A 40,577-nucleotide genomic window follows, 5' to 3' on the forward strand; every position below is an offset into this window, starting at 1 on the left:
CATGACGTTCGGGAACAGCGCCAGGAAGAGCATCGTGACGGCAGCCGCGATGGTGATCCCCGACAGGGCGAACGACCAGCCCTCCCGGCCCGCCAGGTTGCAGCCGATCGCCGCGACCAGCGCCACCACGGCGACGGCCATGGCGATCAGGCTCCAGCCGTCACCGCGCGAGACCTGGGTCCAGATCAGGAAGACGAGGGCCAGTACGGCCGTCACCACGCCCAGCCGGGTCGCCAGCGCGCGCGAGCGCTCCCGGATGTCCCCGACGGTCTTCAGCGAGGCGAAGACCGCTCCGTGGAAGGTGAAGAGGGTGAGGGTGACCAGGCCGCCGAGGATCGAGTAGACGTTGAGCAGGTCGAAGAGGCTGCCGACGTACTCCATGTCCTGGTCGATCTTCACTCCGCGCACCATGTTGGCGAAGGCCACGCCCCACAGGAACGCGGGGATCAGCGAGGTCCAGAAGATCGCGTGTTCCCAGTTGGTCTGCCACCTGTCCTCGGGGCGCTTGTGGCGGTACTCGAAGGAGACGCCCCGGATGATCAGGCAGATCAGGATGAGCAGCAGGGGCAGGTAGAAGCCGGAGAAGAGGGTGGCGTACCACTCCGGGAAGGCGGCGAAGGTGGCGCCGCCCGCCGAGAGCAGCCAGACCTCGTTGCCGTCCCAGACGGGTCCGATCGTGTTGATCAGGACCCGCCGCTCCTTGCGGTCGCGGGCGAGCAGCTTGGTCAGGACACCGATTCCGAAGTCGAAGCCCTCCAGGAAGAAGTAGCCGGTCCACAGGACGGCGATCAGTACGAACCAGACGTCGTGAAGTTCCATGGTGTGGTCTCCTCAGCCTCAGTACGAGAAGGCCATCGGCCGGTCGGGGTTCTTGTCGTCCCCGCCGATCCTGGTGGGCGGGTTGAGGTCGTCCTCGGTGAGTTCCGGGGGACCGGCCTTGACGTATTTCACGAGGAGCCTGACCTCGATCACCGCGAGCACGGCGTAGAGCAGGGTGAAGCCGATCATCGAGGTGAGCACCTCGCCCTGGGACACGCCCGGCGAGACCGCGTCCCGGGTGCGCAGGACGCCGTAGACCACCCAGGGCTGGCGGCCCATCTCGGTGAAGATCCAGCCCCAGGAGTTGGCGATGAGCGGGAAGCACATGGTCCAGAGCGCGACGAGCCAGTACATCCGGGCCCACCGGTGGCTGAGCGCCTTCTTGAAGAGGACGAGATGGGGGACCTCGTCCTCACCGGTGCGCAGGGCCTGCGGCAGCAGGAAGCGCTTGCGGGTCAGCCACAGCCCCAGCATGCCGATCCCGAGGGAGGCCATGCCGAAGCCGATCATCCAGCGGAAGCTCCAGTAGGCGACGGGGATGTTGGGCCGGTAGTCGCCGGGGCCGTACTTCTCCTGCTCGGCCTTGTTGACGTCGTTGATGCCCGGGACGAAGGAGGTGAAGTCGTTGTTGGCGAGGAAGGACAGCAGGCCCGGGATCTCTATGGCCACCTTGTTGTGGCCCTTCTCCACGTCGCCGTAGGCGAAGACGGAGAAGGGGGCGGGTGCCTCGCCGTCCCAGAGGGCCTCGGCGGCGGCCATCTTCATGGGCTGCTGCTTGAACATGACCTTGCCGAGCATGTCGCCGCTGATGGCGGTACCGAGACCCGCGATGATCATGACGACCAGGCCGAGCCTCAGCGAGCTGCGCATCACGGGGATGTGCTTCTTGCGCGCGAGGTGGAAGGCGGCGATGCCGACCATGAACGCGCCGCCGACCAGGAAGGCGGCCGTGATGGTGTGGAAGAACTGGGTGAGCGCGGTGTCCTGCGTGAGGACCTTCCAGAAGTCCGTGAGCTCCGCCCGGCCCCGCTCCTCGTTGATGCGGTACCCGACCGGGTGCTGCATCCAGGAATTGGCCGCCAGGATGAAGTAGGCGGACAGGACCGTGCCGATGGAGACCATCCAGATGCAGGCCAGGTGGATCTTCTTCGGCAGCTTGTCCCAGCCGAAGATCCACAGGCCGATGAAGGTCGACTCGAAGAAGAAGGCGATCAGCGCCTCGAAGGCCAGCGGTGCACCGAAGATGTCGCCTACGAATCGCGAGTAGTCGGACCAGTTCATGCCGAACTGGAACTCCTGGACGATGCCGGTGACGACACCCATCGCGATATTGATCAAGAAAAGCTTGCCCCAGAACTTCGTGGCCCTGAGGTACTTCTCCTTCTCCGTGCGCACCCAGGCGGTCTGCAGGCCGGCGGTCAGCGCGGCCAGCGAGATCGTGAGCGGAACGAAGAGGAAGTGGTAGACGGTGGTGATACCGAACTGCCAGCGCGCCAATGTCTCAGGCGCCAAAGCTAGGTCCACGTCGTCTTCTCCTTGTCGTCGCCGTGGTCACAGCGGGCAGTCTGCCTGGCGGGTTCCTCCTATAACGGGAGGAAGCAGGACACGCTTGTGAACGCGTTCACATTCACAAGCATTATGGCGCACCCGTTTCGACGGCTTTCAGCCGGGGTCCCCCTAGCCAGAAAATTCAACAGATTGTTGAATGTGGCCATGCAGATTCGAATCTCATGGCCTGCGGGCCTGCTCACCGCCACCCTCGACGACACCCCGACCGGCAAGGCGCTGGCCGCGGCCCTGCCGATTTCGGCCTCCGCGCACACCTGGGGCGAAGAGGTCTACTTCGACACCGGGGTCTCCGTGGCCCTGGAGGACGACGCCCGGCAGGTCGTCGAGCCCGGCACGGTCGCGTTCTGGACCGAGGGCGACGCACTCGCGCTCCCCTACGGCCCCACGCCCATATCGCGCGGAGGCGAGAGCCGCCTGGCGAGCCCCTGCAACGTGCTCGGCTCGTTCGACGGCGACCCCCGCCTCCTGGCCACCGTCCGCGACGGCGACCCCATCCGCGTGGAACTGGTCTGAGGACCCCGGCTCCCCGAGGTCACCCACCGCTCCCGCCGTTCCCTACAGCTCCTTGAAGAACGCCGCCGCCGTGTGCAGGAAGAGGTCGTTCGCCTCGGTCTCACCGATCGTGACCCGCAGGCCCTCGCCCGCGAAGGGCCGGACCACCACACCGGCCTTCTCGCAGGCCGCCGCGAACTCGGCCGTCCGCTCCCCCAGCCGCATCCACACGAAGTTGGCCTGCGTGTCCGGGACGACCGTCCAGCCCTGGGCCAGCAGCGTGGCGTGAACCCGCGTGCGCTCGCCCACCAGGGACCCGACCCGGCCCATCAGCTCGTCCTCCGCCCGCAGCGAGGCCACGGCCGCGTCCTGCGCGAGCTGACTGACGCCGAAGGGCACCGCCGTCTTGCGCAGCGCGGCGGCCACCGGCTCGTGCGCCACCGCGAAGCCGACGCGCAGCCCGGCGAGGCCGTACGCCTTGGAGAACGTGCGCAGCACGGCGACGTTGGGGCGGTCACGGTAGAGCTCGATGCCGTCCGGAACGTCGGTGTCGCGCACGAACTCGCGGTACGCCTCGTCCAGCACCACCAGGACGTCCGAGGGAACCCGGTCCAGGAACCGCTCCAGCTCGGCACGGCGCACCGCGGTACCGGTGGGGTTGTTGGGGTTGCAGACGAAAATCAGCCGGGTCCGGTCGGTGATCGCCGCGGCCATCGCGTCCAGGTCGTGCACGTCGCCGTCGGTCAGCGGGACCTGTACGGACGTCGCGCCCGAGATCTGCGTGATGATCGGGTACGCCTCGAAGGACCGCCAGGCGTAGATGACCTCGTCGCCCGGGCCGGCCGTCGACTGGATCAGCGACTGGGCCACGCCCACGGAGCCGGTGCCCGTGGCGATGTGCTCGACCGGCACCCCGAAGCGCTCCGCCAGCTCGTTCACCAGACCGGTGCACGCCATGTCGGGGTAGCGGTTGAACCGGCCCGCGGCGGCGACCGCGCTCTCCAGCACCCCCGGCAGCGGCGGGTACGGGTTCTCGTTCGAGGACAGCTTGAACGCGACGGCCCCGCCCCCGGCCGCGGGCTTGCCGGGCTTGTAGGTGGGAATGCCGTCCAGCTCGGCGCGCAGCTTCGGGCTCTTCTCGCTCACCGCAGGTCCTCCTCGACCGTCCCGCCGACCTCTCCGTCGACTCAATACTGCTCACCTTATGAGGATTCCGCCGATCCGAGAATGGCGGGCGCCAGGATCACTGGGGGAGCGCGCGCATATATGCGCGCGCCGGTGGCCCGCGCCGTGGCGCGCGTCCCTCGTGCAGGTGAGTTGAGAGCGGCCGGAAGCGGCTCCGTTTTGGCATGCTCCTACCCGCCGACAAGCCCCACCATCACCTTGAGCCACCAAAAACCTTCAATTCCAAGGTCATTGAGGGTGGCGAACCATGCAGAAACGTGCCTGTCAACGCGTGCATATGCACCCGGACCGCCCACCCCTCAGAGCCCTAATATCGGCTCGCCATGACAGCAGCAGGGAAGCATCAGGTGAGCCGGACCGAGAGCACCCGGCGGGTCGGCGGCCGACAGGGCCGGGCCGGCATCCGAGACGTGGCCGCCGCGGCGGGCGTCTCCATCACAACCGTCTCCGACGCGCTCAATGGCAAGGGGCGGCTGCCGGACGCCACCCGCCGCCACGTCCGCGAGGTCGCCGACCGGCTGGGCTACCGCCCTTCCGCGGCGGCCCGAACCCTCCGTACCGGCAAGTCCGGCCTCATCGGCCTGACCGTGACCACGTACGGGGATGAACCTTTCACCTTCACCGAATTCGCGTACTTCGCCGAGATGGCACGGGCCGCCACCTCCGCCGCGCTGGCCCGTGGCTACGCCCTCGTCATCCTCCCCGCCACCTCACGACACGACGTCTGGTCCAACGTGGCCCTCGACGGCACCGTCGTGATCGACCCCTCCGACCACGACCCGGTCGTCAGCGAGCTGGTCCGCCAGGGCCTGCCCGTGGTCTCCGACGGCCGCCCGGCAGGCACCCTCCCCGTCACCGCCTGGGTCGACAACGACCACGAGGCCGCCGTCCTGGGCCTGCTCGACCACCTCGCCGCCGCCGGCGCCCGCCGCATCGGGCTGCTGACCGGCACCACCACCGACACCTACACCCGACTCTCCACGACCGCCTACCTGAACTGGTGCGAACGCGTCGGCCAGGATCCCGTCTACGAGTCCTACCCCGCCCACGACCCGTGCGCCGGCGCCGTGGCCGCCGACCGCCTGCTCGCCCGGCCCGACCGGCCGGACGCCGTCTACGGGCTGTTCGACCCCAACGGCACCGACCTGCTCGCCGCAGCCCGGCGCTACGGCCTGCGCGTGCCCGAGGACCTGCTCCTCGTGTGCTGCAGCGAGTCGACCGTCTACGCCAACACCGAACCGCCCATCACGACCCTCTCCCTCAAACCGCGCCGGATCGGCACCGCCGTCGTGCAGTTGCTGATCGACGCGATCGAGGGCGTCGACACCGGACGCCCCGTGGAACAGGTCATCCCGACCGAACTGATCATCCGCACTTCCTCGCAGCGCAGGACACCCCGGACCACCGTGAGCCCACCCCGCTCGCCGGCCCAGGACTGACCGCCACACCCACCCCAATGGCGCGGCCGCCGGCGCTGCCGAGGATTCAGCAACACCCATATCGGGAGAAAACAGCAGGAAGGATCGGCTCCGGACAGGATTCACCACCCCTGGTGCGTCACAGAGCGCGAGCCGCATTCCTATGATGGGCGCACGACATCACGGACCCTCCGCCCAGGAGGCAGGAGGGTCCGCAGGTGTACGGCAGCGCGACGGTGGTGGAGGGGTCGATGACTCAGGGGGCCGGTCAGGGACCCGCGATGCGGACGGACACGCTGCGGGACTTCCGGGTGCCGGTCTCCGAACCCGCACCGTACGGCGTGTCCGCCGGGCTGCCCGGCGAAAGCCCGGTGTACGGCGAGTACCCCGCGTACTACGCCGAAGGCGCGCCCGCGGACCCGCGGCCCGGGTACCCGCCGGAGCCCGCGCGGCCTCCGGGGGGCGGCCCCGTCGCCTACCCCGAGACGGAGACCGTCCCGCACCAGCGGCCCTCCGCCCACGCGGAGTTCCCCGACGCGGACCCCGCGGACGACGGCTACACGCCCACGCGGCGCGACCTGCCCGTCATCGGGCGCGGCGCCGTCTCCGGCGGGCCCGGTGACACCGTCCAGGTCCACTACGTCCCCCAGGACGCCCCGGCCGCCGGCCCGGGTCCCCTGTACGTCGTCGGCGACGTCCACGGGTACCTCGACGAGCTCGTCACGGAACTCCGGGCCCAGGACCTGATCGACGCCGACCACCACTGGTCCGCCGGGAACGCCCGGCTCTGGTTCCTCGGCGACTTCACCGACCGCGGTCCCGACGGCATCGGCGTCATCGACCTCGTCATGCGGCTGTCCGCCGAGGCCGCCGCCGCCGGCGGCTACTGCAAGGCCCTGATGGGCAATCACGAACTCCTGCTCATCGGCGCCAAGCGGTTCGGCGACACCCCGATCCAGTCCGGCGCGGGCACCGCCACCTTCCAGGCGGCCTGGCTCCTCAACGGCGGCCAGCGCACCGACATGGACCGGCTGGAAGACGTGCACCTGCAGTGGATGTCCCGGCTCGACGCGGCCACCCTGGCGGACGGACACCTGCTGCTGCACTCCGACACCACCGCCTACCTCGACTACGGCGACTCCATCGAGGACGTCAACGACACCATCCACGAACTGCTCAACCGCCATGACGCGGACATCACGTGGGACCTCTTCAGGAAGTTCACCAAGCGCTTCGCCTTCCGCGACGAGGAGACCGGGCCCGGAGCCGTACGCGAACTCCTCGGCACCTACGGCGGCGGACGCGTCGTCCACGGCCACAGCCCGATCCCCTACCTGCTCGGCGAGGTGGGCACCGAGGACGGCGACGAGTCCCACGGACCGGAGGCCGTCGACGGACCGCACGTGTACGCGGACGGCCTGGCCATCGCGATGGACGGCGGCGTGACCATGGAAGGCAAGCTGCTCGTCGTTCAACTACCTCTGAGCGACTGAGCGTTCTCGGAGCGGGGTAATTCAGCAAAGCCCCTGTCACCGCGTGGCAGGGGCGCTCTACCATCGCTCTATCCGTAGCAGGCTCTCCTCCGTTTGTGCCGGCGCCCGGGTCTACGCGGGCATACCGGCTTGTACGGAGCACAGGGGGATGCACATGACCAGCGCTCCGCACCTGCTGACCGAAGACCGACCCGAGTTCGACCGGCTCCTCGACGAGGCACTGCGCACGGCGGACGAACGGCCCGAACTCGCCACTCTCGGCGAACGTCTGAACGCCGAACAGCTGCGCACGATGGCGCTCGGCGCCAGCGCCCTGCTCACCGCGGCCGCCGCCGCCGAGTACGACCACTACGTCAAGGTCCGCGAGGAACTGCGCGAAGAGGCCCTGACCGCCTCCGTGACCGGCATCGACGACGACACCGACCAGGGGGACGGAGCCGGCGCGAGCGCCGTGATCGCCGTCCTCGCGCCCGTCCTGGCGGGCACCGCCATGCTGATCTTCCTGCTGGTCGGCTACAGCCTGAAGATGATCGACCCCGAACCGGCCTTCGCCAGGACGATGTTGACGGCGGGCTGGCTCTTCGGCGGACTGACCGTGGCAGCCCTGCTCTTCGCGGTCATCGGGCTCCTCGTGACGGCGATACGCAACAGCTCGACGGAGGTGGCGGCCGAGGAGGCCGTGCCGATACCCGACGAGCTCTCCCGGGCCCGCGAGGCCTGGCGCAACGCGCTGCTGGAGCGGGGCATCATGCCGTTCCTGCGCGACGCGCTCGCCGACCCAAGCGCCGGAACCGGCTACCCCGTGCCCCGCACGCCCGGGGCCGGGCGCATCCCCAACCTGGGATACACCCGGCCCGACTTCACCAGCCCGGGACCCCGCTCACAGGGTCCCCGGCCCGGCTACACGCCGCCGGACTTCACCAGCCCCGACTTCGGCGGCCCGGAGCACGAGCCGGAGTAGACCGGCTCCGGAGAACCGCACCCGCCGATGTTTCACGTGAAACCACGCGCCGGACGCCAGGTGCCGGCAACGGGTATCCGACGGCGGGCGCGCCCGGCTACCCCGCGGCCCGGTCGTGCAGCGCCCGTCGCCGCTGAGAGGCGTCCGCCAGCGCCGGAGCACGCCAGACACCGTCCGGGTGGTAGAGGTTCACGCCCGGTGCGACGATCTCGTCGATCCGGTCCAGCACCGCGTCGTCGAGCACCAGACCGGCCCCCTTCACCAGGGACTCCATCTGTTCCATGGTCCGCGGACCGATGATCACCGAGGTGACCGCGGGGTGCGCGACGGGGAAGGCGACCGCCAGCTCCGGCAGGGTGCAGCCGATCTCCTCGGCCAGCGCGACGAGCTGCTCCACGGCCTCCAGCTTGGCGACGTTGACGGGAATCGCCGGATCGAAGCGCGCCGGGTTCAGCGCCGCCCGCCCCGAGGTCAGGTCGACGGGCCGGCCCAGCCGTTGCTTCCCGCTCAGGAAGCCCGAGGCCAGCGGACTCCAGGTCAGCACGCCCATCCCGTAGCGACGGGCGACCGGCAGGACGTCGGCCTCGATCCCCCGCGCCAGGATCGAGTACGGCGGCTGCTCGGTCCGGAAGCGGTGCAGCGCCCGCCGCTCGGCGACGTGATGGGCCTCGACCAGTTCCTCGGCGGGGAAGGTCGAACACCCGAAGGAGCGGATCTTCCCCGCCGTGACGAGGTCGCCGAGGACGGACAGCGTCTCCTCGACATCGGTCGTGTGGTCCGGGCGGTGCACCTGGTAGAGGTCGATCCAGTCGGTGTCCAGCCGCCGCAGGCTGTCCTCCACGGCACGGACGATCCAACGCCGTGAATTGCCGCTGCGGTTGCGCCCCTCTCCCATCTGGAAGTGGACCTTCGTGGCGAGCACGACGTCGTCGCGCCGCCCCTTGAGCGCCTTGCCGACGATCACCTCGGACTCTCCGGCGGAGTACATGTCCGCGGTGTCGACGAAGTTGATGCCCAGGTCGAGCGCGGCGTGGATGATCCGCCCGCACTCCTCGTGATCGGGGTTCCCCACGGCCCCGAACATCATCGTTCCGAGGCAGTGCGCACTCACCTCGATGCCGGTCCCACCCAGATTTCGGTATCGCATGGTCATGCGCCCGCACTCTAGGAGTTGGAGCGCACTTCAAGGCAAGACCATTCCGCCGGTCAACCGCACACGGCTTTCCGGTCACCCCCGCTCCCGGTCCCGCCGGACCGGGACGGGACGGGCCCGCGACTCCCCCCATGGGTCGCGGGTCCGTCGACGTCCGGGGTGCCCCGGGTCAGTCCGCCAGGGGGAGGTAGACCCGGTTGCCGGCGGCGGCGAACTCGGCGGACTTCTCCGCCATGCCCGCCTGGATCTCCTCGGCCTTCAGGTCACCGCCGTGCTCGCGGCGGATGTCCTGGGAGATCTTCATGGAACAGAACTTCGGACCGCACATGGAGCAGAAGTGCGCGGTCTTCGCGGGCTCGGCCGGAAGGGTCTCGTCGTGGAACTCGCGGGCCGTGTCCGGGTCGAGGGCCAGGTTGAACTGGTCCTCCCAGCGGAACTCGAACCGCGCGTCCGACAGGGCGTCGTCCCATTCCTGGGCGCCCGGGTGGCCCTTGGCCAGGTCCGCGGCGTGAGCGGCGATCTTGTAGGTGATCACACCGGTCTTCACGTCGTCCCGGTTCGGGAGGCCCAGGTGCTCCTTGGGCGTGACGTAGCAGAGCATCGCGGTGCCCCACCAAGCGATCATCGCGGCGCCGATGCCCGAGGTGATGTGGTCGTACGCGGGCGCGACGTCCGTGGTCAGCGGGCCGAGCGTGTAGAACGGCGCCTCCTCGCAGATCTCCTGCTGGAGGTCGATGTTCTCCTTGATCTTGTGCATCGGGACGTGGCCCGGGCCCTCGATCATGGTCTGCACGTTGTGCCGCTTGGCGATCGTGTTCAGCTCGCCCAGCGTCTTCAGCTCGGCGAACTGCGCCGCGTCGTTGGCGTCCGCGATCGAGCCGGGACGCAGACCGTCGCCCAGCGAGTACGTGACGTCGTACGTCGCGAGGATCTCGCAGAGCTCCTCGAAGTTCGTGTAGAGGAAGTTCTCCTTGTGGTGCGCCAGGCACCACGCGGCCATGATCGAGCCACCGCGCGAGACGATGCCGGTCTTGCGACGGGCGGTCAGCGGCACGTAGGGCAGCAGCACGCCGGCGTGGACCGTCATGTAGTCGACGCCCTGCTCGGCCTGCTCGATGACCGTGTCCTTGTAGATCTCCCAGGTCAGGTCCTCGGCACGGCCGTCGACCTTCTCCAGCGCCTGGTAGAGCGGCACGGTCCCGATCGGGACGGGGGAGTTGCGCAGGACCCACTCGCGCGTGGTGTGGATGTTGCGGCCGGTCGAGAGGTCCATGACCGTGTCGGCGCCCCACTTGGTCGCCCAGGTCATCTTGTCGACCTCCTCCTCGATGGAGGAGGTGACCGCGGAGTTGCCGATGTTGGCGTTGACCTTCACCAGGAACCGCTTGCCGATGATCATCGGCTCGATCTCCGGGTGGTTCACGTTGGCCGGAAGCACGGCACGACCTGCTGCGATCTCCTCGCGGACGACCTCGGGGGAGACGTTCTCGCGGATCGCGACGTACTCCATCTCCGGGGTGATCTCGCCCCGGCGGGCGTACGCGAGCTGGGTGACGGCGGCGCCGCCACGGCCGCGGCGGGGCTGGCGGGGCCGGCCCGGGAAGACGGCGTCGAGGTTCTTGAGTCCGCCGCGCGGCGAGGTGTGCTTGATGCCGTCGTCCTCGGGGCGCACGGGACGTCCCGCGTACTCCTCGGTGTCGCCGCGGCCGATGATCCAGTTCTCGCGCAGGGGCGGCAGGCCCCGGCGCACGTCGGTCTCGATCTGCGGGTCGGTGTACGGCCCGGACGTGTCGTAGAGCGTGACGTCCTTGCCGTTGGTGAGGTGGACCTGGCGGACCGGCACCCGGATGTCCGGGCGGGAGCCCGCCAGGTATCCCTTGTGCCAGCCGGGCTGGCGCTCGGTCTGGCCGTCGGCGTCCTGGCTGACGGCAGGCGTGCGTGCGTCCTGAATGGTCATGAGACCTGATCTCCCTACGCCGGCATTACCCGGTAACAGGTTCGGCGGTCGACGCAGCCTCTTCCCGTACGCATTTTCATGCGCGTACGGTGATCAGCGCCCTCTCAGCCCGGTGCTCCGAGCTCCCGCGTTGTGCAAAGTAGCCCCCACGCTAGCGTCATCTGTGGCGTGCTGAACAGTGGGCCCCCTCATCTCTTGCGATGATCTGCCGGTGACGTCCTTGCCGCAGCCCCCCACCACGCCCACGGACCCCCACGGCCACACCGGTCACGAACATGCCTCCCACGGGCATGCGACCGGCGCCTCCCACGGCGGCCACGGTCACAGCCATGGACACGGGCCGGCGGCACCGGTCTCCAAGCACCTGCGCAAGGTGATCGCCGCCGTGCTGATCCCCTTCGCCGCAGCCGTCTTCGTCGGCATGGCCGTGCTCTGGCCGGGCGGGGCCCCCGCCCACCAGCGCACCGGAGTCGGCTTCGACCGCCAGACCCAACAAGGCATGGTCGTTGCCTTGGCAAAGGTCGACTGCAAATCAGTGAACGCCTCGCAGGTGCCGCCCACCGGCGACACCTCCACCCCCGAGGGCCGCGAGGCCCAGGCCGCGCAGACCGGGGAGTGCAAGAAGGCGACGGTCGAGGTCGCCAGTGGACCGGACAAGGGCCGGGCGTTCTTCGAGATCGTCCAGCCCGGCGCCCCGCGGCAGTTGGAGAAGGGCCAGGAGGTGGTGGTCGCGTACGCCCCGGACGCGCCGCGGGACCTCCAGTACTCCGTCGTCGACGTGAACCGCAAGCTGCCCCTGGCCCTACTGGCCGGGATCTTCGCACTCGCGGTCGTGGTGGTCGGGCGGATGCGCGGGGTGTTCGCGCTGGTCGCCCTGGTGGTGAGCTTCGCGATCCTGACGCTGTTCATCCTGCCGGCGATCCTCCAGGGCTCGAACCCCCTGCTCGTCGCCGTCATCGGAGCCAGCGCGATCATGCTGATCGCCCTCTACATGTGCCACGGCCTGACGGCGAGGACCTCGGTAGCCGTCCTCGGCACCCTCGCCTCGCTGCTGCTGATCGGGCTGCTGGGCTCGCTCTTCATCGACTGGGCCTTCCTGAGCGGCAACACGGACGACAACACCGGGCTGATCCACGGCCTCTACCCGCACATCGACATGAGCGGTTTGCTGCTCGCGGGCGTGATCATCGGCTCGCTCGGCGTCCTCGACGACGTGACCGTGACGCAGACCTCGGCAGTCTGGGAACTCCACCAGGCCGACCCGGGTATGGGCCCGCGCGGCCTGTACCGGGCGGCCATCCGGATCGGCCGCGACCACATCGCCTCGGTCGTCAACACCCTGGTGCTGGCCTACGCGGGCGCCGCACTGCCCCTGCTGCTGCTGTTCTCGATCGCGAACAGCAGCATGGGATCGGTGGCCAACAGCGAGCTGGTCGCGGAGGAGATCGTCCGCACCCTCGTGGGCTCCATCGGGCTCGTGGCCTCCGTCCCCGTCACCACCGCGCTCGCCGCCCTGGTGGTTTCCGCCGACCGGACGGGCTCGCCGGCCGCCGCCGTGGTCCCGCAGCCCGCCCGCGGCGGCCGGGGGCGTCGGCGCAAGCGCTGAGGGAACGCCGGGTCAGCCCGCGTTCTGCTCGTTCTGGCGGGCCTCGGCGAGGATCTTGCCGAGCTCCTCGTCGAGGCTCTCCTCGAAGTCGCCGAGGTTGCGTTCCTGACCGAGCGGAACCAGCCGGTCCGTGCGGTCGAGGAAGGCGACGAGCGGCGCCGCACTCGCGCGGAACAAGGCCCGGTCGCAGCCCACCTGGAGGCGGATGTGGACGTCGGACAGCTCCTCCGGGCGGGTGGGGGCGATGTGCACATCGCCGTCACCGCACGGCTTGTTGATGCCGTCGAGAAGCAGTTCCCGGCCGAACGCCCAGGTCACGGGGGCGTCTCCGGGAAGGTGGAAGGTCAGGCGTACGGCGTAGGGGTCGCGAGCCTCGTATCCGAGTTCCACCGGGATCCGGAACGCGAGCTCCTCGGAAACGAGGAAACTCATCATGACCTCTGCCTGTACCGACTCGCGCATTGCCTACCCCGCTGTAGTGGAAGTGGCCAGGAATGTCCCCCAGGGCCCTCTTGACAAGAGTGGTGTAAGCGATTGCAGATCACAAGGAGTGAGTTTTCAGATACTGATAGAGAAGGAGAGGGTGCTCAACAGCGCGCCTACTTCACTCCGTAGTCGATCGACCGCATAGAGCAACCGGTCCTGCTGGTGCAGGGGGAGAGAAATGGCCATGGTCGCGGCAGTGTCGCCGGCGGTGATCGGAATGGCCGCGCACACCGTGCCCAGGGAGTACTCCTGCCGCTCGGTCACGGGCTGCATCCGCTCCAGGGAGCCGATCCGTTCCTCCAGAGCGCTCATGTCCCGCACGGTGTAGGGCGTGATGCTCTCGACCGGATGACGGTCGTAGTACTCCCTGCGCGTCTTCTCGTCGAGCTGGCCGAGCAGGCACTGCCCGATGGCGTGCGCGTGGCCGGTCTCGCGGAAGTCGGCCCACTCTTCGCAGGCCGGGCGGGCGGGGGTGTCCGATACGCCCACGACTTCGATCTCACCCTCGCGGTAGACCGCGAAGTAGACGGGGGCCCCGACCACGTCGCGGAAGTGCGCGAGCGAGTCGAGGATCATGCTGCGACGTTTCTGCTGAAGCCCACCGCCCGCCAGCCTGCCTGCCGCGGCGCCGAGGACGAACACGCCGCCCTCCCGCCGCAGATAGCCCTCGTGGGTGAGGGTGCGCAACAGGTGGTACGCCGTGGGGAGCGGCAGCCCGGCTTCCCGCGCCAGTTGCTTCGCCGGGGCTCCCTCGCGATGGGATCCCGCCGCTTCCAGCAGCCTCAGCGCCCGCTGCACCGAACCGATCAGGGTCGGCACACCGACGTTGTGAACCGAAGCCAAAGCTCACCCCCAGGCGTGGCGGCGGACCTCGGGGGAGCCCGCCCTGCGGGGGCCGCCCCCGCGTGCACCGTGGCTCCTGGGGTTGTCGCCGGCGGCCGCTCGACGTGACCGCCTCTTCGGAGCAGGGGTACGGGCTGCCCGTGCCCAGGAAACAGCACGGATTGTCACTCTAACCACCGGTTACCGGCGAGTGGGTGATTTGCCCGGTACCGTTCCCCCGCCTGGGTCAATCGTGTTACCGCTCCCGGGTGGTGCGACCTACCAGTCGCCCGCGGAGGACTTCGAACCGCTGCCCGTGAACTTCTTGACCACGAAGATCAGACCACCGACGAGGGCGGCGAAGAGCAGCACCTTGAAGACGAAGGAGATCAGCGTGCCGATGATGGTGGTGATCACCCCGCCGAAGACGAAGATCGCCAGCAGCGGTACCGCGACCCACTTGACCCACCAGGGCATGCCCGCGAATGCCGCTCGGATGCCGTCCATGTCCCTACCTCTTCCTCGTCCGTGACTTCCTGCTCCGATGCTAGGAGCGCACGGTGCGGCGCGGGGGCCCGCCAGCCCTCGGAACCCCCTGATCCGCCCCCTAGGGGGACCGGGCCCGCGACCCTCAGCCGACGGGCAGGTCAGCCTGCCCGTCCGGCCCCGTCAGCCCTCCGGCGGGGAGAAGACCACCATCACCTTCAACGGCTCGGTGATGTGGTGGAACTTGTGCGGCACCCCGGCCGGAACATAGACGACGCTGCCGTTCGCGACCGTCGCGGTCTCCTCCCCGACCGTGATCGAGGCCCGCCCGCTGACCACGAAGTAGACCTCGTCCTGCCGGTGCGGCTGCTGCGGATCGCTCTGGCCGGCGTCGAGGGCGTACAGCCCGACCGACATGTTGCGCTCCCGCAGGAACTGGAGGTACGCGCCGTCGTTGGCGGCCCGCTCCGCTTCGAGCTCGTCCAGCCTGAAGGCCTTCATCTTTGCTGTGCCCCTTGCCCTTGCTCGGTGGTGCCGTGGGATCCGCTGATCTGACGATGTCCCACCCGGTTCTTCTCTGCCACGATCAGACACATGACGAATTTCGTAGTCAAGACGCTGGCCAATGCGGCGGCCCTGGCGGTGGCCGTCTGGCTGCTCGCCGGGATCACCCTCGACGACGGCAGTTCGCTGGGGCGCCGCACGCTCTCACTGATCCTGGTCGCCCTGGTCTTCGGCCTGGTCAACCTGATCGTCAAGCCCGTCGTGAAGCTGCTCTCGTTCCCGCTGTTCATCCTCACGCTGGGGCTGTTCACCCTCGTCGTGAACGCGCTGATGCTGCTGCTGACCTCCTGGCTGGCAGACCTGCTCGACCTCAGCTTCCACGTCGACGGTTTCTGGACCGCCGTCCTCGGCGGGCTGATCATCTCCGTCGTCTCCTGGGCCGTGAACCTGGCCCTGCCCGACAAGAACTGAGCGGGCCGCCCATGTACCGCGTCTGCTTCGTCTGCACCGGCAACATATGCCGGTCCCCCATGGCCGAGTCGGTCTTCCGCTCCCACATCGCCGACGCCGGACTCACCACCCTCGTCGAGGTGGACAGCGCCGGCACCGGAGGCTGGCACGAGGGCGACGGCGCCGATCCGCGCACCGTTGCCGTGCTCGAAGCCGCCGGGTACGAACAGGACCACCGGGCACGGCAGTTCCGGGCCTCCTGGTTCGACCGCGTCGACCTGGTCATCGCCCTCGACGCCGGCCACCTGCGCGACCTCCGCGCCCTCGCGCCCACCCCGGAGGCAGCCGCCAAGGTCCGGCTGCTGCGCTCCTACGATCCCGCGGCCCCGGCCGCACAGGACGGCGCGGCGGACGCGCTCGACGTGCCGGACCCCTACTACGGCTCCCTCGACGGCTTCGAGGAGTGCCTGGAACTGGTCGAGGCCGCGAGTCCGGGGCTGCTGGACGCCGTACGCGCGGCCGTGAAGGAGACCACCCCGTGAACACCCACCCCACCGGCGCGGACCGCCCCCGCGACACCGACGCCGCCGGCCGGTACGCGGACGCCACCCGCGCCGTGCGCGCCGGGCTGCCCGAGCCAGTCAAGAACGAACCCACCCTCCCCGGGCCCGTCTTCGCCGCGCACTTCCACCTCCCCGGCGAGGTGAGCGGCCCGTACACCTACGGCCGCGACACCAACCCCACCTGGACCCTGCTGGAACGGGCCATCGGCGAACTGGAGGCCCCCGGTCAGGACGGCGTGGACACCGTCGTCTTCGCCTCCGGCATGGCCGCCGTCTCCGCCGTCCTGCTCTCCCAGGCCCGCACCGGCGACACCGTCGTCCTGCCCGACGACGGCTACCAGGCCCTCCCCCTGGTCCGGGAGCAGCTCCAGGAGTACGGGATCCACGTGCGCACCGCCCCGACCGCCGGGGACGCGCAGCTCGCCGCCCTCGACGGCGCCCGGCTGCTGTGGATCGAGACCCCGTCCAACCCCGGGCTCGACGTGTGCGACGTACGCCGACTCGTGGCGGCCGCCCACGCCGGCGGCACCCTGGTCGCCGTCGACAACACTCTGGCGACCCCGCTCGGCCAGCGTCCCCTGGAACTGGGCGCGGACTTCTCCGTCGCCAGCGGCACCAAGGGCCTCACCGGCCACGGCGACCTGCTCCTGGGCTACGTCGTCTGCCGTGATCCCGCACTGGCCGCGGGCATCCGCCGCTGGCGCAAGGTCGTCGGCGCGATCCCGGGCCCCATGGAGGCCTGGCTGGCCCACCGCTCCCTGGCCACCATCCAGTTGCGGGCCGAGCGCCAATGGGGCAACGCCCTGGCGGTCGCCGAGGCGCTGGCCGGCCGTTCCGAGGTGACCGGGCTGCGCTACCCGGGGCTCCCCGCGGACCCCTCGCACAAGACGGCCGTCCGGCAGATGAGCGGCTTCGGCTCGGTCGTCTCGTTCACCCTGCCCGACCGTGCGTACGCGGAACGCTTCATGAGTGCCCTGCGCCTGGTGGAGGACGCCACGAGTTTCGGCGGAGTGCGGTCCACCGCGGAGCGGCGCGGACGCTGGGGCGGGGACGCCGTACCCGAGGGCTTCATCCGCTTCTCGGCAGGCGCCGAGGATCCCGCTGACCTGGTCGCCGATCTGCTCCGGGCCCTTGATTCCGCGGGCTCCGGGAGCTGACCGAACCGGGAAAAGCGGTCCGAGCCTCCCCCCTGGTGGCTCGGACCGCCCGGGTTCCCTAGCAGAAGAACCACGCCATCAAGGCTAGTTGACTGAGCGTCAGAGTCCAATCACGGTAACGACAGGGGCCTATCGGCATATTTATAGTTGAAGGCCCCCACCGAGAGGGGCCGACATGGACCTGGCCCTGCTGCGCACCTTCGTCGCCGTACACCGGGCCGGCTCGTTCACCCGGGCCGCCACGCTCCTCGGGCTGTCCCAGCCCGCCGTCACCTCACAGATCCGTACCCTCGAACGCCAGCTGGGCCGACCGCTCTTCCACCGCCGGGCCCGCGGCGTCACGCCCACCGCCGTCGGTGACGAACTCGCCCACAAGGCCGCCCCGCACCTCGACGCCCTGCTGCGGATCACCGAGATCGAACGGGAGGCCACCGGCACCTCACGCACCCTCCACGTGGCCGGTCCACCCGAGTTCCTGTGCCTGCGGGTGCTCCCCGCCCTCGCGCCCCTGGTGGGGCAGGGGCAGAGCCTGCGCACCGCCCTCGCCCCCGACGCGCGGGAGACCCTCGACGGGCTGGCCGCCGGGCAGCACGACCTGGTCGTCACCCCCACCCGCCCGCGCGGCACGCTGTTCACCGCGAACACCCTCTGCGACGAGGAGCAGGTCCTGGTCGCGGCGCCCTACTGGGCCGCCCTCGTCGAGCGGGCCGAACTGCACGACACGGGACCCGTCGCCCTCGACGGGATCCCGGTCGTCGAGGTCCACGAGAGCCTGCCGCTGGTCACCCGCTACTGGGCCGCCGTCTTCGACTCCGTCCCCGAGTGCGCCGCCACCGTCGTCGCGCCCGATCTGCGGGCCGTACTGGAATGCGTCCGGGCGGGCGCCGGTCTCGCCGTCCTGCCCCGGTACCTGTGCCAGGACGCCCTCGACCGCGGTGAGATCGTGGCGATGCTGGAACCGGCCCTGCCGCCCCTGCGGACCTGGTTCCTCGTCGTACGGGCCGGCAGCCTGGCCCTCGCCCACCTCGCGCGCGCCCACGACCGCCTGCTGCGCGCGGCCGCACAGTGGTGAGCCGCCGGGATTCGGACCGTGGCGCGTTTCAGGAGCCCGGTACTGGGCCACTCTTCTCCCATGACCGAACGTCCCGTGGTCAAACGCACCGCCCGCGCGATCCTGCTCGACGGTGACGACCTGATCCTCATCAAGCGCACCAAGCCCGGCGTCGACCCGTACTGGCTCACGCCGGGCGGGGGAGTGGAGTCCTCGGACACCACCGTCGTCGACGCCCTCCACCGAGAGCTCCACGAAGAACTCGGAGCCAAGATCACCGATGTGGTGCCCTGTTTCGTCGACACCGTCGAGCACATCGCCTCCGGCGGGGTGACCGGCGTGAAGGTGCAGCACTTCTTCGTCTGCCACCTGGAATCGATGGACCCCGGCCAACGGCACGGCCCCGAGATCGACGAGCCCGAGGGCGAGTACGAGATCGTCCGCGTGCCCTTCAGCCGGGTCGGCATCGCGGCGGTCCACCTGGTCCCGCTCTCGCTGCGCCACTACCTCGACGGAAACATCGAAGGGGTCCGCGCCATGCACGCCCCCGACCTGGGCTGAGCTCACCGGGAAAGCGGGAAGGGGAGCGGGCGGGCAGGGTCGTGCCGGTTTCAGCCGGCCACGTCCGCCAGCTCCTCGACCTCGTCGTGGCGGATCCTCTCACCGGGGATCCCGATCCGCTTCAGCGCGTCCACACCACTGCGGATCATCGCGGGCGGTCCCGAGATGAAGGCGTCGTACGAGCTCCACGGCCCGTGTTCGCGGATGGCCTGCGGGAGCTGGCCCGCCAGCCCCGGGCCGATCACCGGGCGCACCGACAGCCACGGGTGGGAGCGCTGGAGACCCAGCAGGGTGTCCTTGTCGTAGAGGTCGTGGTCGCTGCGCGCCCCGAAGAAGACCTCCATCGGGCGCCGCTCACCGTGTCCGGCCACGTCCTCGATCAGGGCCTTGATCGGGGCGATGCCGGTTCCCCCGCCCAGACACAGCATCCCGTTGTCGGTGCTGTGGTCCACCACCATCGACCCGGCCGGCGGCCCCAGCCGCAGGACGTCGCCCGGCCGGGCGTGGCGGACCAGGGCGTTGGAGACCCAGCCCGCCGGTACGGCTTTGACGTGGAAGGACAGCAGCCCGTCGGCTCGCGGGGCGGAGGCGAAGGAGTAGTGCCGCCACACCCGCGGCCACCACGGGGTCTCCAGGCTCGTGTACTGGCCCGCGAGGAAGGGGTACGGCTGGTCGGGGCGGACGGTCAGCACCGCGATGTCGGAGGTGCGCAGCTCGTGCGAAACCACCTCCGCGTGCCACCAGGCGGGTGCCTTGGTCTCGTCCTCGGCCGCAGCGTCGATCATGGTCTGTGAGATGGCGGTGTAGGCGCGCACCCACGCCGCCTGGGTCTCCGGCCCCCATGTGCGTTCCGCGTACCGGGACAGTGCCCCGATCAGGGCCTCTCCCACCGCCGGGTAGTGGGCGGCCATCGTGCCGTACTTGCGGTGCCCGGTTCCGAGCCGGCGCAGGTAGGGAGCCAGCACCGCCGGGTCGTCGATGTGCTCGGCGGCGGTCAGCAGTGCCTTCAGCAGCCGGTCGCGCTGTACGTCCATGGCCGCGGGGAACATGCCCCGGACCTCCGGGTGCCCCGTGAACACCAGGGCGTAGAAGTACGAGGTCACCCTGTCGGCGACGGGTGCGATCTCGGTGAGGGTCCGGCGGATGAGCACGGCGTCCGGGGAGGGCTCGATCGCCCCGCCGCCCGAAGGTATCCGGCCCGTTGGTCTTGCCGATCTGGTGGGCGCAGCGTCCATGCGGTGCCTCGCTTCGAGCATCTCGGTCGGGTCTGCACGCGCCACGGCCTCGAATCCGTGGTTCCGGGGTTCACAGCGTGCCAGCCGACCGAGAGCGCGGCGGAGGAATGGGGAAAACCGCGTTCCGGGCCTCCTTTCCCCTTAAGATGCATCGCCTCCGGGGCGCGTCGTCCCGAGGAGCCGGTAGGCCTCGCGCAGGTCCCTGCCCTCGTAGACGTGGGTCGCCCGACGGGCCAGATGGGGCCGTGCGTTCACCGCCACCGATCGCGGGACCGCTTCGAAGAGGACCGCGTCGGTCATGGAATCCCCGTAGGCGACGCAATCGGCCCGGGTCACCCCGAACCGCTCGCAGAGCCGGTCGGCAACGTCCACCTTGGCCTCGGGGGTCAGGATCCCCGTCACGTCGACGGGCCGGGTGAAGGGCACTTCCGGGAAGACCGATCCATGGGCGGCGTGCGCGCCCCACTCCAGCAGCAGTTCCACGAAGAACGAGGGCGACAGCGAAATCACCGCGCAGAGGTCACCGCGTTCCGCGATCTCCTGCCAGAGCTCCCGGATCCCCGACAGCCACGGGGACCCGTCGAAGGCCGCGCGGACATGGGCGGGCGTCAGGTCCGCCCACAGGGCATGGGCGGCAACCGAGAACTCCTGCGGACCGATCTCGCGTGCCCCGAAGGCCCGCTCCAGCTCGGCGATCTCGGCCGACCTCCCGAGCTGGCGGGAGATCTCGACCGGTGCGGCCGATCCGTACATCAGTGTTCCGTCGAGATCGAAAAGGTGAAGCACCGTCATGGTCGTCGAGGCTAGCCGTTCGGTTCCCGCACCGGCTACCGCCGGGAGTCACCCTCTGTGAAAAGCAGATCCTGCCGCGGCGCGGGCGAATGTTTCACGTGAAACAGACCCTGGTTTCACGTGAAACAGGGCCGATGTTTCACGTGAAACATCGGCCCACCCGTCTCCTGAATCCCCTGGACTCCCCCCGAGTCGGTGATCCACTCTGGGCCGGTGACACCACGACTCCTCACCGACCTGCCCATCCGTGCGCTCACCCCGAACGATCTCCGTCATTGCGCCGACCTGTCCGAGGACCGCGGCTGGCCCCGCGAAGACCACAAATGGGGGCTGCTCCTCGCCGCCGGCAACGGCTACGGCATCGACGCCCCCGACGGCCGCGGACTCGCCGCCGCCTGTGTCGTCACCCGCTACGGAGACACCCCGGCCAAGCCGGACCTCGCCGCGATCGGAATGGTGCTCGTCGCCGACCGGTACGCCCGCAAGGGCCTCGGGCGCCGGCTGATGGCCCACGTGTGCGACGACGTCCTCGCCGGTGTCCCGCTCACCCTGCACGCCACCCCCAACGGTCGCCCGCTCTACGAGGAGCTCGGTTTCGACACCACCGGACGGGCGGAGATGGTCCGGGGATCCTTCCGTCCCGAAGTCGGCGAGCACACCGCCGTCCCCGTCAGGCCCGCCGCGGCCGAGGACCTCGCACCGATCGTCCGTCTGGACACCGAGGTGTTCGGCACCGACCGGACCCACATGATCGCGCGGCTGCCCGCCTTCGCCGACAAGGTGCTCGTCGCCGAGGACGGCTCCGGCGGCCTCATCGGCTACGCCGCCCTCTGGCCCAACATGGACAGCCATGTCATCGGCCCGCTGATCGCCCGCGACACCGCCACCGCCCGGGCCCTGGTCACCGCGCTGGCGGCCACCACCGAACGGCCCCTGCGTACGGACGTCGACGTACGCCACGAGGAACTCCTCGCCTGGCTCAAGGAGCGCGGTCTGGAGTCCCTGGCCTTCAACGCCGTCATGACCCGGAACATCCCCGGCCTCCCCGGTGACTGGACCCGCCGCTGGGCACCCCTCACCGTCGCCGCGGGCTGACAGAGAAAGGCCTCCACCATGACCGAAGACCCCGAACTGACGATCCGACCCGCCAGCGAGGAGGACCTGCCCTCCATCGTCGCCATGCTCGCCGACGACCCGCTGGGCGCCACCCGGGAATCCCCGGAGGACCTGACCCCCTACGTCGCGGCCCTCAAGCGGCTGGCCGACGACCCCAACCAGCACGTCGTCGTCGCCGTCCGCGGCGAGCGCGTCGTGGGCACCCTCCAGCTGACGATCGTCCCCGGCCTGTCCCGCAAGGGCTCCACGCGCGCCATCATCGAAGGGGTGCGGGTCCACGCGGACGAACGCGGCAGCGGCCTCGGCACCCGGTTCATCGAATGGGCCGTCGAGCGGTCCCGGCAGGAGAACTGCCAACTCGTCCAGCTCACCTCGGACGTGACGCGCACCGACGCGCACCGGTTCTACGAGCGGCTCGGCTTCACGGCCTCCCACGTGGGGTTCAAGCTCCAGCTCTGACCGGCTCCGGCAAAGGCCGGGCCGCTGTCGGCGGCCCGGCCTACGATCGGGAGGATGAGCACCGGCCTCCCCCTCGTCACCACCGCGGAACGTCGCCACCGGCTGGGCCGCCGCCATCGACTGGCTCCTTCGGCCCGTGCCGCCACCCCGGACCAGGCGGCGGACGCCGTCGTCGCCCTGCACGCCACCGACGCCGCCACCGTCCACCTCTCCGCCCGCGCCCGCCTCACGGAAGGCGGACCCGCCGCGATCGAGGCGGCCCTGTACGAGGACGTCAGTCTCGTCCGGCTGCTGAGCATGAGGAACACCCTGTTCGCCGTCTCCACCGAACTCGCCCCCTACGTGGACGCGTCCTGCGCCCGGAGCATCGCGGCGAAGGAACGCCGGACCCTCCTCAAGCACCTCGCCGAGGACGGCCAGGGCCTCGACGCCGATTGGCTGGCCAGGACCGAGACCGCCGCCCTCGACGCCCTGGACACCCTGGGGCCCTCGACCGGCAGCCAGCTCTCCGCCGCCGTCCCCGCCCTCCGGCAGAAGATCACCATCAGCCGGGGCAAGAAGTACGAGGCCGAGACCGGGGTCGCCACCCGGGTGATCCGCGTGCTGGCCGCCGACGGCCGGATCCGCCGTGACCGGCCCCGCGGATCCTGGACCTCCAGCCAGTTCCGCTGGGTGCACTCCCAGCCCTGGCCCGCCCTGCCCGCCGCCGAGGCCCGTGCCGAACTCGCCCGCCGCTGGCTGCACGCCTACGGGCCGGCCACCGAGGCCGACCTCAAGTGGTGGACCGGCTGGACCCTCACCGACGTCCGCAAGGCCCTGGCCACCGTGGCACCCGAGCAGGTCCGCCTGGACGACGGGGCCACGGCGCTCGTCCTCCCCGGCGACACCGCGGCCGAGCCCGCGCCGGAGGCCTGGGCCGCGCTCCTGCCCGGTCTCGACCCCAGCGGCATGGGGTGGGCCGACCGGAGCTTCCACCTCGACCCCGCGCACCGCCCCGCCCTGTTCGACTACGCGGGCAACATCGGCCCGACCGTGTGGTGGAACGGGGAGATCGTCGGCGGCTGGGCCCAGCGGGCGGACGGGGAGATCGTCTGGCGGCTGCTGGCCGACCCCGGGCGGGAGGCCTCGGAGGCGATCACGGCCGAGGCCGCCCGGCTCGCCGAGTGGGTGGGCGACGCCCGCGTCACTCCGCGGTTCCGCACCCCGCTGGAGCGCGAACTCACCGCCTGACCACGTCAGCCGATGCCGCGCCAGCCCTGCGGGTCCACCCCTCCGGGCACCGGGGCCTCGGGGTCGTAGGGCTCTCGCGTGAACACGAACGACCCGAGGTCGAGGTGGCCCGGCGTACCGTCGTCCCGCCGGACGGCACGCAGGGTCTCCCCCGCGTAATAGCCGGTCAGGCCCGTCCAGCTGCCGTCCGGTTCAGCGCGGAACCGGGCCGCGCGGCCGGTCACACCGGCCGGGCCCAGCTCCAGCGAGCCGTCCGCGCGCAGCCTCAGCACGTGCGCGGCGGTTCCCCAGTACCAGATTCCGGTCAGCTCCAGCGGCACCCGGTCGTCCTCCCGGAACGGCCGCCACGGCTCGGGGAAGCGCGGCTCCGCCTCCGCCACGATTCCGATCAGGTCCGTGGCCACCGTCGAAGCGGGCACCCCCGAGGTGCAGTTGGCCAGGACGACTGCCGTCAGGTCCTCCTCCTCGCTCAGCCACAGCCCCGCCACGAATCCCGGCAGGGAACCGCCGTGGCCGACGAGCCGACGACCGTCGCAGACGTTCAGCTGGAGGCCCAGCCCGTAGCCGGCGTCGGCGCTGCCGGGGGCGGCGGGAGCGGCAGCGGCGCGCATCTCCCGTACGCTCTCCGCGCTCAGCACCCGCTCGTCACCCCGCAGCAGGAACGCGGCGAACCGCGTGAGGTCCCCGGTCGTGGACCACAGCTGCCCGGCCGCGGCCATCACCCCGAGGTCCTCGGCGGGCTCGGGCATCATCAGGTCCGCCCACGGATGCACCGCCCAGCCGCCCGCGTGCGGGGTGCGCGGTTCGCCGCTCGTCCGGTCCAGCCCCAACGGCTCCAGCACCTCGGTGCGCAGCACCTGCTCCCACGGCTTCCCCCGGAGTGCCTCGACGAGGGAACCCAGCAGCGTGTAACCGGGGTTCGAGTAGTGGTGGACGCGTCCGGGAGCGTGCTTGAAGGGCTCCTCACCGAGCACCTCGGCCAGCCCGGGCCGCAGTTCGGCAGAGGAACGCTCCCACCACTGGCCCGGGGTCTCGGCCGCCAGTCCGCTCGTGTGGGCGAGCAGTTGGGCCACGGTCACCTCGTCGGCACCGGTACCGGGCAGGTGCCGCCCCAGCGGGTCCGAGAGGTCCAGCAGGCCCTCGTCGCGCAGCCGCATCACCAGAACGGCCGTGAAGGTCTTGGTGATCGACCCGATCCGGTACTGCACGTCCCCGTCCGGACCGTGGCCCTCGACCGAGGTCCGGGAGCCCTCCCAGACCACCTCCCCACCCCGCGAGACGGCAGCCACCAGGGACGGCGAGCGTCCCTCGCTCTGCGCGACGGCGAGCCGGTGCCTCAGCACGCGCCGGGTGGAGGGGAGCAGTTCCAGATCTTCAGCAAGGGCGTCCATGGCCGGATGCTACGTGTTGGCCATGTCCACGAACCGCGAATAATGGCCTTGGAAGGCCACCGTGATGGTGGCCGTCGGGCCGTTACGGTGCTTGGCCACGATCAGGTCCGCCTCGCCCGCGCGCGGGGACTCCTTCTCGTACGCGTCCTCGCGGTGCAGCAGGATCACCATGTCGGCGTCCTGCTCGATGGAACCCGATTCACGCAGGTCGGAGACCATCGGCTTCTTGTCGGTGCGCTGTTCGGGACCACGGTTCAGCTGGGACAGCGCGATCACCGGCACCTCCAGCTCCTTGGCCAGCAGCTTGAGGTTTCGGGACATGTCCGAGACCTCCTGCTGGCGGCTCTCGGGCCGGCGCGAGCCACCCGACTGCATCAGCTGGAGGTAGTCGATGACGACGAGGGAGAGGTCGTTGCGCTGCTTGAGCCGACGGCACTTGGCCCGGATCTCCATCATCGACAGGTTGGGCGAGTCGTCGATGTACAACGGGGCGGCCGAGACGTCGGGCATCCGCCGGGCGAGCCGGGTCCAGTCGTCGTCGGTCATGGTGCCCGAGCGCATGTGGTGCAGCGCCACCCGGGCCTCCGCCGAGAGCAGACGCATCGCGATCTCGTTGCGGCCCATTTCGAGGGAGAAGATGACGCTCGGCAGGTTGCTCTTGATGGAGCAGGCCCGCGCGAAGTCCAGCGCGAGCGTCGACTTGCCCATGGCGGGACGCGCGGCGATGACGATCATCTGGCCCGGGTGCAGGCCGTTGGTCAGGGAGTCCAGGTCGGTGAAGCCCGTGGGCACCCCGGACATCTGGCCGGAGCGCGAGCCGATCGCCTCGATCTCGTCGAGCGCGCCCTCCATGATGTCGCCGAGCGGGAGGTAGTCCTCGGAGGTCCGCTGCTCGGTGACGGCGTAGATCTCGGCCTGGGCGCTGTTGACGATCTCGTCGACGTCGCCGTCCGCCGCGTATCCCATCTGCGTGATCTTCGTGCCGGCAGCGACCAGGCGGCGCAGGACGGCTCGCTCGTGGACGATCTCGGCGTAGTACTCGGCGTTCGCCGCGGTCGGCACGGACTGCACCAGGGTGTGCAGGTACGAGGCCCCGCCGACCTTGCTGATCTCTCCGCGCCGGGTGAGCTCCGCGCCGACCGTGATGGGGTCGGCCGGCTCGCCCTTGGCGTACAGGTCGAGGATGGCCTGGTAGATCGTCTCGTGCGAAGGACGGTAGAAGTCGTGGCCCTTGAGGACCTCGACCACGTCGGCGATCGCGTCCTTGGAGAGCAGCATGCCGCCGAGCACCGACTGCTCGGCGTCGAGGTCCTGCGGGGGGACGCGCTCGAAGCCGCCCCCGCCACCGTCCCAGGAGCCGCCCTCGCGGCCCCGGTCCTGCTGTTCGTCCCCGCGGCCGCGGCCCTCGGCGTTCCGGCGCGTACGGGCGGGCAGACGGTCACTGGGACCGCTGTCGGCCCAGGGGTCGTCCATGGGCTCGGGCATGCTCACCGGGCCGCCTCCTCCCGTCCGCAACGCGGACCTCGCCGTGTCACTCTTTCTACGACACGGCTCTGACATTTGGGACACCCGGATCGGCGTTCGGCGCGTCGGGCAACGCACAACGGTAGGGCCGCGGGCGACGTCAGCCAATCTTGTTATCCACAGGCTGTGTGGATGAGATGTGGACGACGGAGCCAATGCTGTGGGTAACTCACGCGAAGCTGTGCACGGACCGGGGGACGACACTGTGGACAAAATCACCTGACCCACCCCACCACCCTATCTGACCTGCAGTTTCTCCTTCCGCAGGCTGTGGGGAAGAAAATTCTTGGCCACTGTCTCAAGATCGCCTCCAACGGGGTGGGAAGAACGCCCAAGTCAGCGCATTGGTAAGGATCCAAATACCCTTGCATCCATTACCTGTGGAAGATTAGATTGAGCGCATGACACAGGCCCCCACCGCTGAGAAGGCTGCCCCGAGACGGCACGACCGCGAGATCCTCGCCCTCGCCGTCCCGGCCTTCGGCGCGCTCGTCGCCGAACCCCTCTTCGTGATGGCCGACAGCGCCATCGTGGGACACCTCGGCACCCCCCAGCTGGCCGGCCTCGGCATCGCGGCCGCACTGCTCACCACGGCGGTGAGCGTCTTCGTCTTCCTCGCCTACGCCACCACCGCGGCCGTGGCCCGCAGGGTCGGAGCGGGCGACCTCCGGGCCGCCATCCGGCAGGGCATGGACGGCATCTGGCTCGCCCTGCTGCTCGGCGGGGCCGTCGTCGCCGCGGTCCTGCCCGGCGCGCCCTGGCTCGTCTCGCTCTTCGGCGCCTCGGACACCGTCGCCCCGTACGCAGAAACGTATCTGCGCATATCCGCGCTCGGGATCCCCGCCATGCTCGTGGTGCTGGCGGCCACCGGCGTCATACGCGGCCTCCAGGACACCCGTACGCCCCTCTACGTGGCGATCGGCGGTTTCGCCCTCAACGGAGCCCTGAACGTGGCCCTGGTCTACGGCGCGGGCCTCGGCATCGCCGGCTCCGCGTGGGGCACCGTCGCCGCCCAGTGCGCCATGGCCGCCGCCTACCTCGTCGTGGTCGTCCGGGGCGCCCGCCGCCACCGGGCCTCACTGCGCCCCGACCCGGCCGGCATCCGCGCCTGTGCCCAGGCAGGCGTTCCGCTGCTGGTCCGCACCCTGTCCCTGCGCGCCATCCTGATGATCGCGACTGCCGTGGCGGCGCGGCTGGGGGACGCCGACATCGCCGCCCACCAGATCCTGCTGTCCCTGTGGAGCCTGCTCGCCTTCGCCCTGGACGCCATCGCGATCGCCGGGCAGGCCATCATCGGCCGCCACCTGGGCGCCGGGGACAGCGCGGGCGCCAAGGCCGTGTGCCGCCGCATGGTCCAGTGGGGCATCGGCGCGGGCCTCGTGCTGGGCCTGCTGGTCGTCCTGGCCCGCCCGGTGTTCATCCCGCTCTTCACCGGCGACCCCGCCGTCGAGGACGCCCTGCTGCCCGGCCTGCTCGTCGTGGCGCTGGCCCAGCCGGTCTGCGGGATCGTCTTCGTCCTCGACGGCGTGCTGATGGGCGCCGGTGACGGCCGCTACCTCGCCGGGGCGATGCTGCTGACCCTCGCCGTCTTCGCGCCCGCCGCCCTGCTCGTCCCGGCCCTCGGTGGGGGCCTGACCGCCCTCTGGTGGGCCATGACCCTGATGATGCTGGTCCGGATGGTCACCCTCCAGCTGCGCGCCCGCTCCGGCAGGTGGCTGGTCACCGGAGCCGCCCGCTGACCGGAGGGCACGGCTCGTTTCACGTGAAACATCGCTGTGGAGCCACCCGGACATGACGAAGGGCCGCACCCCGGAGGGTGCGGCCCTTCATTCGCTGCCTCAGGCGGCGACGACCTCGACGCCCACGTTCGCGACGACCTCGGCGTGCAGACGCACGGAGACCTGGTACGAACCGAGGGTCTTGATCGGGGAGCCCAGCTCCACGCGACGCTTGTCGACCTTCGGGCCACCGGACGCCTCGATCGCCGTGGCGATGTCGGCCGGGGTGACGGAACCGAAGAGACGGCCGGCGTCACCCGCGCGGGTGGCCAGACGGACCTTCACGCCCTCGAGCTTGGCCTTGACCTCGTTGGCCTGCTCGATGGTCGCGATCTCGTGGATCTTGCGGGCGCGGCGGATCTGCGCCACGTCCTTCTCGCCACCCTTGGTCCAGCGAATCGCGAAGTTCCGCGGGACCAGGTAGTTGCGAGCGTAACCGTCCTTGACGTCGACGACATCGCCGGCGGCACCGAGGCCAGAAACCTCGTGGGTCAGGATGATCTTCATTAGTCGGTCACCCTTTCCTTATCGCGCGGTGGACGTGTAGGGCAGCAGCGCCATCTCACGGCTGTTCTTCACGGCCGTGGCGACGTCACGCTGGTGCTGCGTGCAGTTGCCGGTAACGCGGCGGGCACGGATCTTGCCGCGGTCGGAAATGAACTTCCGCAGCATGTTCGTGTCCTTGTAGTCCACGTACGCGGTCTTGTCCTTGCAGAATGCGCAGACCTTCTTCTTAGGCTTGCGCACAGGCGGCTTCGCCATTGTGTCTCTCCTGTGTGATCAAGAAGTGGGGATGGAGCTGCCCTTAGAAGGGCGGCTCGTCCGAGTAGCCACCGCCGGAGCCGCCGGAGCTTCCGCCCCAGCCGCCCCCGCCGCCGCCCTGCTGCTGGCCACCGGCCGGCGCGCTGGACGCCCACGGGTCGTCGGAGGGAGCTCCGCCGCCCTGCGGGGCGCCACCGCTGGGGGCTCCGCCCCAGCCGCCGCCACCCTGCTGCTGACCGCCGCCGCCGTATCCACCCTGGCCACCGCGACCGGTGGTCTTGGCGACCTTGGCCGTGGCGTTCTTCAGGCTGGGGCCGACTTCCTCGACGTCCAGCTCGTAGACCGTGCGCTTGACACCCTCACGGTCCTCGTACGACCGCTGCTTCAGCCGGCCCTGCACGATGACGCGCATGCCCCGCTGAAGGGACTCGGCGACGTTCTCGGCCGCCTGCCGCCACACCGAGCAGGTCAGGAACAGGCTCTCGCCGTCCTTCCACTCGTTGGTCTGACGGTCGAAGGTGCGGGGGGTGGACGCGACACGGAACTTCGCGACCGCCGCACCCGAGGGGGTGAAGCGCAGCTCGGGGTCGTCGACGAGATTGCCGACGACCGTGATGACGGTCTCGCCTGCCATGGATGAACCTCTCGGCGGGGATTGCTGCTGGGCTGCTGTGCTACTCGGTCCCGATTACCGCTGAACCGAAGTTCAGTGGGTCTCGGGGCGAAGGACCTTGGTCCGGAGAACCGACTCGTTCAGGTTCATCTGGCGGTCGAGCTCCTTGACGACCGCAGGCTCGGCCTGCAGGTCGAGGACCGAGTAGATGCCCTCGGGCTTCTTCTTGATCTCGTAAGCGAGACGACGACGGCCCCAGGTGTCGACCTTCTCGACCTTTCCGTTGCCCTCACGGACGACGGAGAGGAAGTTCTCGATCAGGGGGGCGACAGCGCGCTCCTCCAGATCGGGGTCGAGGATGACCATCACTTCGTAGTGACGCATGTGGAACCCACCTCCTTTGGACTCAGCGGCCACGGTCGTTCCGTGGCAGGAGGGTCGTGATGCGTGCCGCACGGCGTCCGAGAGCAGACACCGCGCAGACCGTACAGACTACCCCGTCGACTCCTTCCGGTTGAAATCCGGCAGGAGAGGGCCACAATCTGTAAGCACCGGGTGTGCTCGGTGCTATGCCCTCCGGCGCCGCCGGGGGCGGCCCCGCAGCACCGCTCTGCTGCAGCCAGGAGGTGCCTTCCGATGGCACAGGCAATGCGACGCCAGTCCTCCCAGTCGATCTCCCTCCTCTCGACCGACGGCAAGCCCCACCCGCTCCAGGACACCCTGGTGGCGGTCACCCTGATCCTCGGCGCCGTGGCGTTCGTCACTGCGTTCTTCGACAATCTGCACCTGCTCACCTCCTGGACCGGGCTGGTCGGGATCGTGACCGGGCTGTACGGACAGTTCATCTCCGCCACGACACGCGAGCGCTTCGCACTGATCATCGGCCTTGGCGCGTCTGCCATCGGCTTCTTCCTCGGCATGGCCCACGGGGGCCTCTTCGGCGGCTGGATCGGCTGACCGGGGGACCTCCGCGACGGGGCGCCGGCCACACGCCGGCCCGGGCTACGGCCCGTCCCCCAGATGGGTGGCGCCCCTGTCGCAGTAGGCTTCGCGCCATAGCCAGCGAAGCCGCCGGAGGAGACACCCCGCATGAGCCTGTCCCTGAGCACCATCAGCCGAGAGCAGCATCTGGCCTACCTCCAGAGCCTGCCCTCGGCTAGCCACTGCCAGGTCCCGGCATGGGCCGACGTCAAGAACGAGTGGCGCTCGGAGAACCTCGGATGGTTCGACAAGTCCGGTGAACTCGTCGGTGCCGCGCTGGTGTTGTACCGCCAGCTGCCCAAGGTGAAGCGGTACCTCGCGTACCTCCCCGAGGGCCCGGTCATCAACTGGTACGCACCGAATCTGGAGGAATGGCTCCAGCCGATGCTGGCGCACCTGAAGAACCAGGGCGCCTTCACGGTGAAGATGGGCCCTCCGGTCGTCATCCGCCGTTGGAACTCCGCCGCCATCAAGGCCGGAATCCAGGACCCGGACGTCAAGCGCCTGCGTGACGTGGAGGCCTCGGTCATCGAGCCCCGCGCCTTCGAGGTGTCCGACAAGCTGCGCCGCATGGGCTGGCAGCAGGCCGAGGACGGCGGCGCCGGCTTCGGTGACGTCCAGCCCCGCTACGTCTTCCAGGTGCCGCTGGCGAACCGTTCGCTGGACGATGTCCTCAAGGGCTTCAACCAGCTGTGGCGCCGCAACATCAAGAAGGCCGAGAAGGCCGGCGTCGAGGTCGTCCAGGGCGGCTACGAGGACCTGCCGACCTGGCAGTACCTCTACGAGATCACCGCCGAGCGCGACAAGTTCCGCCCGCGCCCGCTCAGTTACTTCCAGCGCCAGTGGACGGCCCTCAACTCCGAGGACCCCAACCGGATGCGCCTGTACATCGCCAAGCACGAGGGGGAGCCGCTGGCCGCCGCCACGATGCTCACCGTCGGCCAGCACGTCTGGTACTCGTACGGCGCCTCCGCCAACCACAAGCGCGAGGTCCGCCCCTCGAACGCGATGCAGTGGCGCATGCTGCGCGACTCGTACGCGCTCGGCGCGAGCATCTACGACCTGCGCGGCATCAGCGACACGCTGGACGAGAACGACCACCTGTTCGGCCTGATCCAGTTCAAGGTCGGCACGGGCGGCGAGGCCGTCGAGTACGTCGGCGAGTGGGACTTCCCGCTCAACAAGATGCTGCACAAGGCGCTCGACATCTACATGTCGCGCCGCTGACCCCGCCGCATCCACACACCGCACCGCTGCACCACGCAGCTTTCCAGAGAGGCTCCGGACGGGCATGGCGCTCACGCTCTACGTCGACACCGCGCGCTGGCGTGCGCACCAGAAGCAGATCACCGATCAGTTCCCCGGGCTGATCCCCGTCTGCAAGGGCAACGGCTACGGCTTCGGCCACGAGCGGCTGTGCGAGGAGGCGACCCGCATGGGCGCCGACATCCTGGCCGTCGGAACGACGTACGAGGCCGCCAGCATCAAGGACCACTTCGGTGGCGACCTGCTCGTCCTCACCCCGTTCCGGCGGGGTGAGGAGCCCGTACCGCTGCCGGACCGGGTGATCCGTTCGGTCTCCTCGGTGGACGGGGTCCGCGGTCTGGTCGGCGCCCGCGTGGTCATCGAGTGCATGAGCTCGATGCGCCGCCACGGCATCTCCGAGCAGGACCTGGGACTGCTGCAGTCGGCGATCGAGGACGTCCGGCTGGAGGGCTTCGCCCTGCACCTGCCCCTGGACCGCCCCGACGGCTCGGACGCCGTCGAGGAGGTCATCGGCTGGATGGACCGGCTGCGCGCGGCCCGGCTGCCGCTGCACACCATGTTCGTCAGCCACCTGCGGGCCGAGGAGCTGGGGCGGCTCCAGCAGCAGTTCCCGCAGACCCGCTTCCGGGCCCGGATCGGCACCCGGCTGTGGCTGGGCGACCACGAGGCGACCCAGTACCGAGGCGCGGTCCTGGACGTCACGCGGGTGGCCAAGGGCGACCGGTTCGGCTACCGGCAGCAGAAGGCCGCCTCCGACGGCTGGCTGGTCGTGGTCGCGGGCGGCACCTCGCACGGGGTGGGCCTGGAGGCCCCCAAGGCCCTGCACGGGATGATGCCGCGCGCCAAGGGCGTCGCCCGGGCCGGCCTGGCCACCGTCAACCGGAACCTTTCGCCCTTCGTGTGGGCGGGCAAGCAGCGCTGGTTCGCCGAGCCCCCGCACATGCAGGTGTCGATCCTGTTCGTGCCCTCGGACGCGACCGAGCCGAAGGTCGGCGACGAGCTGGTGGCGCACCTGCGGCACACCACCACGCAGTTCGACCGGGCGATCGACGCCTGATCCGCACCGGACGGTCCGGCCGGTGCGGCCGGACCGCTCAGTGCCCGGGGTCCGTGCCCCAGTCGACCCGCTGTCCCTCGGAAGGCGTCGCGTACTGCGGCGCCTTCGCCCTGTCCGAGAGCACGAACGCGTCCTCGGCTCCGTCCAGGACGCCTCCGGAGGGGTCGTCCGAGCCGTCGCGCCGTACGACGTCCCGCTCGGGCAGCAGGATGTCCCGTACGACGACGGCGCACAGGTAGACCGTGGCCAGCAGGTGGGCGACGATCGCCAGCTGGTACCCCTCCACCGGCAGGCCCTGGTGCTTGTCCCCGCTGGTCGTGTAGGCCAGGTAGAACCAGATCCCGAGGAAGTACACGATCTCGCCGGCCTGCCAGATCAGGAAGTCCCGCCAGCGCGGCCGGGCCAGCGCGGCGAGCGGGATCAGCCACAGCACGTACTGCGGCGAGTAGACCTTGTTGGCCAGGACGAAGGCCGCGACGACCAGGAAGGCCAGCTGGGCGAAGCGGGGCCGCCTGGGGGCCGTCAGGGTGAGCAGCCCGATCGCCAGGCAGAGCAGCAGGGTCAGCCCGGTCGCGTAGGTGTTGGCCCCCTCCAGCGGGTTTCCGGTGCGCTGGGAGATCAGCAGCCACACGGAGCCGAAGTCGATGGGCCGTTCCTGGCTGAAGACGTAGAACCGCTTCCAGCCGTCCCAGGCGAAGTACATGACGGGGGCGTTCACCACGAGCCAGGAGACGGCCGCGCCCAGGACGGTGGCTCCGAAGGCGCGCCACTTGCCGGCGCGCCAGCACAGGACGAACAGCGCCCCGAGCAGCAGCACCGGATAGAGCTTGGCCGCGGTCGCCAGGCCGATGAGGACACCGGCGAGCAACGGACGGCTGCGCGACCACATCAGCATCGCGACGGCGGCCAGGGCGACGGCCGGCAGGTCCCAGTTGACGGTCGCGTTGAGGGCGAGCGCCGGGGCCAGGGCGACGAGCAGGGCGTCCCAGGGACGGCGGCGGTGGGTGCGGGCGACGCAGACGGCGATCACCGCCGCACAGGCCATCAGCATGCCGGCGTTGACCATCCAGTACATCTGCTCGCGGTGCTGGACGGCTCCCGACGAGGGCGTCAGCCACGCGGCGACCTGCATGAAGGCACCGGTGAGCACCGGGTACTCCAGGTACTGCATGCCGCCGTACTTCGGGTCGACCGCGACGTCGGGGAAGCGGTCGAAGTAGGGCACGAGGCCGTCGGCGAAGCCGCGGGCCGAGTACAGGTGCGGGATGTCGGAGTAGCAGGCGTGCGTGTACTGCGAGCCCGCTCCCCGGAACCACGCCCAGTCGTAGCAGGGCAGCTTCTGCGCCATGCCGAGCGCGAACATGCCGATGACGACGAGGACCACCACGCGGACCGGTCCCAGCCAGTGGCCGCCGATCCGTGCGCGGCGGCCGATGGGGCCGCCGATGAGCTCGCTGCCGGCGGCGGCGACCTCGTCCTGCTGGGTGGGCAGTACGGGACGGTCCTCGTGCACCTTGGTCATGCGCTCATCCTGCCGTACCGGGCCGGACGCGCGGGAGGGCCGCCGCACGGGGTGCGACGGCCCTCCCGGGTGGAGGCGGATGCGGGATCAGCCTCCGCCACCGATGGTGGCGCCCCAGTTGGTCACTCCACCGGGCCGGCCGGGCCGGCCCGTGGTGGGCGTCGTGGGCTGTCCGGTGGTGCCGCCGGCGGGGAGGCCGCCGGCGTTGCCGCCGTTGCCGTTCCCGCCGTTGCCCGTGCCGGCGGCCGTCTGCGGGTCGCAGTAGAGCTTCCACGGCTTGCAGGACGGCTTGCCGCCGTCGGACGGCGACGGGGAGACCATCGACGGCGAGGGCGACGCGGACGTCGAGGGCGAGGTCGAGGGCGAGGGAGCCGCAGGCGGCGTGGGCGTCGGGGCGCCGGCCGCGTCCGCGACGACGCCGATGTCCTCGGCCTCCGGGAAGTCCTTGGACGGGGTGCCCTTGAGGGCCTCGCGCATGTACTCGGTCCAGATCACGGCCGGGATGTCACCACCGTGGATGGAGTCGACCCCGCCCACGTGGTTCATGGACAGCAGCTTGCGGTCCTTGCCCTTGGCGTTCGGGTCGTTGCGGAAGAGCGTCACCGAGGTGGACAGCTGCGGGGTGTAGCCGACGAACCAGGCCGACTTGTTCTGGTCGGTGGTACCGGTCTTGCCGGCGGCCGGCCTGCCGAGCTTCTTCGCCTTGGTGCCGGTGCCGTTCTCGACGACGTTCTGGAGCACCTTGGTGATGTTGTTCGCGACGGCGTCGTCCATGGCGCGGGCCTCCTTGGGAGGCCCGAAGCCGGGCAGGGTCTTGCCGTCCTTCTGGACCGTCTGCACCGAGTAGGGCTCGCGGTGCGTGCCGGACGCGGCGAAGGTGGCGTACGAGTCGGCCATCCGGATGGCGCTGGGGGTCGAGGTGCCCAGGGCGAAGGAGGCGTTGTCGTTCTCGTCCATCGACTCCTCCAGGATGCCGGTGGACTTCGCGACGGAGCGGACCTTGCTGTGGCCGACGTCGAAGACGAGCTGGGCGAACGGCACGTTGATCGACTGCCGCATCGCTTCGTTGAGGGTCACGTAGCCGTGGGCCTCGGGGCTCTCGTTCTTCTGCCGGAACGGCTTGCCGTCCTTGTCGAGGAGCGGCTTGCCCTCGCGGTTGTTGATCACCGTGAGGTCGTCGGCGTTGTACTTGCTGTCGATCGAGATGCCCGAGCCCCTGGAGTTCTGGGTGCCGTACTCCAGGGCCGCGGCCAGCACGTAGGGCTTCCAGGTCGAGCCGACCGGGACGCCGGAGGTGTTGGCGTTGTTGGTGAAGTGCTTCTGGTCGAAGCCGGGACCGCCGTACAGGGCGACGATGGCGCCGGACTTCACGTCGACCGAGGCGGCGCCGAACTGCACGAACGTGTCGTACTCGGGGCGGGCCTTCTCGTCGAGGAAGTCGTTGCGGGTGTCCTCCACCGCCTTGACCAGCGCGTCCACCCGGGGCTTCTCGAAGGTGGTGCGGATCGTGTAGCCGCCGAGGGCCATCTTCTCGGCGCTGATGTCGCCGCTCTTCATGACGTACGACTTGGCGACGTCGACGAGGTAGCCGATCTGGCCGGTCAGACCGCGGCCCTGCGCCAGGTCGACGCGCTCGGGGAAGTCCTTGTACTTGTCCCGCTCGGACTGTTCCATCCGCCCGACCGCGACCTCCCGGTCGAGGACCCAGGCCCAGCGGCCGCGGGCGCGCTTCTCGTTGGCCTCGGGGGTCGCCGCGGATCCGACGCCGCCGTCCGGGTTGTAGAGGTTGGGGCCCTTGAGCATGGAGGCGAGGAAGGCGCTCTCGGACGGGTTGAGGTCCTTGGCGTCCTTGCCGAAGTAGGCCCGAGCGGCGGCCTGGATGCCGTAGGCGTCCCGGCCGTAGTAGGCGGTGTTCAGGTAGCCGGCGAGGACGTCGTTCTTCGGCTTGGACACACCCAGCTTGATCGCGATGAAGAGCTCGGTGACCTTGCGCTTCAGGGTCTGCTCGGAGTCCAGGTACATGTTCTTCACGTACTGCTGGGTGATCGTCGAGCCGCCCTGGGTGGAACCGCCGGTGGCCATGTTGACCACGGCACGGGCGATGCCCATCGGGTCGACGCCCTTGTCCGTCTCGAAGGACTGGTTCTCCGCGGCGATCACGGCATTCCGCATAGACACGGGAATCTGGTCGATCGGTACGATCTGGCGGTTCGTGGAGCCGCCCGTCGCGACCATCTGAGTGCCGTCGGCCCACTCGAAGACGTTGTTCTGCGCCTGGGCCGCCTTGTTCGGGTCGGGCGTGCCCACGCTGGCGATTCCGATGCCGGCGCCGGCCACGATGACCGCGAAGAAGCCGAGTGCCGTGCCTCCGACCAGCTTCCAGGAGGGCACGAAACGCTTCCAGCCCTCCTTCCCGGCCCGCGGGTAGTTGATGAGCCCGCCGCCCTTGCCCCCCTTGCCACCTGGGCGGCCGCGGCCGGCGGCTCCTCGCTGGGCGGCCCGGCGGGCGTCGGACCGGTTGCCCGGCGGGGTCTGCCCGGCGGCCGGGCCGACGGACGAAGCGGTGGGCACGTTCCGCCCGGGGCCGGAGCCCCGTCCGGGGTGCGGCTGGGCAGCCCGACGGGGGGCGGCGCGGCCGCCGCCCTGGGGCTGCGGCGGTTTGCGGCGGTGCTCGCTCATCGAACGACTACTCCTCGGGCAGGCGAGTGGCCTGGAAGCGGCAGGTGATTCCGGTTCCCCCGGTGTCTTGCCGCACAGACTACGCACGGTCAAAACCCAACCAGTGCCGAAGTTCACCCCAAATCAGGCAACCTGCGTCGTACGAATTGGTGATGTGACGCCGGTCACCACGTCACCACTTGTCGCTGGAGGCGGCCCGTTCTATCGTCTGGATGTATCGAGCCGATACATCAGCTCGGCATAAACTCAGAGGCAGAGAGGAGCAGGCGGATGAGCAGGCGCTCGGGCATCCTCGAGTTCGCCGTCCTCGGCCTGCTTCGCGAATCCCCCATGCACGGGTACGAGCTGCGCAAGCGGCTCAACACCTCGCTGGGGGTCTTCAGAGCGTTCAGCTACGGGACTCTCTACCCCTGCCTCAAGACGCTGGTCGCCAACGGCTGGTTGATCGAGGAGCCGGGCAGCGCCCCGGAAGACGCCGTCGCCGCTTCACTCGCAGGGCGCCGCGCCAAGATCGTCTACCGGTTGACGGCCGCGGGTAAGCAGCACTTCGAAGAGCTCCTCTCCCACACCGGCCCGGACACCTGGGAGGACGAGTCCTTCGCCGCCCGCTTCGCCTTCTTCGGCCAGACCGAACGAGAAGTGCGGATGCGCGTGCTGGAGGGCCGCCGCAGCCGGCTGGAGGAGCGCCTGGAGAAGATGCGCGCCTCCCTCGCCCGGACACGGGAGCGCCTCGACGACTACACGCTTGAGCTGCAGCGCCACGGAATGGAATCCGTGGAGCGTGAAGTGCGCTGGCTGAACGAGCTCATCGAGAGCGAGCGGGCGGGACGGGATCAGATGCGACCCGGTCCGCCCGACGAAACTGCAAAGTGAGGCCTGCATCTCGCAGGCCTCGTTCCGAGAACAAACAGGGAGCAACCGGAATGGGTTCGGTTCGCGTAGCCATCGTCGGCGTGGGCAACTGCGCCGCCTCGCTGGTGCAGGGCGTCGAGTACTACAAGGACGCCGACCCGGCGGCCAAGGTCCCCGGTCTGATGCACGTCCAGTTCGGCGACTACCACGTGCGTGACATCGAGTTCGTCGCCGCGTTCGACGTCGACGCGAAGAAGGTCGGCCTCGACCTCTCGGACGCCATCGGCGCCAGCGAGAACAACACCATCAAGATCTGCGACGTCCCGAACGCGGGCGTGACCGTTCAGCGCGGCCACACCCTGGACGGCCTGGGCAAGTACTACCGCCTGACCATCGAGGAGTCCACCGAGGCTCCGGTCGACGTGGTCCAGATCCTCAAGGACCGTCAGGTCGACGTCCTGATCTGCTACCTCCCCGTCGGTTCCGAGGACGCGGCGAAGTTCTACGCCCAGTGCGCCATCGACGCCAAGGTCGCCTTCGTCAACGCCCTCCCGGTCTTCATCGCCGGCACCAAGGAGTGGGCGGACAAGTTCACCGAGGCCGGTGTCCCGATCGTCGGCGACGACATCAAGTCGCAGGTCGGCGCCACCATCACGCACCGCGTGATGGCCAAGCTGTTCGAGGACCGCGGTGTCCGTCTTGAGCGCACCATGCAGCTCAACGTCGGCGGCAACATGGACTTCAAGAACATGCTGGAGCGCGACCGCCTGGAGTCGAAGAAGATCTCCAAGACGCAGGCCGTCACCTCGCAGATCCCCGACCGTGAGCTCGGCGAGAAGAACGTCCACATCGGCCCGTCCGACTACGTCGCATGGCTCGACGACCGCAAGTGGGCCTACGTCCGCCTCGAAGGCCGCGCCTTCGGCGACGTCCCGCTGAACCTCGAGTACAAGCTCGAGGTGTGGGACTCCCCGAACTCCGCTGGTGTCATCATCGACGCCCTGCGCGCCGCGAAGATCGCCAAGGACCGTGGCGTCGGTGGCCCCATCCTGTCGGCCTCCAGCTACTTCATGAAGTCCCCGCCGGTGCAGTACTTCGACGACGAGGCCTACGCGAACGTCGAGAAGTTCATCAAGGGCGAGGTCGAGCGCTAGCCGAACCCCAGGGTCCTGAGGGACATCTGGTCTTCGACTGCTCTTCCGCCGAGGGTCCCCGGGCAAATGTGTCCGGGGACCCTCGGCGTGTGTGACCCTTGCCCTCATGGCTGTCGTAGGTGATCTGCGCGTACTCCTGCGCCTGAGGGACTTCCGCAACCTGCTGGCCGTACGGCTGCTCTCCCAGGCCGCCGACGGGGTCTTCCAGGTGGCGCTCGCCGCCTACGTGGTCTTCTCCCCGGAGAAGCAGACCTCACCCGCGGCCATCGCCTCGGCCATGGCCGTACTGCTGCTTCCCTACTCCGTGATCGGCCCCTTCGCCGGCGTGCTGCTGGACCGGTGGCGCCGCCGACAGGTGTTCCTCTACGGCAACCTGCTGCGGGCCCTCCTCGCCTGCGTGACCGGCCTGCTGATCGTGGTCCACGCACCCGACTGGCTGTTCTACGCGTCGGCCCTGTCGGTGACCGCCGTCAACCGCTTCGTCCTGGCCGGCCTCTCCGCCTCCCTGCCCAGGGTCGTCGGCCCCGGCCAGCTGGTCACCGCGAACGCCCTCTCTCCCACCGCCGGGACCCTGGCGGCCACCGCCGGCGGCGGGCTCGCCTTCCTCGTACGGCTGCTCGTCTCCGACTCGAACGCCCTCGTCGTCCTCCTCGGCGCCGCCCTCTACCTGTGCGCGGGCCTGACCGCCCTACGGCTGGCCATCGGCCTCCTCGGACCCGACCATCCTCCGGGCAGCGTCCATCCCTCGGTCGTCGAGGGGGTCACCCTCACGGCGCGGGGCATGGTCGACGGGCTCCGGCACCTGGCCGCCCGGCGCGAGGCCGCCCAAGCGCTCACCGCGATCACCCTGATGCGGTTCTGCTACGGGGCCCTGTTCGTGATGCTGCTCATGCTCTGCCGCTATGCCTGGTCGGACAACGAGGCCGACGGCCTGGCCCTGCTGGGCATGGCCATCGGGTTCTCCGGAGCGGGCTTCTTCGCCGCCGCCGTCGTCACCCCCTGGTTCGTCGGCCGGCTGGGCACCCGCAGATGGATGGCCCTGTGCGCCGCCGGGGCGGCCCTCCTGGTCCCCGCCCTCGGGCTGGCCTTCGCCCCCGGGCCGATGCTCGTCGCCGCGTTCGTCCTCGGACTGGCCACCCAGGGGGTCAAGATCTCCACCGACACGGTCGTCCAGTCCCAGGTGGAGGACGACTTCCGCGGGCGGGTCTTCTCCGTCTACGACGTCCTGGTCAACGTGGCCTTCGTCGGCGCGGCCGCCGTGGCCGCCCTGATGCTCCCGGCCGACGGCCGCTCCGCCGCCCTGGTCGTGAGCGTGTCCGTCCTCTACGCCCTCACGGCGCTGCTGCTCCGGCGCCGGGTCGATGTTTCACGTGAAACATGAACCGGATACCCGTAGCGGCCGGCGCCGATGTTTCACGTGAAACATCGGCGCC

Annotated in this window: 39 protein-coding genes and 1 riboswitch (1 of these 40 only partly in view); of the genes, 20 read left to right on the forward strand and 19 right to left on the reverse strand. The window is 69.9% G+C overall.

Annotated features, from left to right (window positions below; translation table 11 throughout):
* Nucleotides 1-819 carry the 5' portion of a cytochrome d ubiquinol oxidase subunit II gene (gene cydB / locus ABZW32_RS06955; protein ID WP_356212216.1) on the reverse strand. 183 nt of this gene lie to the left of the window's left edge, so the window shows 819 of its 1,002 coding nt (coding positions 1-819); it begins with the start codon at nucleotides 817-819; the stop codon falls past the left edge of the window.
* A gap of 18 nt (nucleotides 820-837) precedes the next feature.
* Entirely contained in the window at nucleotides 838-2,343 is a 1,506-nt protein-coding gene (locus tag ABZW32_RS06960) for a cytochrome ubiquinol oxidase subunit I (RefSeq protein WP_356212219.1), read from the reverse strand.
* Nucleotides 2,344-2,532: 189 nt separating this feature from the next.
* Between ABZW32_RS06960 and ABZW32_RS06965 the strand changes: the two genes are divergently transcribed.
* Nucleotides 2,533-2,901 carry a cyclophilin-like fold protein gene (locus ABZW32_RS06965; RefSeq protein ID WP_356212222.1) on the forward strand — a complete coding sequence of 123 codons (369 nt, stop codon included), beginning with the start codon at nucleotides 2,533-2,535 and terminating at the stop codon, nucleotides 2,899-2,901.
* Between the two features lie 42 nt (nucleotides 2,902-2,943).
* On the opposite strand, the gene hisC is transcribed toward ABZW32_RS06965, so the two are convergent.
* Nucleotides 2,944-4,026, reverse strand: a complete 1,083-nt coding sequence (gene hisC, locus ABZW32_RS06970; protein ID WP_356212225.1) for a histidinol-phosphate transaminase — start codon at nucleotides 4,024-4,026, stop codon at nucleotides 2,944-2,946.
* A 362-nt stretch (nucleotides 4,027-4,388) separates the two neighbouring features.
* On the opposite strand from hisC, the gene ABZW32_RS06975 reads away from it, so the two are divergent.
* The 3 genes from ABZW32_RS06975 (at nucleotide 4,389) to ABZW32_RS06985 (ending at nucleotide 7,937) form a co-directional block, all read left to right on the forward strand.
* Entirely contained in the window at nucleotides 4,389-5,504 is a 1,116-nt protein-coding gene (locus tag ABZW32_RS06975) for a LacI family DNA-binding transcriptional regulator (protein WP_356212226.1), read from the forward strand.
* Between the two features lie 230 nt (nucleotides 5,505-5,734).
* Nucleotides 5,735-6,976 (forward strand): metallophosphoesterase, encoded by a 1,242-nt coding sequence (locus ABZW32_RS06980; RefSeq protein WP_356212229.1) that lies wholly within the window; start codon nucleotides 5,735-5,737, stop codon nucleotides 6,974-6,976.
* A 148-nt stretch (nucleotides 6,977-7,124) separates the two neighbouring features.
* On the forward strand, nucleotides 7,125-7,937 hold the full coding sequence (locus tag ABZW32_RS06985; protein WP_356212232.1) for a hypothetical protein: 813 nt from the start codon (nucleotides 7,125-7,127) through the stop codon (nucleotides 7,935-7,937).
* A gap of 97 nt (nucleotides 7,938-8,034) precedes the next feature.
* Here the strand turns inward: ABZW32_RS06985 and ABZW32_RS06990 are convergent, their stop codons facing one another.
* Nucleotides 8,035-9,084, reverse strand: a complete 1,050-nt coding sequence (locus ABZW32_RS06990) for an aldo/keto reductase (protein WP_356212314.1) — start codon at nucleotides 9,082-9,084, stop codon at nucleotides 8,035-8,037.
* Between the two features lie 175 nt (nucleotides 9,085-9,259).
* Nucleotides 9,260-11,047: a phosphomethylpyrimidine synthase ThiC gene (gene thiC / locus ABZW32_RS06995; protein ID WP_356212234.1), complete on the reverse strand. Its 1,788-nt coding sequence runs from the start codon at nucleotides 11,045-11,047 to the stop codon at nucleotides 9,260-9,262.
* A riboswitch (TPP riboswitch) is annotated at nucleotides 11,042-11,186 on the reverse strand. (Overlaps the previous gene by 6 nt.)
* Before the next feature lie 72 nt (nucleotides 11,187-11,258).
* On the opposite strand from thiC, the gene ABZW32_RS07000 reads away from it, so the two are divergent.
* Nucleotides 11,259-12,653 carry a YibE/F family protein gene (locus ABZW32_RS07000; protein ID WP_356212237.1) on the forward strand — a complete coding sequence of 465 codons (1,395 nt, stop codon included), beginning with the start codon at nucleotides 11,259-11,261 and terminating at the stop codon, nucleotides 12,651-12,653.
* Nucleotides 12,654-12,665: 12 nt separating this feature from the next.
* On the opposite strand, the gene ABZW32_RS07005 is transcribed toward ABZW32_RS07000, so the two are convergent.
* The 4 genes from ABZW32_RS07005 to ABZW32_RS07020 form a co-directional block, all read right to left on the reverse strand.
* Complete coding sequence (locus tag ABZW32_RS07005) at nucleotides 12,666-13,115, reverse strand: SsgA family sporulation/cell division regulator (protein ID WP_356212239.1); 450 nt, start codon at nucleotides 13,113-13,115, stop codon at nucleotides 12,666-12,668.
* Between the two features lie 96 nt (nucleotides 13,116-13,211).
* A complete protein-coding gene (locus tag ABZW32_RS07010) occupies nucleotides 13,212-13,958 on the reverse strand; it encodes a helix-turn-helix domain-containing protein (RefSeq protein ID WP_356212242.1) in 747 nt (248 codons plus the stop codon).
* Between the two features lie 282 nt (nucleotides 13,959-14,240).
* Entirely contained in the window at nucleotides 14,241-14,468 is a 228-nt protein-coding gene (locus ABZW32_RS07015) for a DUF5326 family protein (protein WP_356212244.1), read from the reverse strand.
* Nucleotides 14,469-14,630: 162 nt separating this feature from the next.
* On the reverse strand, nucleotides 14,631-14,948 hold the full coding sequence (locus ABZW32_RS07020; protein ID WP_356212246.1) for a cupin domain-containing protein: 318 nt from the start codon (nucleotides 14,946-14,948) through the stop codon (nucleotides 14,631-14,633).
* A gap of 93 nt (nucleotides 14,949-15,041) precedes the next feature.
* On the opposite strand from ABZW32_RS07020, the gene ABZW32_RS07025 reads away from it, so the two are divergent.
* From ABZW32_RS07025 to ABZW32_RS07045, 5 genes are all read left to right on the forward strand, one after another.
* Nucleotides 15,042-15,422, forward strand: coding sequence for a phage holin family protein (locus ABZW32_RS07025; protein ID WP_356212248.1), 381 nt, complete (start codon nucleotides 15,042-15,044; stop codon nucleotides 15,420-15,422).
* 11 nt (nucleotides 15,423-15,433) lie between these two features.
* Nucleotides 15,434-15,943, forward strand: coding sequence for a low molecular weight protein-tyrosine-phosphatase (locus ABZW32_RS07030; protein WP_356212250.1), 510 nt, complete (start codon nucleotides 15,434-15,436; stop codon nucleotides 15,941-15,943).
* On the forward strand, nucleotides 15,940-17,121 hold the full coding sequence (locus ABZW32_RS07035; RefSeq protein ID WP_356212252.1) for a cystathionine gamma-lyase: 1,182 nt from the start codon (nucleotides 15,940-15,942) through the stop codon (nucleotides 17,119-17,121). The genes ABZW32_RS07030 and ABZW32_RS07035 overlap by 4 nt, the downstream gene beginning before the upstream one ends.
* 175 nt (nucleotides 17,122-17,296) lie before the next feature.
* Complete coding sequence (locus tag ABZW32_RS07040) at nucleotides 17,297-18,193, forward strand: LysR family transcriptional regulator (RefSeq protein WP_356212255.1); 897 nt, start codon at nucleotides 17,297-17,299, stop codon at nucleotides 18,191-18,193.
* A gap of 60 nt (nucleotides 18,194-18,253) precedes the next feature.
* On the forward strand, nucleotides 18,254-18,733 hold the full coding sequence (locus ABZW32_RS07045; RefSeq protein ID WP_356212258.1) for an NUDIX hydrolase: 480 nt from the start codon (nucleotides 18,254-18,256) through the stop codon (nucleotides 18,731-18,733).
* Nucleotides 18,734-18,783: 50 nt separating this feature from the next.
* Here the strand turns inward: ABZW32_RS07045 and ABZW32_RS07050 are convergent, their stop codons facing one another.
* A complete protein-coding gene (locus tag ABZW32_RS07050; RefSeq protein WP_356212316.1) occupies nucleotides 18,784-19,989 on the reverse strand; it encodes a globin domain-containing protein in 1,206 nt (401 codons plus the stop codon).
* Between the two features lie 120 nt (nucleotides 19,990-20,109).
* Complete coding sequence (locus ABZW32_RS07055) at nucleotides 20,110-20,760, reverse strand: HAD-IB family phosphatase (RefSeq protein ID WP_356212261.1); 651 nt, start codon at nucleotides 20,758-20,760, stop codon at nucleotides 20,110-20,112.
* Nucleotides 20,761-20,973: 213 nt separating this feature from the next.
* Here ABZW32_RS07055 and ABZW32_RS07060 point away from each other — a divergent pair, with 213 nt between their 5' ends.
* From ABZW32_RS07060 to ABZW32_RS07070, 3 genes are read left to right on the forward strand one after another with little or no spacing between them, the layout of a single operon-like run.
* A complete protein-coding gene (locus tag ABZW32_RS07060; RefSeq protein WP_356212264.1) occupies nucleotides 20,974-21,855 on the forward strand; it encodes a GNAT family N-acetyltransferase in 882 nt (293 codons plus the stop codon).
* 18 nt (nucleotides 21,856-21,873) lie between these two features.
* Complete coding sequence (locus tag ABZW32_RS07065; protein WP_356212267.1) at nucleotides 21,874-22,335, forward strand: GNAT family N-acetyltransferase; 462 nt, start codon at nucleotides 21,874-21,876, stop codon at nucleotides 22,333-22,335.
* A 54-nt stretch (nucleotides 22,336-22,389) separates the two neighbouring features.
* Nucleotides 22,390-23,565, forward strand: a complete 1,176-nt coding sequence (locus tag ABZW32_RS07070; protein WP_356212269.1) for a winged helix DNA-binding domain-containing protein — start codon at nucleotides 22,390-22,392, stop codon at nucleotides 23,563-23,565.
* 5 nt (nucleotides 23,566-23,570) lie between these two features.
* Here the strand turns inward: ABZW32_RS07070 and ABZW32_RS07075 are convergent, their stop codons facing one another.
* Nucleotides 23,571-24,956 carry a serine hydrolase domain-containing protein gene (locus tag ABZW32_RS07075; protein ID WP_356212272.1) on the reverse strand — a complete coding sequence of 462 codons (1,386 nt, stop codon included), beginning with the start codon at nucleotides 24,954-24,956 and terminating at the stop codon, nucleotides 23,571-23,573.
* 9 nt (nucleotides 24,957-24,965) lie between these two features.
* Nucleotides 24,966-26,429 carry a replicative DNA helicase gene (gene dnaB, locus ABZW32_RS07080; RefSeq protein ID WP_356212318.1) on the reverse strand — a complete coding sequence of 488 codons (1,464 nt, stop codon included), beginning with the start codon at nucleotides 26,427-26,429 and terminating at the stop codon, nucleotides 24,966-24,968.
* 452 nt (nucleotides 26,430-26,881) lie between these two features.
* On the opposite strand from dnaB, the gene ABZW32_RS07085 reads away from it, so the two are divergent.
* Nucleotides 26,882-28,219 (forward strand): MATE family efflux transporter, encoded by a 1,338-nt coding sequence (locus tag ABZW32_RS07085; RefSeq protein WP_356212275.1) that lies wholly within the window; start codon nucleotides 26,882-26,884, stop codon nucleotides 28,217-28,219.
* Between the two features lie 99 nt (nucleotides 28,220-28,318).
* On the opposite strand, the gene rplI is transcribed toward ABZW32_RS07085, so the two are convergent.
* The 4 genes from rplI to rpsF form a co-directional block, all read right to left on the reverse strand.
* A complete protein-coding gene (gene rplI / locus ABZW32_RS07090; RefSeq protein WP_030225238.1) occupies nucleotides 28,319-28,765 on the reverse strand; it encodes a 50S ribosomal protein L9 in 447 nt (148 codons plus the stop codon).
* Between the two features lie 18 nt (nucleotides 28,766-28,783).
* Nucleotides 28,784-29,020 carry a 30S ribosomal protein S18 gene (gene rpsR, locus ABZW32_RS07095; protein WP_005315025.1) on the reverse strand — a complete coding sequence of 79 codons (237 nt, stop codon included), beginning with the start codon at nucleotides 29,018-29,020 and terminating at the stop codon, nucleotides 28,784-28,786.
* A gap of 43 nt (nucleotides 29,021-29,063) precedes the next feature.
* Entirely contained in the window at nucleotides 29,064-29,654 is a 591-nt protein-coding gene (locus tag ABZW32_RS07100) for a single-stranded DNA-binding protein (protein ID WP_356212279.1), read from the reverse strand.
* A 72-nt stretch (nucleotides 29,655-29,726) separates the two neighbouring features.
* Nucleotides 29,727-30,017, reverse strand: a complete 291-nt coding sequence (gene rpsF / locus ABZW32_RS07105; protein ID WP_007265254.1) for a 30S ribosomal protein S6 — start codon at nucleotides 30,015-30,017, stop codon at nucleotides 29,727-29,729.
* 252 nt (nucleotides 30,018-30,269) lie between these two features.
* On the opposite strand from rpsF, the gene ABZW32_RS07110 reads away from it, so the two are divergent.
* The 3 genes from ABZW32_RS07110 (at nucleotide 30,270) to ABZW32_RS07120 (ending at nucleotide 32,937) form a co-directional block, all read left to right on the forward strand.
* Nucleotides 30,270-30,590: a hypothetical protein gene (locus ABZW32_RS07110; protein ID WP_356212282.1), complete on the forward strand. Its 321-nt coding sequence runs from the start codon at nucleotides 30,270-30,272 to the stop codon at nucleotides 30,588-30,590.
* A 132-nt stretch (nucleotides 30,591-30,722) separates the two neighbouring features.
* Nucleotides 30,723-31,841, forward strand: a complete 1,119-nt coding sequence (locus ABZW32_RS07115) for a peptidoglycan bridge formation glycyltransferase FemA/FemB family protein (protein ID WP_266840346.1) — start codon at nucleotides 30,723-30,725, stop codon at nucleotides 31,839-31,841.
* 64 nt (nucleotides 31,842-31,905) lie between these two features.
* On the forward strand, nucleotides 31,906-32,937 hold the full coding sequence (locus ABZW32_RS07120) for an alanine racemase (protein WP_356212285.1): 1,032 nt from the start codon (nucleotides 31,906-31,908) through the stop codon (nucleotides 32,935-32,937).
* A gap of 37 nt (nucleotides 32,938-32,974) precedes the next feature.
* On the opposite strand, the gene ABZW32_RS07125 is transcribed toward ABZW32_RS07120, so the two are convergent.
* Together ABZW32_RS07125 and ABZW32_RS07130 are read right to left on the reverse strand one after the other, a co-directional pair.
* Nucleotides 32,975-34,459 (reverse strand): glycosyltransferase 87 family protein, encoded by a 1,485-nt coding sequence (locus ABZW32_RS07125; RefSeq protein ID WP_356212287.1) that lies wholly within the window; start codon nucleotides 34,457-34,459, stop codon nucleotides 32,975-32,977.
* Between the two features lie 87 nt (nucleotides 34,460-34,546).
* A complete protein-coding gene (locus tag ABZW32_RS07130) occupies nucleotides 34,547-37,138 on the reverse strand; it encodes a transglycosylase domain-containing protein (protein WP_356212290.1) in 2,592 nt (863 codons plus the stop codon).
* A gap of 270 nt (nucleotides 37,139-37,408) precedes the next feature.
* On the opposite strand from ABZW32_RS07130, the gene ABZW32_RS07135 reads away from it, so the two are divergent.
* From ABZW32_RS07135 to ABZW32_RS07145, 3 genes are all read left to right on the forward strand, one after another.
* Nucleotides 37,409-38,011 carry a helix-turn-helix transcriptional regulator gene (locus ABZW32_RS07135; RefSeq protein WP_356212293.1) on the forward strand — a complete coding sequence of 201 codons (603 nt, stop codon included), beginning with the start codon at nucleotides 37,409-37,411 and terminating at the stop codon, nucleotides 38,009-38,011.
* A 50-nt stretch (nucleotides 38,012-38,061) separates the two neighbouring features.
* Nucleotides 38,062-39,144: an inositol-3-phosphate synthase gene (locus tag ABZW32_RS07140; RefSeq protein ID WP_356212295.1), complete on the forward strand. Its 1,083-nt coding sequence runs from the start codon at nucleotides 38,062-38,064 to the stop codon at nucleotides 39,142-39,144.
* 106 nt (nucleotides 39,145-39,250) lie between these two features.
* Entirely contained in the window at nucleotides 39,251-40,525 is a 1,275-nt protein-coding gene (locus ABZW32_RS07145) for an MFS transporter (RefSeq protein WP_356212298.1), read from the forward strand.
* Nucleotides 40,526-40,577: the final 52 nt, after the last annotated feature.

Origin of the sequence: Streptomyces sp. NPDC004667, assembly GCF_040609475.1 — a bacterium.
GTDB lineage: Bacteria > Actinomycetota > Actinomycetes > Streptomycetales > Streptomycetaceae > Streptomyces.

What these genes read in the sequence shown, in the direction of transcription:
- ABZW32_RS07050 (WP_356212316.1), bottom strand. Translation starts at nt 19,989, where the DNA reads ATGCTCGAAGCGAGGCACCGCATGGACGCTGCGCCCACCAGATCGGCA.
- ABZW32_RS06965 (WP_356212222.1), top strand. Translation starts at nt 2,533, where the DNA reads ATGCAGATTCGAATCTCATGGCCTGCGGGCCTGCTCACCGCCACCCTC.
- ABZW32_RS07055 (WP_356212261.1), bottom strand. Translation starts at nt 20,760, where the DNA reads ATGACGGTGCTTCACCTTTTCGATCTCGACGGAACACTGATGTACGGA.
- ABZW32_RS07135 (WP_356212293.1), top strand. Translation starts at nt 37,409, where the DNA reads ATGAGCAGGCGCTCGGGCATCCTCGAGTTCGCCGTCCTCGGCCTGCTT.
- ABZW32_RS07130 (WP_356212290.1), bottom strand. Translation starts at nt 37,138, where the DNA reads ATGAGCGAGCACCGCCGCAAACCGCCGCAGCCCCAGGGCGGCGGCCGC.
- ABZW32_RS07030 (WP_356212250.1), top strand. Translation starts at nt 15,434, where the DNA reads ATGTACCGCGTCTGCTTCGTCTGCACCGGCAACATATGCCGGTCCCCC.
- ABZW32_RS06975 (WP_356212226.1), top strand. Translation starts at nt 4,389, where the DNA reads ATGACAGCAGCAGGGAAGCATCAGGTGAGCCGGACCGAGAGCACCCGG.
- thiC (WP_356212234.1), bottom strand. Translation starts at nt 11,047, where the DNA reads ATGACCATTCAGGACGCACGCACGCCTGCCGTCAGCCAGGACGCCGAC.
- ABZW32_RS07145 (WP_356212298.1), top strand. Translation starts at nt 39,251, where the DNA reads ATGGCTGTCGTAGGTGATCTGCGCGTACTCCTGCGCCTGAGGGACTTC.
- ABZW32_RS07005 (WP_356212239.1), bottom strand. Translation starts at nt 13,115, where the DNA reads ATGCGCGAGTCGGTACAGGCAGAGGTCATGATGAGTTTCCTCGTTTCC.
- dnaB (WP_356212318.1), bottom strand. Translation starts at nt 26,429, where the DNA reads ATGGACGACCCCTGGGCCGACAGCGGTCCCAGTGACCGTCTGCCCGCC.
- ABZW32_RS06990 (WP_356212314.1), bottom strand. Translation starts at nt 9,084, where the DNA reads ATGCGATACCGAAATCTGGGTGGGACCGGCATCGAGGTGAGTGCGCAC.
- ABZW32_RS07085 (WP_356212275.1), top strand. Translation starts at nt 26,882, where the DNA reads ATGACACAGGCCCCCACCGCTGAGAAGGCTGCCCCGAGACGGCACGAC.
- rpsR (WP_005315025.1), bottom strand. Translation starts at nt 29,020, where the DNA reads ATGGCGAAGCCGCCTGTGCGCAAGCCTAAGAAGAAGGTCTGCGCATTC.
- ABZW32_RS07115 (WP_266840346.1), top strand. Translation starts at nt 30,723, where the DNA reads ATGAGCCTGTCCCTGAGCACCATCAGCCGAGAGCAGCATCTGGCCTAC.
- ABZW32_RS07020 (WP_356212246.1), bottom strand. Translation starts at nt 14,948, where the DNA reads ATGAAGGCCTTCAGGCTGGACGAGCTCGAAGCGGAGCGGGCCGCCAAC.
- ABZW32_RS07045 (WP_356212258.1), top strand. Translation starts at nt 18,254, where the DNA reads ATGACCGAACGTCCCGTGGTCAAACGCACCGCCCGCGCGATCCTGCTC.
- ABZW32_RS07025 (WP_356212248.1), top strand. Translation starts at nt 15,042, where the DNA reads ATGACGAATTTCGTAGTCAAGACGCTGGCCAATGCGGCGGCCCTGGCG.
- ABZW32_RS07075 (WP_356212272.1), bottom strand. Translation starts at nt 24,956, where the DNA reads ATGGACGCCCTTGCTGAAGATCTGGAACTGCTCCCCTCCACCCGGCGC.
- ABZW32_RS07065 (WP_356212267.1), top strand. Translation starts at nt 21,874, where the DNA reads ATGACCGAAGACCCCGAACTGACGATCCGACCCGCCAGCGAGGAGGAC.
- ABZW32_RS07110 (WP_356212282.1), top strand. Translation starts at nt 30,270, where the DNA reads ATGGCACAGGCAATGCGACGCCAGTCCTCCCAGTCGATCTCCCTCCTC.
- ABZW32_RS06985 (WP_356212232.1), top strand. Translation starts at nt 7,125, where the DNA reads ATGCACATGACCAGCGCTCCGCACCTGCTGACCGAAGACCGACCCGAG.
- rpsF (WP_007265254.1), bottom strand. Translation starts at nt 30,017, where the DNA reads ATGCGTCACTACGAAGTGATGGTCATCCTCGACCCCGATCTGGAGGAG.
- ABZW32_RS07040 (WP_356212255.1), top strand. Translation starts at nt 17,297, where the DNA reads ATGGACCTGGCCCTGCTGCGCACCTTCGTCGCCGTACACCGGGCCGGC.
- ABZW32_RS06980 (WP_356212229.1), top strand. Translation starts at nt 5,735, where the DNA reads ATGACTCAGGGGGCCGGTCAGGGACCCGCGATGCGGACGGACACGCTG.
- ABZW32_RS07140 (WP_356212295.1), top strand. Translation starts at nt 38,062, where the DNA reads ATGGGTTCGGTTCGCGTAGCCATCGTCGGCGTGGGCAACTGCGCCGCC.
- ABZW32_RS07070 (WP_356212269.1), top strand. Translation starts at nt 22,390, where the DNA reads ATGAGCACCGGCCTCCCCCTCGTCACCACCGCGGAACGTCGCCACCGG.
- ABZW32_RS07100 (WP_356212279.1), bottom strand. Translation starts at nt 29,654, where the DNA reads ATGGCAGGCGAGACCGTCATCACGGTCGTCGGCAATCTCGTCGACGAC.
- rplI (WP_030225238.1), bottom strand. Translation starts at nt 28,765, where the DNA reads ATGAAGATCATCCTGACCCACGAGGTTTCTGGCCTCGGTGCCGCCGGC.
- ABZW32_RS07120 (WP_356212285.1), top strand. Translation starts at nt 31,906, where the DNA reads ATGGCGCTCACGCTCTACGTCGACACCGCGCGCTGGCGTGCGCACCAG.
- ABZW32_RS07125 (WP_356212287.1), bottom strand. Translation starts at nt 34,459, where the DNA reads ATGACCAAGGTGCACGAGGACCGTCCCGTACTGCCCACCCAGCAGGAC.
- ABZW32_RS07015 (WP_356212244.1), bottom strand. Translation starts at nt 14,468, where the DNA reads ATGGACGGCATCCGAGCGGCATTCGCGGGCATGCCCTGGTGGGTCAAG.